The organism is Alkalihalobacterium elongatum, from assembly GCF_019024285.1.
Classification (GTDB): domain Bacteria; phylum Bacillota; class Bacilli; order Bacillales; family Bacillaceae_F; genus Alkalihalobacterium; species Alkalihalobacterium elongatum.
Genome location: NZ_WMKZ01000003.1, coordinates 1 through 57,319, shown reverse-complemented (window position 1 = coordinate 57,319; position 57,319 = coordinate 1). Strand labels below are relative to the sequence as shown.

At 36.1% G+C, this 57,319-nt stretch carries 65 protein-coding genes and 2 rRNA genes (1 of these 67 cut by a window edge); 10 read left to right on the top strand and 57 right to left on the bottom strand.

The window, feature by feature from the left end:
- Positions 1-34, bottom strand: partial view of a MarR family winged helix-turn-helix transcriptional regulator gene (locus tag GKP30_RS05970; RefSeq protein WP_216828507.1) — the 5' portion only. The gene continues 395 nt to the left of window position 1, outside the view; only the first 34 of its 429 coding nucleotides appear in the window; it begins with the start codon at positions 32-34; its stop codon lies beyond the left edge, outside the window.
- A 231-nt stretch (positions 35-265) separates the two neighbouring features.
- Positions 266-1,018, bottom strand: coding sequence for a Cof-type HAD-IIB family hydrolase (locus GKP30_RS05965; RefSeq protein WP_236034931.1), 753 nt, complete (start codon positions 1,016-1,018; stop codon positions 266-268).
- A gap of 264 nt (positions 1,019-1,282) precedes the next feature.
- Between GKP30_RS05965 and GKP30_RS05960 the strand changes: the two genes are divergently transcribed.
- Positions 1,283-1,963, top strand: a complete 681-nt coding sequence (locus GKP30_RS05960) for a hypothetical protein (protein ID WP_216828506.1) — start codon at positions 1,283-1,285, stop codon at positions 1,961-1,963.
- Between the two features lie 232 nt (positions 1,964-2,195).
- Positions 2,196-3,074, top strand: a complete 879-nt coding sequence (locus tag GKP30_RS05955; protein WP_216828505.1) for a radical SAM/SPASM domain-containing protein — start codon at positions 2,196-2,198, stop codon at positions 3,072-3,074.
- Between the two features lie 193 nt (positions 3,075-3,267).
- On the opposite strand, the gene GKP30_RS05950 is transcribed toward GKP30_RS05955, so the two are convergent.
- From GKP30_RS05950 to GKP30_RS05940, 3 genes are all read right to left on the bottom strand, one after another.
- Positions 3,268-3,873: a class D sortase gene (locus tag GKP30_RS05950; protein WP_236034930.1), complete on the bottom strand. Its 606-nt coding sequence runs from the start codon at positions 3,871-3,873 to the stop codon at positions 3,268-3,270.
- 25 nt (positions 3,874-3,898) lie between these two features.
- The gene (locus GKP30_RS05945; protein WP_216828504.1) at positions 3,899-4,861 is read right to left on the bottom strand and encodes a processed acidic surface protein; all 963 of its coding nucleotides are present in this window, start codon (positions 4,859-4,861) and stop codon (positions 3,899-3,901) included.
- A gap of 291 nt (positions 4,862-5,152) precedes the next feature.
- Complete coding sequence (locus GKP30_RS05940; protein WP_216828503.1) at positions 5,153-5,533, bottom strand: PilZ domain-containing protein; 381 nt, start codon at positions 5,531-5,533, stop codon at positions 5,153-5,155.
- A gap of 272 nt (positions 5,534-5,805) precedes the next feature.
- Between GKP30_RS05940 and GKP30_RS05935 the strand changes: the two genes are divergently transcribed.
- On the top strand, positions 5,806-7,311 hold the full coding sequence (locus GKP30_RS05935; protein ID WP_216828502.1) for an ATP-binding protein: 1,506 nt from the start codon (positions 5,806-5,808) through the stop codon (positions 7,309-7,311).
- Between the two features lie 67 nt (positions 7,312-7,378).
- On the opposite strand, the gene GKP30_RS05930 is transcribed toward GKP30_RS05935, so the two are convergent.
- The 14 genes from GKP30_RS05930 to GKP30_RS05865 all read right to left on the bottom strand — a co-directional run bounded on the left by GKP30_RS05930 (position 7,379) and on the right by GKP30_RS05865 (position 16,258).
- Positions 7,379-7,606 (bottom strand): sulfurtransferase TusA family protein, encoded by a 228-nt coding sequence (locus GKP30_RS05930; protein ID WP_216828749.1) that lies wholly within the window; start codon positions 7,604-7,606, stop codon positions 7,379-7,381.
- An 82-nt stretch (positions 7,607-7,688) separates the two neighbouring features.
- Positions 7,689-8,816 (bottom strand): MBL fold metallo-hydrolase, encoded by a 1,128-nt coding sequence (locus GKP30_RS05925; RefSeq protein ID WP_216828501.1) that lies wholly within the window; start codon positions 8,814-8,816, stop codon positions 7,689-7,691.
- Positions 8,817-8,860: 44 nt separating this feature from the next.
- Positions 8,861-9,256 (bottom strand): DsrE/DsrF/DrsH-like family protein, encoded by a 396-nt coding sequence (locus GKP30_RS05920; protein WP_216828500.1) that lies wholly within the window; start codon positions 9,254-9,256, stop codon positions 8,861-8,863.
- A 32-nt stretch (positions 9,257-9,288) separates the two neighbouring features.
- Positions 9,289-9,522, bottom strand: a complete 234-nt coding sequence (locus GKP30_RS05915; protein ID WP_216828499.1) for a glutaredoxin family protein — start codon at positions 9,520-9,522, stop codon at positions 9,289-9,291.
- A 72-nt stretch (positions 9,523-9,594) separates the two neighbouring features.
- A complete protein-coding gene (locus GKP30_RS05910) occupies positions 9,595-9,879 on the bottom strand; it encodes a rhodanese-like domain-containing protein (protein ID WP_216828748.1) in 285 nt (94 codons plus the stop codon).
- Positions 9,880-9,915: 36 nt separating this feature from the next.
- The gene (locus GKP30_RS05905) at positions 9,916-10,275 is read right to left on the bottom strand and encodes a rhodanese-like domain-containing protein (RefSeq protein WP_216828498.1); all 360 of its coding nucleotides are present in this window, start codon (positions 10,273-10,275) and stop codon (positions 9,916-9,918) included.
- A gap of 74 nt (positions 10,276-10,349) precedes the next feature.
- Positions 10,350-10,610 carry a metal-sensitive transcriptional regulator gene (locus GKP30_RS05900; protein ID WP_216828497.1) on the bottom strand — a complete coding sequence of 87 codons (261 nt, stop codon included), beginning with the start codon at positions 10,608-10,610 and terminating at the stop codon, positions 10,350-10,352.
- A 98-nt stretch (positions 10,611-10,708) separates the two neighbouring features.
- Positions 10,709-11,071 (bottom strand): YidH family protein, encoded by a 363-nt coding sequence (locus GKP30_RS05895; RefSeq protein ID WP_216828496.1) that lies wholly within the window; start codon positions 11,069-11,071, stop codon positions 10,709-10,711.
- Positions 11,072-11,125: 54 nt separating this feature from the next.
- Entirely contained in the window at positions 11,126-11,509 is a 384-nt protein-coding gene (locus GKP30_RS05890; protein ID WP_216828495.1) for a DUF302 domain-containing protein, read from the bottom strand.
- Positions 11,510-11,798: 289 nt separating this feature from the next.
- Positions 11,799-12,353 carry a carbonic anhydrase gene (locus GKP30_RS05885; RefSeq protein WP_216828494.1) on the bottom strand — a complete coding sequence of 185 codons (555 nt, stop codon included), beginning with the start codon at positions 12,351-12,353 and terminating at the stop codon, positions 11,799-11,801.
- A gap of 4 nt (positions 12,354-12,357) precedes the next feature.
- The gene (locus GKP30_RS05880) at positions 12,358-14,028 is read right to left on the bottom strand and encodes a SulP family inorganic anion transporter (RefSeq protein WP_216828493.1); all 1,671 of its coding nucleotides are present in this window, start codon (positions 14,026-14,028) and stop codon (positions 12,358-12,360) included.
- 91 nt (positions 14,029-14,119) lie between these two features.
- Positions 14,120-15,256, bottom strand: a complete 1,137-nt coding sequence (locus GKP30_RS05875) for an MBL fold metallo-hydrolase (RefSeq protein ID WP_216828492.1) — start codon at positions 15,254-15,256, stop codon at positions 14,120-14,122.
- A 23-nt stretch (positions 15,257-15,279) separates the two neighbouring features.
- Positions 15,280-15,669, bottom strand: a complete 390-nt coding sequence (locus tag GKP30_RS05870; protein WP_216828491.1) for a DsrE/DsrF/DrsH-like family protein — start codon at positions 15,667-15,669, stop codon at positions 15,280-15,282.
- 16 nt (positions 15,670-15,685) lie between these two features.
- Positions 15,686-16,258: a sulfurtransferase TusA family protein gene (locus tag GKP30_RS05865; protein ID WP_216828490.1), complete on the bottom strand. Its 573-nt coding sequence runs from the start codon at positions 16,256-16,258 to the stop codon at positions 15,686-15,688.
- 196 nt (positions 16,259-16,454) lie between these two features.
- Between GKP30_RS05865 and GKP30_RS05860 the strand changes: the two genes are divergently transcribed.
- Positions 16,455-16,871 (top strand): DUF2892 domain-containing protein, encoded by a 417-nt coding sequence (locus GKP30_RS05860; RefSeq protein ID WP_216828489.1) that lies wholly within the window; start codon positions 16,455-16,457, stop codon positions 16,869-16,871.
- Positions 16,872-17,002: 131 nt separating this feature from the next.
- Here GKP30_RS05860 and GKP30_RS05855 read toward each other — a convergent pair whose 3' ends face one another.
- The 8 genes from GKP30_RS05855 to cdr form a co-directional block, all read right to left on the bottom strand.
- On the bottom strand, positions 17,003-18,094 hold the full coding sequence (locus GKP30_RS05855) for a sensor histidine kinase (protein WP_216828488.1): 1,092 nt from the start codon (positions 18,092-18,094) through the stop codon (positions 17,003-17,005).
- On the bottom strand, positions 18,084-18,773 hold the full coding sequence (locus GKP30_RS05850) for a response regulator transcription factor (protein ID WP_216828487.1): 690 nt from the start codon (positions 18,771-18,773) through the stop codon (positions 18,084-18,086). Before GKP30_RS05850 ends, GKP30_RS05855 begins: the two co-directional genes overlap by 11 nt.
- Positions 18,774-18,887: 114 nt before the next feature.
- On the bottom strand, positions 18,888-19,535 hold the full coding sequence (locus GKP30_RS05845) for a peroxiredoxin family protein (protein ID WP_216828486.1): 648 nt from the start codon (positions 19,533-19,535) through the stop codon (positions 18,888-18,890).
- 17 nt (positions 19,536-19,552) lie between these two features.
- Positions 19,553-20,263, bottom strand: a complete 711-nt coding sequence (locus tag GKP30_RS05840) for a cytochrome c biogenesis CcdA family protein (RefSeq protein ID WP_328703127.1) — start codon at positions 20,261-20,263, stop codon at positions 19,553-19,555.
- The gene (locus tag GKP30_RS05835; protein WP_216828484.1) at positions 20,256-20,918 is read right to left on the bottom strand and encodes a prolipoprotein diacylglyceryl transferase; all 663 of its coding nucleotides are present in this window, start codon (positions 20,916-20,918) and stop codon (positions 20,256-20,258) included. The genes GKP30_RS05840 and GKP30_RS05835 overlap by 8 nt, the downstream gene beginning before the upstream one ends.
- Positions 20,919-21,173: 255 nt before the next feature.
- Positions 21,174-22,736 carry an ATP-binding protein gene (locus GKP30_RS05830; RefSeq protein ID WP_216828483.1) on the bottom strand — a complete coding sequence of 521 codons (1,563 nt, stop codon included), beginning with the start codon at positions 22,734-22,736 and terminating at the stop codon, positions 21,174-21,176.
- Entirely contained in the window at positions 22,711-23,148 is a 438-nt protein-coding gene (locus GKP30_RS05825; RefSeq protein ID WP_236034929.1) for an ATP-binding protein, read from the bottom strand. The genes GKP30_RS05830 and GKP30_RS05825 overlap by 26 nt, the downstream gene beginning before the upstream one ends.
- A 177-nt stretch (positions 23,149-23,325) precedes the next feature.
- Positions 23,326-25,269 carry a CoA-disulfide reductase gene (cdr, locus tag GKP30_RS05820; RefSeq protein WP_216828482.1) on the bottom strand — a complete coding sequence of 648 codons (1,944 nt, stop codon included), beginning with the start codon at positions 25,267-25,269 and terminating at the stop codon, positions 23,326-23,328.
- 348 nt (positions 25,270-25,617) lie between these two features.
- Here cdr and GKP30_RS05815 point away from each other — a divergent pair, with 348 nt between their 5' ends.
- Positions 25,618-26,331 carry a DUF421 domain-containing protein gene (locus GKP30_RS05815; RefSeq protein ID WP_216828481.1) on the top strand — a complete coding sequence of 238 codons (714 nt, stop codon included), beginning with the start codon at positions 25,618-25,620 and terminating at the stop codon, positions 26,329-26,331.
- A 70-nt stretch (positions 26,332-26,401) separates the two neighbouring features.
- Here GKP30_RS05815 and GKP30_RS05810 read toward each other — a convergent pair whose 3' ends face one another.
- From GKP30_RS05810 to GKP30_RS05755, 12 genes are all read right to left on the bottom strand, one after another.
- Entirely contained in the window at positions 26,402-26,863 is a 462-nt protein-coding gene (locus tag GKP30_RS05810) for a hydrogenase maturation protease (RefSeq protein ID WP_216828480.1), read from the bottom strand.
- Positions 26,863-28,269 (bottom strand): nickel-dependent hydrogenase large subunit, encoded by a 1,407-nt coding sequence (locus GKP30_RS05805; protein WP_216828479.1) that lies wholly within the window; start codon positions 28,267-28,269, stop codon positions 26,863-26,865. The genes GKP30_RS05810 and GKP30_RS05805 overlap by 1 nt, the downstream gene beginning before the upstream one ends.
- Entirely contained in the window at positions 28,262-29,167 is a 906-nt protein-coding gene (locus tag GKP30_RS05800) for a hydrogenase small subunit (protein ID WP_216828478.1), read from the bottom strand. Before GKP30_RS05800 ends, GKP30_RS05805 begins: the two co-directional genes overlap by 8 nt.
- A complete protein-coding gene (locus GKP30_RS05795; protein WP_216828477.1) occupies positions 29,167-29,688 on the bottom strand; it encodes a cytochrome b5 domain-containing protein in 522 nt (173 codons plus the stop codon). The genes GKP30_RS05800 and GKP30_RS05795 overlap by 1 nt, the downstream gene beginning before the upstream one ends.
- A gap of 54 nt (positions 29,689-29,742) precedes the next feature.
- Positions 29,743-30,753 carry a hydrogenase expression/formation protein HypE gene (gene hypE / locus GKP30_RS05790; RefSeq protein ID WP_216828476.1) on the bottom strand — a complete coding sequence of 337 codons (1,011 nt, stop codon included), beginning with the start codon at positions 30,751-30,753 and terminating at the stop codon, positions 29,743-29,745.
- A 3-nt stretch (positions 30,754-30,756) separates the two neighbouring features.
- Positions 30,757-31,863, bottom strand: a complete 1,107-nt coding sequence (gene hypD, locus GKP30_RS05785; RefSeq protein WP_216828475.1) for a hydrogenase formation protein HypD — start codon at positions 31,861-31,863, stop codon at positions 30,757-30,759.
- Positions 31,838-32,071, bottom strand: coding sequence for a HypC/HybG/HupF family hydrogenase formation chaperone (locus GKP30_RS05780; RefSeq protein WP_216828474.1), 234 nt, complete (start codon positions 32,069-32,071; stop codon positions 31,838-31,840). Before GKP30_RS05780 ends, hypD begins: the two co-directional genes overlap by 26 nt.
- 15 nt (positions 32,072-32,086) lie before the next feature.
- The gene (gene hypF / locus GKP30_RS05775; RefSeq protein ID WP_216828473.1) at positions 32,087-34,393 is read right to left on the bottom strand and encodes a carbamoyltransferase HypF; all 2,307 of its coding nucleotides are present in this window, start codon (positions 34,391-34,393) and stop codon (positions 32,087-32,089) included.
- Positions 34,375-35,037: a hydrogenase nickel incorporation protein HypB gene (gene hypB, locus GKP30_RS05770; RefSeq protein WP_216828472.1), complete on the bottom strand. Its 663-nt coding sequence runs from the start codon at positions 35,035-35,037 to the stop codon at positions 34,375-34,377. The genes hypF and hypB overlap by 19 nt, the downstream gene beginning before the upstream one ends.
- A complete protein-coding gene (locus tag GKP30_RS05765; RefSeq protein WP_216828471.1) occupies positions 35,027-35,395 on the bottom strand; it encodes a hydrogenase maturation nickel metallochaperone HypA/HybF in 369 nt (122 codons plus the stop codon). Before GKP30_RS05765 ends, hypB begins: the two co-directional genes overlap by 11 nt.
- A gap of 204 nt (positions 35,396-35,599) precedes the next feature.
- The gene (locus GKP30_RS05760; RefSeq protein ID WP_216828470.1) at positions 35,600-36,163 is read right to left on the bottom strand and encodes a flavin reductase family protein; all 564 of its coding nucleotides are present in this window, start codon (positions 36,161-36,163) and stop codon (positions 35,600-35,602) included.
- Positions 36,164-36,528: 365 nt separating this feature from the next.
- Entirely contained in the window at positions 36,529-37,425 is an 897-nt protein-coding gene (locus GKP30_RS05755) for a hypothetical protein (protein WP_216828469.1), read from the bottom strand.
- 143 nt (positions 37,426-37,568) lie between these two features.
- On the opposite strand from GKP30_RS05755, the gene GKP30_RS05750 reads away from it, so the two are divergent.
- Both GKP30_RS05750 and GKP30_RS05745 read left to right on the top strand, forming a co-directional pair.
- Positions 37,569-37,934, top strand: coding sequence for a DUF2512 family protein (locus GKP30_RS05750; RefSeq protein ID WP_216828468.1), 366 nt, complete (start codon positions 37,569-37,571; stop codon positions 37,932-37,934).
- Between the two features lie 169 nt (positions 37,935-38,103).
- Positions 38,104-38,736 carry a spore coat protein gene (locus GKP30_RS05745; protein ID WP_216828467.1) on the top strand — a complete coding sequence of 211 codons (633 nt, stop codon included), beginning with the start codon at positions 38,104-38,106 and terminating at the stop codon, positions 38,734-38,736.
- A 185-nt stretch (positions 38,737-38,921) separates the two neighbouring features.
- On the opposite strand, the gene GKP30_RS05740 is transcribed toward GKP30_RS05745, so the two are convergent.
- Positions 38,922-39,125: a cysteine-rich CWC family protein gene (locus tag GKP30_RS05740; RefSeq protein ID WP_216828466.1), complete on the bottom strand. Its 204-nt coding sequence runs from the start codon at positions 39,123-39,125 to the stop codon at positions 38,922-38,924.
- Positions 39,126-39,379: 254 nt separating this feature from the next.
- On the opposite strand from GKP30_RS05740, the gene GKP30_RS05735 reads away from it, so the two are divergent.
- From GKP30_RS05735 to GKP30_RS05725, 3 genes are all read left to right on the top strand, one after another.
- A complete protein-coding gene (locus tag GKP30_RS05735) occupies positions 39,380-39,547 on the top strand; it encodes a hypothetical protein (RefSeq protein ID WP_216828465.1) in 168 nt (55 codons plus the stop codon).
- A gap of 98 nt (positions 39,548-39,645) precedes the next feature.
- Positions 39,646-39,783 (top strand): hypothetical protein, encoded by a 138-nt coding sequence (locus GKP30_RS05730; protein WP_216828464.1) that lies wholly within the window; start codon positions 39,646-39,648, stop codon positions 39,781-39,783.
- Between the two features lie 41 nt (positions 39,784-39,824).
- The gene (locus GKP30_RS05725; protein WP_216828463.1) at positions 39,825-40,001 is read left to right on the top strand and encodes a YfhD family protein; all 177 of its coding nucleotides are present in this window, start codon (positions 39,825-39,827) and stop codon (positions 39,999-40,001) included.
- Between the two features lie 36 nt (positions 40,002-40,037).
- On the opposite strand, the gene GKP30_RS05720 is transcribed toward GKP30_RS05725, so the two are convergent.
- From GKP30_RS05720 to GKP30_RS05640, 17 genes are all read right to left on the bottom strand, one after another.
- A complete protein-coding gene (locus GKP30_RS05720) occupies positions 40,038-40,982 on the bottom strand; it encodes an MBL fold metallo-hydrolase (protein WP_216828462.1) in 945 nt (314 codons plus the stop codon).
- Positions 40,983-41,381: 399 nt separating this feature from the next.
- A complete protein-coding gene (locus GKP30_RS05715; RefSeq protein WP_216828461.1) occupies positions 41,382-42,503 on the bottom strand; it encodes an NAD(P)/FAD-dependent oxidoreductase in 1,122 nt (373 codons plus the stop codon).
- Positions 42,504-42,649: 146 nt separating this feature from the next.
- Positions 42,650-42,802 (bottom strand): hypothetical protein, encoded by a 153-nt coding sequence (locus GKP30_RS05710; RefSeq protein WP_216828460.1) that lies wholly within the window; start codon positions 42,800-42,802, stop codon positions 42,650-42,652.
- Positions 42,803-43,609: 807 nt separating this feature from the next.
- The gene (pfkA, locus tag GKP30_RS05705) at positions 43,610-44,569 is read right to left on the bottom strand and encodes a 6-phosphofructokinase (protein ID WP_216828746.1); all 960 of its coding nucleotides are present in this window, start codon (positions 44,567-44,569) and stop codon (positions 43,610-43,612) included.
- A 353-nt stretch (positions 44,570-44,922) separates the two neighbouring features.
- Positions 44,923-45,090 (bottom strand): hypothetical protein, encoded by a 168-nt coding sequence (locus GKP30_RS05700; protein WP_216828459.1) that lies wholly within the window; start codon positions 45,088-45,090, stop codon positions 44,923-44,925.
- 422 nt (positions 45,091-45,512) lie between these two features.
- Positions 45,513-45,932 (bottom strand): universal stress protein, encoded by a 420-nt coding sequence (locus tag GKP30_RS05695; RefSeq protein WP_216828458.1) that lies wholly within the window; start codon positions 45,930-45,932, stop codon positions 45,513-45,515.
- A gap of 514 nt (positions 45,933-46,446) precedes the next feature.
- On the bottom strand, positions 46,447-46,599 hold the full coding sequence (locus GKP30_RS05690; RefSeq protein ID WP_216828457.1) for a hypothetical protein: 153 nt from the start codon (positions 46,597-46,599) through the stop codon (positions 46,447-46,449).
- Between the two features lie 201 nt (positions 46,600-46,800).
- On the bottom strand, positions 46,801-48,243 hold the full coding sequence (locus GKP30_RS05685) for a carbon starvation CstA family protein (protein WP_216828456.1): 1,443 nt from the start codon (positions 48,241-48,243) through the stop codon (positions 46,801-46,803).
- A gap of 140 nt (positions 48,244-48,383) precedes the next feature.
- Positions 48,384-49,115: a LytR/AlgR family response regulator transcription factor gene (locus tag GKP30_RS05680; RefSeq protein ID WP_216828455.1), complete on the bottom strand. Its 732-nt coding sequence runs from the start codon at positions 49,113-49,115 to the stop codon at positions 48,384-48,386.
- 9 nt (positions 49,116-49,124) lie between these two features.
- On the bottom strand, positions 49,125-50,864 hold the full coding sequence (locus tag GKP30_RS05675; protein WP_216828454.1) for a sensor histidine kinase: 1,740 nt from the start codon (positions 50,862-50,864) through the stop codon (positions 49,125-49,127).
- A 254-nt stretch (positions 50,865-51,118) separates the two neighbouring features.
- Positions 51,119-52,336, bottom strand: a complete 1,218-nt coding sequence (locus tag GKP30_RS05670) for a NupC/NupG family nucleoside CNT transporter (protein WP_216828453.1) — start codon at positions 52,334-52,336, stop codon at positions 51,119-51,121.
- A gap of 383 nt (positions 52,337-52,719) precedes the next feature.
- On the bottom strand, positions 52,720-53,097 hold the full coding sequence (locus tag GKP30_RS05665) for a spore coat protein (protein ID WP_216828452.1): 378 nt from the start codon (positions 53,095-53,097) through the stop codon (positions 52,720-52,722).
- A gap of 270 nt (positions 53,098-53,367) precedes the next feature.
- A complete protein-coding gene (locus GKP30_RS05660) occupies positions 53,368-54,276 on the bottom strand; it encodes a TIGR01777 family oxidoreductase (protein WP_216828451.1) in 909 nt (302 codons plus the stop codon).
- Positions 54,277-54,295: 19 nt separating this feature from the next.
- Positions 54,296-54,688: a thiol-disulfide oxidoreductase DCC family protein gene (locus tag GKP30_RS05655; RefSeq protein ID WP_216828450.1), complete on the bottom strand. Its 393-nt coding sequence runs from the start codon at positions 54,686-54,688 to the stop codon at positions 54,296-54,298.
- Positions 54,689-55,133: 445 nt separating this feature from the next.
- The gene (locus tag GKP30_RS05650) at positions 55,134-55,982 is read right to left on the bottom strand and encodes an MBL fold metallo-hydrolase (protein ID WP_407928594.1); all 849 of its coding nucleotides are present in this window, start codon (positions 55,980-55,982) and stop codon (positions 55,134-55,136) included.
- A gap of 733 nt (positions 55,983-56,715) precedes the next feature.
- A 5S ribosomal RNA gene (rrf, locus tag GKP30_RS05645) occupies positions 56,716-56,831 on the bottom strand.
- Between the two features lie 350 nt (positions 56,832-57,181).
- Positions 57,182-57,319, bottom strand: a 23S ribosomal RNA gene (locus GKP30_RS05640); the annotation flags it as partial.

Sequence of the window (57,319 nt, the reverse complement as noted above, 5' to 3'; positions counted from 1 at the left end):
GGTATCCGACCCTCTCGTCAATATTACGATCCAAATTTATTAGCCTCCTAATAAATATTATTTTGTTATTTTATAAAAATTTAAGATTTTCCGCAATAAATTTGTATGATTTAATAAAATAAATATTAGTGTCCTAACTTTTTAAGAATAGAAAGATTAGCGATATTAGGAATAAAAATTAAATATATTGTTCTTTTCTCATAAAAAAGCCCTACCTGTTATAGGTAAGACTTAAGAAAAGTGAAACTCTCTTTAGAAAATATTCTTATAACGCCCATTTGCGAATAGCAACAGCAACACCATCCTCTAGGTTGGATTTTGTCACCCAATCAGCACACTCTTTTACGAATGGTTGAGCATTTCCCATGGCAACACCAATACCCGCTTCTTTTATCATTGCCAGGTCATTGAGGCTATCCCCCATCGCCATGACATTGTTCATCGTAATGCCTAGTCGATCACAAACTTTTTCAATTGCACGTGCTTTGTTAACCCCAGATGCATTAATTTCAAGATTTGTCGGACTTGAATTACTAATTTCAAGTGACGCGTTTTGCTTTAATTCGTTTAAAATCGTTTCTCTTACTTGATCATCTTTTATATCAAAGCCAAATTTCATCCACTCGTGCGCAGAAAAATCATCTGGAAATTGCTCACGCCAAACGTTTCCGACTGATGCTGCCCAACAAACCGTATTATACTTTTGCTTCAGGTTATACATATGCTCTATAAATGTATGATCAAGTAATTGTCTCTCGACCAATGTTCCCTCTTCATCCCAAATTTCACTACCGTTTACAGTAATTAAATAGGAGCGCAGTGAAAGAGATTTGACAAGGTCATCACACGTCAGCCTCGTACGACCTGTGCTAATAACTACGTGAATCCCTTTTTCTTCTGCTTCTTTAATCGCTTGTCGATTTTCTTCTGAAATTTCATGTCGATTATTTAATAGCGTTCCGTCCATATCAATCGCAATTAATTTAATTTCTTTGTTATTATTGTTCGAGTTTTCCATCAGTTCTCTCCCTAGAATTTTATTTATTTTCATTTTAACAGATATAGTAATGGAGAAACATGAAAGAGGTGTATCAATTCTTATCCATAATCTTTTAAGCTTTTCTTATCATGTTTTTCTTTGTCCCTTAGACTGTTTTCGCAAACTTTGTTGCGGGTTTAATAAATTTGGAATTATTTACTTAATAGGTTTCATATCAGCATTTGAAAATCTTTGGGTAAGATAATAAAAAGTTATGATTTGCTGTGATTTAGGAGGAAAACGATGAGAAGGATATTGCCAGGCTCGATTTTATCTTATAGCCAATATGGTCATATGAAAATCCCTAAAGAAGTGAAATGCAAATGTCCAGAGTGCAGTAAAACCGCTCGCTTCTCACTTAAAGCGGATTACCAAGCAAATCGAACGGGTTTGTTTTCAAAAGGAAGTTGTCCAGAATGTAAATCTAGCTCGTCTTTTGTGATTATGATCTCAGACTATTTAGATAAATCAAATGCTGAGGTTGAAGTATATATATATGATTCACGGACTACCTTTGCTGAAGTTGAAAATCATTCCGATCTTCCAGAAGATTTAATTCGTGCCTACCGTTCAGCATTAAATGTACATCAATCAAAAGACCCATCGGCGACAGCCGTTTTATCTAAGCGAGTACTTGAAAGTGTTGTAAAAAGCTTTATTGGCGAAAAAGCAAAAGGCCAAACCCTTTCAGAGCAATTAGAACACCTGCCTAAGCATGTTGATTTAAATAAGCCCATTACCTCACTTACTACTCTCGTTCATCCAGAAAGTCAATTTCATCAAATATTAGAATTAGAACGAGATTTGGATGATGATATGGCTCGATTATTAATTGAGCTGTTAGAAGGGCTTATTGAGTATCTATATATTCTTCCGCTAAAAATCGAGACCACACACAATCGTATTCACCAACAACTGCACTAAATGACTGTAACATAAAAAAGTTACATATAGAAGCTGAGCTTTCCATGTTTAGCTTCTTTTCTATGTTGGTGCTATGTAATAGCCTAATTGGGCATTAGATACTAATTCCCATTACTATTTAGTTCTCTCTTCTATTATTGATCTGATATAATAATTAATTATGTATTCTGCTTGCTTAATTAAACATACAACTTGGAACATCATTGATTAGTAAAGAGAAGAGGAAAAATGATTGAAAAAGTTTAAAAAATTTTATTTGGAAATTACGAGTGTTTGTAACCTTGCTTGTAGCTTTTGTCCTCCTACTGAAAGACAAAAACAATTTATTTCAGTAGATGATTTTTCAAAGCGGTTAGATCAAATTAAGCCTCATACCGACTATATCTACTTACACGTTAAAGGTGAACCATTACTTCACCCAAAGATTGATCAACTACTGGATATCAGTTATCAAAAGGGTTTTAAGGTAAATATAACAACGAACGGGACGTTACTACGTAAAACGAAGCATAAGATAATTAATAAACCTGCATTAAGACAAATGAATTTCTCCCTGCACAGCTTCGATGGCCATGAAGGGTCTACCAATAAAGAAGGATATGTTAGAACGATTATCGACTTCATTAAGGAAGCCACTGATCAAACGGACTTAATCGTTTCACTTAGGTTGTGGAACTTAACGGAGGATAACCTTACAAACGTGCAGAAAAAGCGAAACCGTGAAGTCCTCGAAATTATTGAAAGAGAATTTAATCTTGATTATAAAATTGAGGAAAGAGTGGTGCCTGGCACCGGAGTGAAAATTGCCGAGCGGATCTATTTAAATCAAGACATTGAATTTAAGTGGCCAAGTTTACATGAGGAAGAGGATGACGGAAAAGGATTTTGTCATGGACTACGAAATCAAGCTGGAATATTAGCGAACGGGACCGTCATCCCATGTTGCCTTGATGGAGAAGGTGTTATCAACCTTGGTAATATAAATGAACAGAACTTCTCGGAAATTATTGAAGGTGAACGCGCGAACAATTTATATAACGGTTTTTCACGTCGAGAAGCTGTTGAAGAAATGTGCAGAAAATGTGGGTATCGAAAGAGATTCGGTTCGTGACCACCTTACTATAGGAATACAAAAAAGGTTGGGTTTTCTTTACCCCAACCTTTTTGAGTTTATGTCAGCAGTTCTACCTTGTTTTGTCCTTCATCTGCTTTTTGAAGGACCCTACACTCCAGAAAACGGAATTACTTAGAATCTCCACCCTTTTTTGGGATTTAATCATACTCTTTTACCTATAAGCGATTACTTAAGATGCAACTAAATCAGCAATAATAACAAACCGTTTCGGCGCATTTCCAGCAAAACCAAATGGATAACAAGTGATTACCGTTAAAGTTTCTTTCGGCTTAGGTACAATTACCGTTTGATCATCTTTATCCACGATCCTTATTTTCCTGACTAGATACGTAAAGTCACCTGCATTTGTCTCTACTAAAAACCGATCCCCTTTTTCTATTTTGCCTAGGTGACGAAATACAGTGTCGCGATGACCAGATAATACTACATTATTATTTTCTCCAGGAAAGGCTGTCCTACCTACATGACCAATCCCCTTTTTTAGCTGTTCCTCTTCTGCCCCATAAAATATGGGGATCTTTGCCTGTAGTTTAGGAATAATTAGGTGCCCGTACTGTTCTCCTCGTGCTGGTTTTATTTTATTAATATAATGTTGTTTAGGGTTGGGAATTGCACCAGTAATTTGTTCAGAATGTACCGAGTAAATAGGTAATGGTTGTAATACTTCAATCGGTACCTTCTCTACCGCGAAAAATCCTTGGAAAAACCCAAAAGCATTAATTAAAAAAATAACTAGTCCCATTAAGAATAGAAGAATGATGAGACTTTGTCCCAACATTCTCCCCTTTCTTCTGATGATATTAAGCATCTTTAAGACCTTTATGCCGTATTCGAATATATACAATAGCCGCTAATAATGAGATAAATAAACCAATTAGCATATTTTCGACATAAGATGAAGCTGTTTCTGGCATCTTCTCTCCAAGTGGATGCTCATGCGCTAAGTGAGGCAGAACTGGTAACATATCTCCAATATCAGATAAGAACTGGAAGTCAAAGATATTTTCATCAATCGTAAGGTCTAACAGTAAGTTACCTCCATCATCATAAAATTCGACGACGAGCGTTTTTCCATTCAAGCTTTCCATATCTAATAAGGCTACTAATGAAACAGCTTCTCTTTGGCCATTATATTCTAAATAAAATTTTGCAGACATCTTAAAGGCAGCTAGCATATCATTAAATATCGAAGCAATTTCTTCCTTTTGTGCTTCTGTTAAATCAGTGATATCGGAAAAATCCCCCATCGCCAAAAGACGAGCTTCTATACCTGCCATTTGTGCTTCTACTGTTCCTTCGTCCAATTTACTCAAATGTAAAAATAGTTTATCGAGTTCCTCATCTGTGATCCCTAACTGCTCAAAAAAACCAGTTACAGCATCAAGTTCATTATTGTATGTAGTATAAAAATCAATTGCAGCTTCTAAATCTTCTAGAAAGTGATAGTCGCCAAGAGAATCTCCATATTCAGTCAGTAAAATATCAAGCTCATCTAATGACATATTATATTGATCTAAAAGCGCTTGACGGTTTTCTGCTGTTATAGGTGTTCCAACCCATTCTTTTAAATCTTCAAACGTGGCAAAATCATCAATTGACATATCGAAATAATTTTGCAAGTAGCTCTCTAGGTTGGATGCAGTCCAACCAATTGGCGAAAGGTACTGTTCAATGGCTTCTTCATTAATTTGTGCAAAGGTTACCAGTGGAAAGTACAAACTTACCACAAGCACTGTGAGCATGAGTAAAAGTGCTCTTTTCATTATTTTCCTCCCTTTTTATAATAACGTAGCGTATACTATAGGTTTTGATGTTAATTGAAAAATATACCATATTTAGGAGGAACCACTAATTTTTTTTGTTTTTCTGGAACAAAAAAAAGACAAGGCTATAAAATCCCTTGTTCTTTTATTCATTCAGTCTATTTTGGTGGACTAGGTCTCCTGGGATATATCATAGGACACTAGGTATAAACAATAATCCGAAGTTACCCTTTTATGTTCCATATAGTAACTCCCAAAAATTAGAAATAGCTTAATTATTTTTGTTAATTATCACTTTTTGAGTTGGTTTTTAGCGAATTTTTTTAAGTCGTCAACAATTGCTTTTTCCATTCCTAGTGTTAAAAACTTTACTCCATATAGGGTGCTATGAAATTCATTTTTCTCCCAAACGACTTCACCAATCATTACAAATGGCTCAGTAGCCAATGTAAAAGTAAATTCTACTTTTTCTCCATTTTTTAAGTTTCTATTACCCTTTTCGCTACTTAATTGCAAACCGTTTGGACTAATATTAAGAATTTCACCCGCGTTTGGTGCTGATTTTATTTCAATGTTGTCGTGAACTACTTTTATTTGCCTATACTCACAGTTTAGAGGCTTCCCAAAATCATACCTAAAAGCTTCATTACGTTTATATCTTCTATCTCCCATTAGTAAATCTCCCATCTTGTTATAAAACAAATTACAATTTCTTATATATGGGTGTATTAAATAACACCATTATTATTATCCTAGAGAAAATAGTTAGAATAGTACTATTATACCCTTCATCCCCTGCAACGAAAGTGAAAAATGTCACGAAATTACTAATTTTAACAACGGTAATATTTCCTGAATTTCTTAAATAACTTCTACAAAACTTATGGTAAGAGTGATAAGATATTATAAAAGTGTTAATATGAAATCTTAGAGGAGATAGTATTTTGTGGAACTGGTTTAAGTCAAAGAAGAATGTCCTAATCTATTTGATGATCACTATGATACCGACAATAACCATAAGTCATGGTTTGGCTATACAGAAAGTTCATGAAAATAATGATTACTATTTCACCGTGGCGGAGGAATATGCTATATTCCATGGCAATCATATTGATAGGTTTATTGGAGAAACAGTTAGTAGAATTGATATGCTAGCCACTTTGATTGATATAAATCCGAATGATTTAAGTAACGTTCAGGAGATACTTACCAGAACTATTGATAAAGATGTACGATTTTCAGGGTTTTATTGGGCTAATCCAGAAGGTGATTTATTAATCGGAACTAATGAATTAACTAGTCCAATTAATATTGCAGACCGTGAATATTTTCAGGAGGCCATTCGTACAGGAAAATATACAATCTCCCCAGCACACATCGGACGAGTTACTGGACGGTACATTATAACGATCGCTACACCAGTCATAAAAGATAGTCAAATCAGCGGGGTTTTACTAAGTAGTTTAAGGATTGATAAAATAGAAGAATCGGTTTTAAAGCATACCGAAGAAGAAAGGGTTTTCCTAATAGATAATTCGGGACAATCGATTTTTAATACAGATCATCTAGCTTCTGCCCAAAAGTTATATCATTATGCTGTTGATATTGACAGAGTGCCATGGACGATTGAAGCGCAAGTTGAGGCAACAGAAGGTAACATTTATGTACAGGCATTCTTTACAAACTTAGTTATTTTACTAATACTTACACATATTTTATTTTGGTTAATTCAGTATGCACTATTAAAGAAACAAGTAAAGTTCGAAAAGAAACAGACTGAGTTGCAAAAAATACAATTAGTCGAAAATCTTGCGGCAAGCACAGCACATGAGATTAGAAATCCATTAACAGGTATCAAGGGTCTTATTCAATTACTCAGTGAGAAGTATAAAGATGATAAAGACCAATTATATTTTAATGTTATTCAACAAGAAGTAAATCGAATCAATGCAATTGTTAGTGAATTATTACTATTAGGAAAGCCAACAGCTCATAAATTAAGTACGTATTGTGTCAATGACATCTTAAGAGAAATTGAACCCATTATACATTCAGAAGCTAATTTTAATAGCGTTGATTTATCAATAAAATATTCAAATGATCCCTTACAAATTAAGTGTGTGAAAGATCATCTGAAACAAGTTTTATTAAATTTAACAAAAAATGCTCTAGATGCTGTTAACAATGGTGGCCAGGTTAGCATTTCCATAGAAAAAAAGAAAAATGATTGTGTTATCCATGTCAAAGACAATGGTGATGGTATGCCTGAACAAATACTTAAACGAGTATTCGATCCTTTTTTTACTACAAAAGAAACAGGGACGGGGTTAGGTCTAGTTGTTTGCAAACGAATTATAGAATCGTACGGTGGAAATATAAAAATTGATAGTAAGCTAAATAAAGGTACGAAAGTTGAGATTACTGTTCCATTAGCAGAAAACAATGATTAACTTAAAAACCCTTCACCACCAGCTTTTTGCTGATGGCGAAGGGTTTTATTGAGCAACATAAGAATGATTACCCTTTTTTAATCCAGAATTTTAAAACGCCAGCATCCTCTACATCACTTAGAAGCTCATGCCCTCCTGTTTTAGCCCAAGCAGCTAGGTCGTTTTTCGCTCCTTTATCTGTTGCATGAACTTCTAAAATTTGTCCTGAAGTTAGTTCATCCATCGCTTTTTTTGTTCGTACAATTGGCATCGGACATGCTAATCCTTTTGCATCTAGTACTTTATCTGCTTTCATTGTCATTGTAACCACTCCTATTAATTAGTTTTAATAGGGGCAGACGAACGGTCACTGCCCCCGATTTAATAATCAATTAAATTTAGCGAACTGCACAACGGTTCGGCCCGATTTCCATTTCACGCTTTTCATCTTCGTTAGGGTTAATTTTCCCCATATTCGTTTCACGAATTTCTTGGTATGCATTTGGTTGTGGTGGTAAGTTTTCAGTCACGATTTTTCTAAATTCGTCCTCATCTTTAATATTTAAACCATGGTTTTGAGCGAATAGTGTTCCTAATTTTTCTGATACACTACCATCATCATTTAGCTCCTCGATAATCATGAAGTGAGCTGGTAATACAACTAAATCCTCTGATAATTCACGGTAACGTTTGTAAAGTGATTCTCTTAAGTCTGCTACCCAGTCTTCAGCTTTCCCTGCTAAGTCTGGTCTACCAATCGAATCGATGAACAGAATGTCTCCAGATAGTAAGAACTTTTCATCAATAACAAAAGATGTTGAACCGATTGTGTGGCCTGGTGAATAAAGCGCATGAATATTGATCGTAGTATTTCCGATCTTTACATCTGTACCTCCTTCTAATGCTTCGTATTCAAAAGTTACTTCTTCTGCATCTTTTGGGGGTAACCAATACGTTGCACCTGTTTGTTCAGCAATTGTACGTCCACCTGAAATATGGTCAGCATGGAGATGTGTGTCAAATACATGCTTGATCGTTACGCCCATTCCCTTTGCAAAATCAGTGTAAACATCTGTCATACGTGTTGAGTCGATAATAGCTGCTTCACCGTTAGAAACGACCATATAAGATAAACAACCTTTACCGATACGAACAAATTGATAAAGTTCACCACCGTCTGTTAAATCACCAACTTTAACCGGCTCTAAGTGCTCACTCCAAGCTTTCATACCGCCTTTTAGGTAAGAAACGTCTAACCCTTCTTCAGAAAGCATTTCTGCTACCATGATCGAAGAACCTTCTTTTGCACAAACCACTAAGATATCTTTATCAGTAGGAATTTTATCCATAATTCCTTCAACACCATCTAATAAATCAAAGTATGGGATGTTTAAATACTCAAAGTTATCCCCTTCAATTTTCCAATCAGCAAAGTCTGCTTCATTACGAACATCTAAAATGAACAACTCTTCCTTATTTAAAACCTTCTTAGTTACTTGTTTAGCATCCATAGCTTTTACAGTCATGCCATATACCCCCATTAGTATAATTTTAGTTAAAAAAATTAGAATTAAAACGTTAAAGTTACATCAGCATCTTTTGCAAACTCTAAAAACGTCACAGCACCGCCTACATCTATACCGTCAACAAATTGGTCCTTCTTTAACCCCATTACATCCATTGTCATTTGGCACCCAATTAGTTTTACACCCATTTCTTGAGCCATTGTTACGAGTTCTGGAATAGATGGTACTTGTGCTTTTTCAAATCCTGCTTGATAATGTTCTTTTCCTTCAGGCATTGGAAGCTGTTTGTGTACTTCCTTATGAATTAAGTTAAGCCCTTCAAAAGTAAAGAAGATAGCTACTTCTTGATCTGTTGCTGCAGCTGCGTTTGCTACGTTAAATACTTTATATGCATCAAATAATCCACCATTACTTGCGATAATTGCTAATTTTCCACTCATAATTAATTCCTCCTAAAATTATAATTAGTATTTTAATTATTTAATAGATTAATAATGGTATTCGGATCAAAGCCTAACACCCATTGACCATTAATTTCTGTTTGTGGAACGCCGTACTGACCTGTTTTTCGAACTAAGTCTTGCATTAAGGCTGGGTTCGTTTCCAGGTTTACTTCTTTAAACGGAATGTTTTGGTCCATTAAGAAGTTCTTTAGCATCACACAGTAACGACATGAATTTGTCGTATAGACAGTAATATTTTTCATTTGTAAAAGCCCCTTTCATTTTATTCTTTATAATTTATATACCACATTGGGTATTCTGTTAAACAAAAATTTTTAGATGACCTCACCATTCCAAGTATTCATTCCACCAGCTAAGTTAGTGACATTATAGCCATAGCTTTCTAAAAAGTTGACTGCAGTTGCACTTCTCGCACCAGACCGGCAAACCAGAATATATTCTTTTGATTTATCTAGTTCGTGCATTCTGAACTCTAGTAAGCCAAGAGGGATGTTGATCACACCTGGAATTTTTCCTGTAGCTACTTCAGCTACTTCACGAACGTCAATAAAATCAATTGAGCGGTCTTTTTTTAATAACTCCGCTGCTTCATTAGGCATAATTTGTTTCAAGTGTTATCCCTCCCTTTGTTTTGTTTAATGCCAAGCACTCATGCCGCCTTTAACATTTGTTACTTTCTCAAATCCTAACTTTTTTAACATTTTCGTTGCTTTATTACTTCTCATGCCACTTTGGCAAATAACGATGACCTCTTTTTCTTTCGATAATTGATTGGTTTTATTTGAAAGTTCATGAAGTGGAATATTTTTAAACTTTTTTATGTGATTTGATTTGTACTCTCCAGGTGTTCGGACATCAATCAGTTGAACGTCTTTTTTACTTAATTCTTGTTTTAATTCGGCTGTAGACATCTGCCTAACACCTTTTGGTGGCATTAGCTTACTAATAAAAAATAATACGAAAAGTATCGGAATGATATAATTAAGGTACTCCATTTAATTCCTCCTAGAATTTAAAGATAACAATTACCCCGAGGGGTATGATTCGTTCTAAAAAAAAGAGTAAATTATTATCTACTTTTAACTAACATGTTAACCGCTTCTTGAATTAAAGCATCAGTATTCTCGCCTTTCTGTAGTTGTTCTCTAACACAATGTTCAAGATTAGCACTCACAACTACAGCTAACGTTCGGTCTAATGCATTTCGTGCTGCAGATAGTTGGACAACTAGATCTTTGCAATCCTTGTTTTCTTCCATCATTCGTAAAATCGCTTTGATTTGTCCTTCAACGCGTTTGACTCTATTTTTCATTTGATCAGTATACATCATTGTTATCCCTCCATTTAACTGGGAATGTTTCTTTAAGAGTTGTTGCCTGCCTTACAATTACTATAATATACCCTAGTAGGTATATTGTCAAATCTTTTTTATAGAATTAAATAATAAACAGCGAATAACAATAAAATGAACCCGATCACGGTAGTCATGAAAATAATGAGTTTATAGGAGGAGTGGAAAGTTTGGGTATTGATATTGTTACGATTTCTAAAATAAATAAGTGTTGCCATGATAATTGTTAGAAGTCCTAAAAGTAACGAAAAAATGCTAATTAGTATCGCAAGTGTTTGATCATAAATATCCACCAGGGGGGTATTGTAATGCAATGTTGTCGCTAGAAATCCAACCCCAATGATGGCGATAGCTGTTCGGATCCAGGCAAGGTACGTTCTTTCATTGGCTAAATGTTGTTGAATGTATTTTGATTCATGTGTCTCTTCTTTTTTATCCATAAGCCTTTCCTCCAGAGCAATCAACTACTTATAGTTCTAATTTCTAATAGGAAATTAAACACTTTTATCAATAGAAGCAATCAGCCGTTTCTCGATATCCTCTGCTATTTGATTTAACTCGTTGTCGTTTACCGTCTGAATTAAAGCAGAAGGCTTAGGCATCCCAATTTTTGTTTTTTGATCTTCGGTATAGACTACGATTTTACATGGTAAGAAATAACCAACTAATTTGTTTTTATCTAGGACTCGCTTGGCTTCATGGGGATTACAAACTTCTAAAACGGTAAAGGAATCCTCAAAATCCAGCCCTGTTTGATTTAACTTCTGCTGTACATCAAATTCCCATAGTACACCAAACTTATCCTCTACTAAATTTGCCTCAAGCTTTTTAATTACGTTTTTCACCGACTTATTTGTTTCTACAGTATAATGAAACATATGCATCCTCCTTTTTTATTTCAGTTTTGTTCCTTTTTAATAAATTGCCCCAATTTGAACCGCAATAATATACCTTTAAGGGTATGATATTGAATTAATAAACTAATGTCAAATAAAGTGAAACTTTTTTCAGGGGTTTTCCTTCATCCCCACTGAAAATTAGTTGAACCAATTGGTAAGTTACTTGCGATTATCTCACACTTAGCCTTTTTTGCTTCCTCGAAAGATTTGATGTAGGAGTCTTAGCACCAGTTAAACGGGATAAACAATCCATGTCAATACCGTAAGATTAAGGAGTTACTCGTTCAAGTTCTCCAGATTCAACGTGAAACAAACAGCCAATAATTTCTACAGCTGTTCCGTACTTAATATATATGGGGTGCTCTTTTAAACGAGCTACTTGTTTTAAAATATTGATTTTTGTTAGCTCATCCATAGATACTTCTTTCTCGTTCTTATTTTGGGGTAAGCTGTCTTGAATGTTTAATAACCAGCCTTGTAGTTCCTCATCGTTCAATCCAGCCCAAGCTGCTTTTACCCCCCCACAGTCTGTATGACCTTTAATAAGGATCTTCTTTACATTAAGATGTTTAAGCGCATAATAAAGACTCGCTGAAAAGCTTTCGTCCTTTATATCTACTTGATTAGCAATATTTCGATGAACAAACATATGACCGAGTGGCATTTGTGTAATGACAGAAGGACTTACTCGAGAATCACTACAAGACAACACAAAAAATTCGGGTGTTTGGCCTTTTTTTAATTCTTCAAAAAAGGCGGGATCCGTTTCTTTTATTTTCCGAACGAATTCTTTATTCATTTTTTTTAATTCTAATTGGTCCATTAATTTACGCCCCCCTTTTGATGGCACTTAATGCTTCATCAATCGAAACATATTCTAACTGCCTTTTAAACTTTTGATCCCATTTAGCCTTTTTCAAAATATCCATTACAGGACCTTTGACTCCCGCAAATAAAAATTGAATATCACCTTTTTGGCACGTTTCCATTAGTTCTTCGAGAGAGTGAATGGCAACGGCGTCCATTGAATTTACACCTGTAAAATCGAGAACGATCCATTTAATTTCTGGCTTTTCCCCAATTCTTTCACACAATTTGTCTTCTAAGAATGTCATGTTTGCAAAGTAGAGTGAGGCGTCTATTCTTAGGATTAATATCTCTGGGTCAGTTACGGCCTCTGGATACCGTTTGATGTTTCGAAAAACACCCTTTTCTTTTAAATAACCTAACTCAGCAATATGAGGATAAGCACTTCTAGCAATAAAAACAATTAAAGAAAATGCAACCCCAATTAAGATGCCTTGCTCAATTCCAATGAGTAATGTTGCTATAAACGTAACTATCCAAGTCCACCCATCTAACTTACGAACACGAAATAAGTGCTTTGCTTCTTTTACATCTATTAAGCTATAGACAGCTACCATAATAATCGCTGCCAGTACCGCATTAGGAAGGTAATAAAATAAGCCTGTGAAAAACATCAAAGTTAGTATAATGAGAATTGCTGTAATCATCGAAGCTAAAGGTGTTTTAGCACCTGCTTGATAGTTAACAGCTGATCTAGAAAAGCCACCTGTCACTGGATAACCTGCAAAAAAAGAGCCCCCAACGTTCGCCAAGCCAAGACCGATTAATTCTTTGTTTGGAACGACCTTATATTTTTCCTTTGCTGCAATAGCTTTTGCCATCGCTATTGATTCCATAAACCCGATAAATGAAATAGCTAATGCAATCGGTAGTAAAGCTAAAATATCTGCTATTTGGATGTGAGGCATTGTGAACATTGGAAGCCCACTTGGAACCTCACCAATAATTTTTAAACCTACTCGTTCAAGCTGGAAAATGTAAACCGTTAAAATACTTAAAACAACTACAGCTAATGGACCAGGAACTTTTGGAACCCACCGTTTGATTAAAACTAAGATTAAAATGCTAGCAACACCTATTGAAAAGGTAATTGGGTTTACTTCTGAAATGCGCTGAAAGGATTCCCATAATATTTTAAATACATCTTTTTCAGCTTCTAATTTTACGCCGAGTAAATGTTTTAATTGACTTAGACCTATTATAATTGCAGCGGCAGATGTAAAACCGCTAATAACAGCGTGAGATAAAAAATTAACTAAAAAACCTAGCCTAAGCACCCCCATTAAAAACTGAATAATTCCAATCATGAGCATTAATAGTAAAACCAGCGAAATATACGTATCCGTTCCTGGTTCTGCCAGGGTTGAAACACCAGCAAGAACTAATAAAGATACCATCGCTACTGGACCAACTGCTAATTGCCGTGACGTTCCAAATAATGCATAAATAATCAACGGAACTGTAGAGGCATATAACCCAATTACCGGAGGGAGTCCTGCTAGCATCGCATATGCCATACCTTGGGGAATTAACATAATTGCTACGATTAAACCAGCTGAAAGATCCCCACTTAAATTGGATCGATCATAGCTTGGGAGCCATTCAAAAACAGGTATCCATTTTTTTAACACAAATGCTGCTCCTTTCTATATAAAAGTTTTATGTATAAAGGTTGCAAACTACGCAACCTTTTATGACTCTCAAAGAAAACTTTTAGAACAATTAACGAACCGCGCAACGGTTTGGTCCTATTTCCATTTCGCGTTGTTTTTCTTCGTCTGGGGTTATTTTTCCCATGTTTGTTTCTCGAATTTCTTGATAGCTGTTTGGTTGAGGAGGTAGATTTTCGGTAACCGTTCTCCTAAATTCGTCATCTTCTTGAATATTTAATCCGTGGTTTTCAGCATAAAGAGTTCCAAGACTTTCGGAGATACTTCCGTCTTCATTCATTTCATTAATTCCCATATAGTGTGCAGGAAGAACAACTAAGTTATCTGCTAGACCTTTATAACGTTGATAAAGTGTCTGTCTTAAGTCAGAAACCCAGTCCTCTGCTTTCCCTGCTAAATCGGGACGGCCAATGGAATCAATAAATAAAATATCGCCCGTTAGAAGGTATTTATCGTCAACAATTAATGAAGTACTACCAATTGTATGCCCTGGTGAATAGACCGCTTTAATAGTAACGTCACCGACTTTAATCTCGTTGCCATCTTCTAAAGGCGTATAACTAAAGTTTACTTCTTCAGCATCTTTTGGAGGTAAGTGATACGTTGCCCCGTACTTTTCAGCCATCGCTCTTGCGCCTGAAATATGGTCAGCATGAAGATGTGTATCAAGAACATGGGTAAGCTTTACGTTATGCTCGTTGATTAATTGTTCAAATGGTGCTGTAACCCGAACAGTATCCACAATCGCTGCTTCCCCATTGGACTCAATAAAGTACGAGAGACAGCCTTTACCAATTCGAACAAATTGATAAATTGCTCCTCCATTTGTAAGCTCACCAACCTTAATTGGTTCAAGGTGTTCACTCCAAGCGTTCATACCGCCTTCAATCGAAAAGACATTATCGTATCCTTTATTTGCGATTTGCTCTGCAACGAACTCGGATGAACCGCCTTTCGCACAAACAACATAAACTGGTTCTCCTTTAGGAAGCTTGTCCATAATCGGATCGACGCTCTCAATTAGATCAAAATAGGGTTTGTTAATGACCTCCACATTTTTTCCTTCCACTTTCCAATCATCAAAGTCACCCGTATTTCGAACATCTAGGATGAACACGCGGTCCCCGTTAATTATTTTTTTAGTTAATTCCTTTACTGAAATACCTTTTACCGCAGTTTCTTGGCTCATGAAAAGCTCTCCTTTTATGAAAATTAGAACGTTAAAGTAATATCTGCATCTTTCGCATAAGTTAAGAACGTTACAGCACCACCAACATCAACACCATCTACAAACTGCTCTTTTTCTAGACTCATGACATCCATTGTCATTTGGCAAGCAATCATTTTAACTCCCATTTCAGTTGCCATTCCAACAAGTTGATCGACTGGAGGAACATTGGCCCTCTGAAAACCTTCTTGGAAATGTTCGGCACCAGCTGGCATTGGCAAATTTTTATGAGCTTCTTTATGAATTAGATTTAACCCTTCAAATGTAAAGAAAATGCCAACTTCAGCGTCAGTAGCCGCCGCAGCTGTTGCAATATTAAAAACCTTATAGGCGTCAAACATTCCACCATTAGCTGCAATAACTGCAATTTTCATACGAAATCCCCCTTATTTAATGCGTTTTTTCAGTCGAACCAGTCCAATCTTTCATACCAGGCACAACGTTTTTGACGTTTGTAAATCCTTTTTCTGCAAGTTTTTGAGCAGCTAAATCACTTCGACTACCGCTACGACAAACAACATGAATTTCAGCATTTTTGTCTAATTCTTCAAAACGTTGTTCAAGTTCTCCTAGCGGAATGTGAACAGCCCCTGGAATATGACCGAAAGCAAACTCAGCTGATTCTCGAACATCTAATACGGTAATTTTTTCATTACCTTCTAGTTTCTTTGACAGTTCATCAAGGTTTGTGACATCAGGATGAGTGGTTTCTGCTTTTTCTTCCTCTGCACTAGCTTTACGAAGGTAATGCTTTAGTACATCTCCATCTTCAACAGTTCCTAAATACTGATGACCAGTACTGCTGGCCCAAGCTTTGATGTCAGCTGTAGACCCCTTATCTGTCGCTTGAATCTCCATTACTTGACCAGGTTCTAGGGTATCTATTTCTTTTTTTGTTTTTACAATTGGCATGGGACACGCTAAACCTTTAGCATCTAATACCTTGTTAACAGTAACTTGCATTAAAGCTCCTCCTTTCTAAACAACAATTTTATTATTATGTTTTTTTCATAATTAATACGGTCCTAGGTTTTTAGAAATAATGGACTGTTTACTATTTAATGTAAAGATGGTTATTTCAGAATGGGTATCAATACCATACATCGTGGTGCATATTGTTCGTTTATTGATTTCATAATACGTAGTGAGGTGAAAACATATGGCATTACTTCCTGCTACAACCGCAAGAGTTCCAATGAATACGATGAAAGAAATCAATCAAAAAATTGCAGAAACTACACGGTTATCGATTGAAAAATATAACCATAAAAATAAGGAAGACATTTTGAAGCGAATAATGGAATTGGACCAAGAATGGGATACAGAGAGAATATTAGAAACTTCCGCAGCTAGCTTTATGTTAATGGGGACAATTTTAGGCATCACTAAAAATAGAAGCTGGCACTTATTTTCTGGTGTAATTGGATACTATTTATTAAGGCACGCACTTCAAGGTTGGTGTCCGCCACTACCCGTTATTCGGAAACTAGGTGTTCGAACGGCTTCCGAAATTCAGAAAGAACGAAATGCATTACTTGGGATATTGGAAAAAAAGAATTTACGTTCATCATTGTAAATGGGAACGGTGTAACTCTTAAAAAGAGAAAAATAAATAAGAAAAAAACATTAGTTAGATGTCCTAATGTTTTTCGAATTCTTTTATAATTGTAGGTGTGTAGAGCTTACAATTCATCTATAGGCTGTCTGTTAAGTGTTAGACTTCGTTAAAGGAACTGTAAACCAAAACGTGTGAACATTATCTTCTGATACTAAACCAACGTTCCCGTTATGGCTCTCAATTATCTCTTTTACAATCGCAAGACCTAATCCTGAACCGCCCGAGTTACGACTTCGAGAAGCATCCGCACGGTAAAAACGTTCAAATGGTTCGTCTTGATAGTCTACAGGTATCGGTAACCCGTGGTTCGTTATCTGTATTTTGTATTCGCCATCACTGACAAAACCCCTGACCTTTATCCACTTCCCTTGGTCATAACGAACCACGTTCTGGACAAGGTTGTACACGACTTGCATCAGACCGTTTTTATTTCCATATAATTTTCTAGATTTTAGTTGCAGGTCTACTCTTATTGCCTGATTTTCAAGTTCGAAATGAAAGTGACGCAAAACATTTTCAAATAAAGACTCCATTGAAACCCATTCGTAGTCTGATCGGGCCTCCTGATCATGGTTCCATTTATTCATTTGCCGTAATTGCTCCACTAAGTTTGTTAAACGTAAGGATTCTTCATGAAGGGACTGATAAAGCTCCTTGTTTCCTTCAATGACCCCCGTACTTAATGCTTCTAAGTAACCGTTAATATTTGTTAATGGGGTTCTTAATTCATGGGCAACATCTCTCGTCATCTTTTTTCTATCCGTTTCAACTTTTTTTATATGATTGACCATCTCATTAAAATGTATCGTTAATTGGCCAATTTCATCTTGAGTCATTCTTTCGTCTAATTGTGGATATTTCCCCTCCATAACCTCTGTAGTTGCATTAGTTAGTGCGTGTAGCGGGTCGAGCAGTCGAGAAATGAAGTAAAAATGGATAAAAGCAGCAATGATAACCGACAGAATGACAGCAGTTAAAAGATAAGAGTCCATTCTATCGACAAATGCAAGACGCTGTTCTATGGTAAGGACATTTCCTTTTTCAACTAAATAGCAAGCATAGTCTTTCACTGAAATACCGACTAACCATATAACCAAACCAATTACAATACTGTTAATAAGGGTCAGTTTCCACATTAACTTTCGTTTAATTATCTGATGTAAAAATGTCTTAAAACGCATTGAATTGATAACCCATCCCTCTTATTGTTTGAATACAATCAGGGGCATCTACTTGCTTTAATTTTTCTCGAAGGTTTCTAACATGGACATCAATCGTTCGCCACGTAATATCTTTTTCATCGTTTGGATACAATTCCGCAATCATTTGATCTCTAGACAATACTTGGTTTGGATTTTTCATTAACATATGTAATAGCTTACACTCATTGTTTGTAAGCGAGAGTTCCTTCCCTAAAAAGTTTACTTCACCCTTGTATGGCTTTATAGTTATTCCTTGATAACTGATCTTGTGACAACGATTTGCTGTACGACGGAGAACAGCTTCGACTCTTGCCACAAGTTCATTAGGACTAAATGGCTTTGTTACGTAATCGTCTGCCCCCATTTTTAAACCATTAATACGATCCTTCTCATCCACCTTGGCAGTTACCATAATGATAGGACTGTCACTTTTTTTCACCGTGCGGATCCATTGACATACCTCCTCACCACTAACTTGGGGAAGCATTAAATCGATGATCGTAAAGCATGGTTCGTAAACATCATACATTTCAATTGCTTGTTTGCCATCTTCTGCTTCCCATACTTCATACCCTTCTCTTTCTAAATAAATCTTAATCAATCCCCTGATTTTCGGGTCGTCTTCAACAATTAAAATCGACTTACCTTTTGTATTCACTTTTTACCATCCGCCTTTAATGCTATTTACTCGGGTTACTAAAATTAATTAGAACTTGTATTGGAATCTATTATTTTAATCTCTTACTTTACACTTTTAAAGTATATTAGACAATTAATCAATATTGTTTTTAAAATTTTCCATCATTTCATATGACATCGGGCCAATGACTTTATGTTGAATTCTTCCACTGGTATCTATAATGTATGTGGTCGGTATTGAATAGGCTTGATAAATATGACCAATTTCTCCATCAACGTCTAGTAATATTGGAAAGGTCAGTTGAAATTCTTCTTCTACAAATGGAACGATGTCAGCAGTGTTTCGTTCAAGCGTCGTTAAGTTAACAGCTAAGATGGTAATTCCATCCTGTTTATGTTTTTCATAAAAATCTTGCATATGTGGCATTTCTGCACGACAAGGTGGACACCAGCTAGCCCATAGATTAAGTATGACTTTTTGTCCATAAAAATCTGAAAGTTTCACAAGCTCGCCATCTAATGTCTCAAGTTCAAAGTCAGGCGCATAATTTCCTTGCTGCAAACCGACAACTACTTCTTCTTTAGGTTTTTCTTCTGCAGTTTTTTCTGTTTCAACGTCAGCTTCTTCGGTTTCAGGTAAAGTTTGATCGCTTCTATCCGTATCCGTTTGAACAAGTTGTTCTTCATTGGCTGTTATTGTCGTGTCTTCTCCTCGTAAATCTAATAGGCCCCATGTAATTAAACCTGCTAACAAAACAATAACAATGATATTTCTTTTCATACTATCCCTTCCTTTTGTTATGATATAAAACTAAATTGTGCTAACCAGGCGCTAAGTCGTTGAAATTGACCAGTAAATAACAATAATCCTAACCCAATCAAAATCCAGCCATTTACTATACTCAGTTTGGGCAGCCACTTGTTAACGTTTTTAATGGTATTAAGTGAGTACGTTAAAATAAATGATACGATGAAGAACGGTATTCCTAAACCGAGTGAGTAAATCGAAAGCAAGAGCATCCCACTCCCCATTGTTTCAACCGACGCTGCTAGCAGAAGAATTGAGGATAAAACAATACCTACACAAGGAGTCCAACCGAATGCAAAGGCCATACCAATGACGAGAGAATGACCAACGCCCCTTCTAGTACTATTCAGTTGCATCCTTTTTTCTCGCATTAAAAATTTTAACTGTAATAGACCTGCCATCTGTAAGCCAAAAACAATGATTAGAAACCCACTTATTTTCTCAACCAGGTTTCGGTTTTCAAAAAATAATTGACCTAGAAAGCTTGCAGAAGCACCTAGTATAATGAACACGAAACTAAATCCAAGGATAAAGCTAATAGAGCGAATGATGACCGTTCTCTTCATCACATTCACTTTATTTTCGCTAATCGTAGATCCTGTTAACGTGGCAATATACGCTGGGATGAGTGGAAAAACACAAGGTGAAAAGAAAGATAACATTCCTGCAGTAAAAGCAACAAATAAAGATAAATTATCGATCTGTTTCTCCTCCTTTCCTCTTAAAAACTAACGTAAGAATAATGATGAAAAAAAAGATGACTTGCCCAAACGTAAACGTTAAAAATACAGTTAGATGATTTGTGAAATATTGTAGAAAGAACTGTCCTAAGCTATAAATTAAGATGATCGTCGATAAACGTTGCCAATCCCCGAGTTTTTTTATACTAATGTAAATAGTGACCAATAAGAATAGAGCTAATCCAATTTGTCCTGCATGGAACATGTTGCTATGCTGGTCTTGATATGTATAAAAAATAATTGAACCAGCTATAAATCCCGTTAATAACAGATCAATGTATAAGGTTAAACTCATTCTATGTTTCTTAGATTGATAGTATAAATAGATACCTCCAACAATAAGTGCTAATACAATCCCTCTTTGTCCTCCATTGAAATATAATATCCCTAATGGATTCGTAAAGGCATAAACTGGATGAAACAAGATGTAACTAAGCTTCCAAACGATCCACGCGATTAAAACAACATTGAAAGGCGAGTCAATTAACAGTTTTTCGTTTAAATTTCTGTTTTTCAAGCGAAATTTCATAGCGATATAGGCTGCCATGAAACTAAAGCCAATAAAAATCCACTTGGTTGGTAATTGTATCTGGCCTATAGAAAAGTATGGTTCCATAATTCCCCTCCCATTTCTCTCTGCCTTCAGTTATACAGGAGGAATATTAAGAAACGTTTAAGAAACACAAAAAACTAAAATAGAACAATTTAACGGCGCATTTAAAAGAGGATTCATTTTAAAAAGAGATGAACATAAAAAAACGGAATTCCTCTTTTGGAATTCCGAATATTTTTATCATAGTTTTTTTCCTCACTAGTTGGAAGCAATAGCCCGTATGTGGAAGCTTTGATTTAATATTACTTAACAGTATACTTATTTAACTTTGAGAGATTCATTATAATCTTGGATAGCTTGTTGTAAAGTTCCTTTTGTTTCTACTTTTTCGTTTAACTCAATACCTAATTCAACGATGGTATTAGTAATTTCAGGTCGAATTCCTGTAAGTACAGCTTTACATCCTTGAATTCGAATACCGTTAATAATCTTAAATAAGTGTCCGAGTACAGCTGTATCTAAGTAAGCAACCCCTGAGAGATCGATGATTATATGTTTTAAACTTTGGTTATGTATTTCTTCTAATAATTTGACTTGAATATTTTTGGCACGACGTGTGTCGACTGCCCCAATAATTGGTAAAATCGCCATTGTATCATACAGTGGGATAATTGGAACATTTAAATCGTCAATTAGATCATTTTGCGATTGAATCAGTTCTTGGCTGTACTCAGAAAAACTAGACGAGAAGTGTTTAATATACGAATCTAAATTATAATTAACTTTTCTTTCTAGGTCGAAAAATTCTTTAAGATCAAGCTGAATTTGATTTTCATAGTAGTTAGCAAGAAAATCCCAATAAATTTTCCGGACCATTTGAAACCATTCCAATATTAGGATTAACTCAATATCATGCATGGCCCACTTTTTCCCTTGTTCCTTTGCATGCATAATTAACCCGTATTCATTTGCTTCATGTAAAAACTCAATGACTTTATGAGTTGAATTTAAAATAAATTGATCATTAATCTCGTTATTTTCTTTAATACTTTCAAATAACTCTCGTGATTGTTGGCTAAGCAGCTCATTAAATACTTCTTTATTTTGTAAGTAAAATTCATTAAATGTTTGTTGTTCTTCATAAACTAAATTCAATTTCATCACTCCTATTCCTTTGTTTTCTTGGATTGGAAAATAAATTGTAAAAGTAGTCCCTAACCCAACTTCACTCGTCGCTTTGATCTTCCCATGATGTTCGTAGATCGTCGCATAAACTTGCGTTAATCCCATACCTGTCCCCGATTCTTTCGAGGTGAAAAAAGGTGTACCAAGTAAATTAATTTTTTCTTCAGGTATGCCAACACCCGTATCAGAAATAGAAACAACTAAATGCTCATTTTGAATATAGTGTTTGATTGTAATCGTTCCAGAGTCAGGGATGGCTTCAAAAGAGTTTTTTAACAGATTAAAAAAAGCTTTTTTTAATTGATTTTTTCTTCCGTAAATATTAACGTCATAATCGCCAAACTCTTTGATGATCTCAATATTGTAAATTCTATCTTGAAAAAGGTAGAGAATCGCTTCTAATTCGGAGCAAAGATTAATAAAAGAATAACCTTCATCATCTAAATCAGGCTTGGATACATTTAATAGGTTTTGCATTGTCGCAAGTGCGTTTTCTAATTCTTCCGAAGCTATATCAATATATGCATGTGGGTTTTCCTTTTTTAGTAATTGCAGAAAGCCTTTAACTGCAGTCAATGGATTTCTAACTTCATGTGCGATCCCTGCTGCAATTTGACCAACTGAAGCTAGCCGATCAATTGTAACATCATCTTTATCTTCATTTATATGGTTAGTCGATTTTCCATTTAGTAGCAATGACCTTCGTCCCCTTTTCTGAAGTCTCGATTTGGAAGTCATCCAACAATCTCTTTGCACCTACTAAGCCAAGCCCTAATCCCTTTTTTTGGAAATCATTTTCTCCTTCTAAGATTTGATCTAGTTCATTTATCCCTTTGCCTTGGTCTTGAACAACGATCCGAATTCCTTTTCCATCAGTACTTTCACAAATGAAAATCCCAGGTTCATTTGTATGATCTAAAATATTTTGTGTTAACTCTGAAACAGCGACAATTAGTTTCTGCAAATCTACCTTTGAAAAAGAAAGAGAGTTTGCTAGAATACGAACGGCATTTACTGCTATACGAATATCATGTTCTGATCTAATAGTAATTTTTTTTCTCATACAGAATATTTTATAGTAATCATTCATATTTTTCCAAAAAAACATAAAATTTCTCTAAATTGATACTAAAGTCCTAATACCCGTTTTCCTTACTCTCTTTTTACTTTAGAAAGAAACATTATATTTAACGAAAGATAAAGATAGATAGAACTGACTTTATCAGTGGCTATCTATCTTTAAGTATAAAAAATATATTATCCTGATATCATAAAACCTTTAGTTTTATTTTTGAATATAGGCTTTAGATCCTTTTTCATCAGACACTTGATCAATTAATATGTGTCTATTACGCTCACACCAAGCAGACAAATCTTTTAAAAAATTAGTATCGGTAGCTCTAACCTCAAGAATCTCTCCTTTGCTCATCGCTTTTAATGCATTGGTTACATTTAAAATAGGACCTGGACATTGGAGACCTGTTGCGTCAACAGTAACATCTGCGTTTATATCTTCTTTTGTACATTCAATTTTTGCTACCCCTGCATCATCAGTAACAATTTTACATTTTTGATCTCTGTTTTTTCGGTAAACTGTGGAATATGTCTTCCAACCACCATCTAAGTTCATTACGTTGAAACCATTTTCTTGTAAGATTCGTGATGCTAAATAACCGCGTAAACCAACTTGACAATTAACATAAATCGTTTGGTCTTTAGGAAGTTCATTAAGTCTGTCTCGTAATTCATGTACAGGAATATTGATTGCTCCATCAATATAACCCATTTCGAGTTCTAGCGGATTTCGGACATCAACTAAAAAACCACCATTTGCTATAATACTGTCAATCTCGTACCATTGAATGGTCTCAATAACACCATCAACAATATTTGTAGCTGCATAGCCCGCCATATTTACAGGGTCTTTAGCCGAAGAATAAGGTGGTGCATACGCTAATTCTAAATCTGGTAAATCTAGTACCGTTAAATTACCTTTAATTGCTGTTGCAAGCACATCAATTCGCTTATCAACGCCGTCCATTCCTACCGCTTGAGCGCCGTAAATTTTACCCGTATCTTTATCAAATACTAGTTTTAAGGCAATTGGTGCTGCACCTGGATAGTAACCTGCGTGAGAACCAGGATGTACATGAACAACTTCGTAAGGAATTCCCAATCGTTTGAGTGTTTTTTCATTATTTCCTGTAGTTGACACGGTATAGTCGAACACTTTAGCAATGGATGTTCCTAGTGTCCCGTTATATTTTACTTTTTTTCCGTATAGATTATCTGCAACGATACGTCCTTGACGGTTGGCTGGCCATGCAAGTGGGATCATCGTCGGCTGTCCGTTAATATAGTCTTTAACTTCAATTACATCACCAATTGCATAAATGTTTGGGTCATTCGTTTGTAAATATTCATTGACTTGAATGCCACCGCGTTCACTAATATTTAACCGAGCTTTAACAGCTAGTTCATTTTCAGGACGTACACCAATTGATAAGATAATTAAATCGGTTTCGATTTCTTTTCCGTTCTGCGTCAGGACTTTAGATCCATTATTTTCAAAAGACTTAACTCCATCACCTAAAATAAGCTTCACACCTTTATCTTCAAGGTGATTATGAATTATTGCAGCCATTTCATAGTCAAGAGGTGCCATAACCTGATCTGCCATTTCAACAATTGTTACTTCTATGCCTCGTTCATATAAGTTTTCTGCCATTTCCAAGCCTATAAAACCACCACCAACTACGACAGCTCGTTTTGGTTGTTTGTCATCTACGTATGATTTAATTCGATCTGTATCAGGAATATTACGTAATGTGAAAATCGCTTTTGCCTCATTAAGACCAGGAATTGGTGGAACAATCGGACGTGCACCTGGCGATAAAATTAACTCATCATATGACTCTTCGTACATATCACCTGTTTGCACATTTTTCACCGTAACATGTTTAGTTTCTCTGTTAATATCAATGACTTCACTTAAATTGCGAATATCTAGGTTGAATTTTTGGGACATACCTTCAACTGTTTGAACCAATAGCTTTTGACGTTCTTTAATTGTTTCACCGATATAATACGGTAAACCGCAGTTTGCAAATGAAATATACTCTCCTTTTTCAAACATAATGATCGTTGACGTTTCATCTATTCTTCTAAGACGAGCAGCTGCTGTCGCTCCTCCAGCAACTCCACCTACAATAACAATTTTTTTACTCATTCTAAATTCCTCCCATGTATAATCAATTACCTTATAGGGTATATACCTCATAATGTATATTACATGCTTTAGCAGCAAAAGTATGTGACAAAAATCACACAATTTTTTATTATGATGAATGTGAACAAATAGTGAAAGTGATCTTTTTTTTAAAAGGGTATTAAGATAAATCCGTGGGTTAAAGTAGTGAAAAAAAAGGGCTACTTTTGTCAAAAGCCACTCTGAAATCTCAATTTACGAAAAATAGAAAAAAGTAAAAGAAACCAAAATGTAGAATATTTCCAGTTGATATGTGAAATTATAAAGTAAATTAACATAAGTATATGATCAATCATCAGGAGTAAACCAATGGCGGAACATATTGAAGTTATTTTAAGATCAGTAATGGCATTTACTATCTTATTAATGGGAGCACGAATATTAGGAAAGCAATTAATTTCACAAATGAATACGATTGATTTTATTGCAGCCGTTTCCTTAGGTTCGATTACTGCAAACTTAGCGTTTAATACATCGATTGAAATTCATCATTTTCTTCTCGCATTTTTCATCTTTGTTTTTATCAGTTTAATCACTGCTTATATTTCCATGAAAAATCGAAAGGCGAGAAAGTTCTTTGCTGGGGACCCAATTGTACTCGTTCAAAATGGAAAAATTTTAGAAGGAAATATGAGAAAAATGCGCTATACGATCGACTATTTAAATCAACAAATGCGGGAACGAGATGTATTTAATATCGAGGAAGTTCTATTTGCGATCATTGAACCGAATGGTAATTTGACCGTTTTAAAAAAACCACAACATCGGTATGTCACAAAACAAGACTTGAACCTCCCCGCGCCTTCTGAAACGAAGTTACCGATTGAACTTATTATGGATGGAGAAATTATTGAAGAAAATCTAATTGAAAATAACTTAAGCAATCATTGGCTTATTGATGTTTTACAAAAGCGAAAATATCAACTCGATGAAGTCGCTTATGCTGTCCTTGCTGCAAACGGAAATGTATATATTGACACGTATCGAGATCACATCACTTCTCCGGTCGATCGAGAATGGTAAAAAAAGGGTGACTCGGAGTCACCCTTTTTTTCATTTTTGTTATTTACAATTTTTGGCTTAAGGAAAGAGCTCACTCTTGTAATTGCTTTATTAATGTTTCAATACTCGCCTTTACTTCTTCATAGATTAGATTCCAATTTTCCAGTAAGGTGGAACTGAGCCCAAAATTAAATGAGATTTCATAAGGTTCTATACCAATAAGAAACCCTTTAATTTCCTCTTTTTTATGGAAAAGAACATGAAATAGGTGCATGTTATGAGGGGAAATATTAATCGGTTGTTGTTCATGTAGTTCTTCTAAAGGAAAGATTGTCACATCCCCTGGATCCTTCCCTAAACAAACGGCATCCACAAGGATAACACTACTTACAGACTCGATACATTGAAGACAGTAATCAATGTCAGATTCCCCAATTATATATTGAAGGCTTGGTTGACTATTTTGTTTTGCTAATTCTTCTACAAGATATATTCCGATTCCATCATCCATCATTAATTGGTTACCAATTCCTAATACAATAATTGCTTCCATTAGAACACCTTTATCGTCTTCACTTGTTTTCCTGGCCGATAGACGTGAGTAGCACAAGACATGCACGGGTCAAAGGATCTGAGAATTCTCCCAATTTCTGCAGGGTTGTCAGGATCTTCAATTGGTGTACCGATTAAAGCCTCTTCTGCAACCCCTAAGTATCCAAGCTCATCCCTAGTAGAGAAATCCCAAGTAGACGGAGTTATAATTTGATAAAATGATAGCTTTTTATTTTCGATACTGAGCCAATGACCGAGAGCGCCTCTTGTTGTATCAATTAACCCTCTTCCTGTAGCTGTTTCAGGAAGATCGTATTTACTTTGTACATCTATTCCTGGAATGATTTCTTGGAGTAACGTTTTCATAATACTTGCAATTTTTTTTGCTTCAAGAGCTCGAGCGAGGGTGCGATCCATGGCTGATATTCCGTTATTATAGTTACCGCTTAAGATTAGACGTGCTAGTGGGCCTACTTCAAATGGCAGATTGTTGTATCTTGGTGCTTTTACAAATGAATAGGCGCTTTCCTTATCTCGATCTGATTCAGGAATTGTGTCGCTTGGAACATTTGTTGTTTTAGTTGATTTGAACCAAGAATAATCTATCTTTTCGTGAATCTTCGTTTCGTCGAAGGGCTCAAACGATTGAGTAGTAGAAACTAATGGATCGACATATAATGTTCCAAGTTCTTTATAGTCGTTAAAAGCCCCATATGTTAAGAGATTTCCATAGCCTCCTCCTAAGCGGTAATATTCTGGATAGTAGCGAGCAATGTCATAAACATCTGGGATCATATTATCATCAATGAATGTAATGATTTTTTGTAATATAGAATCTAGATGAACTACTTTTTCCGCTGTTGCCTGTGTTGTAATACCTCCTATGAAAACCCCATGATTATGAGGGGCTTTTCCTCCTAACACAGCTAACATTTGGTGAGCAGATCTACTAATCGAAAGAGAATCGAAATAATTTTTCGAGATTTTATCATTTATTGCTTTTGGTAATCTAAAATCACTATGATCGGCTTCGAACAAACTATTTTGTTCAATCTTTACAAAATCAGGTACAGTATATTGATAGAAATGACGTATGTGGTTTTGCAAGAACTCACAACAATGGATAATGTCCCGTAAATACCTACCTTGTTCCATAGGTTGGATGTTCAAGGCATCTTCTAGAGCTAACGAGGACGCCATCGAATGAGCGGCTGAACAAATTCCACAAATTCGTTGAGTAAAATAAACTGCGTCAAACGGACTCCGTCCAACCAGCATTTGTTCAAATCCTCGAAAAAGGTTCCCTTTCGTTTTTGCATCGACGACTTTATGTTGTTCAACCACCACATCAATTTCTAAGAAGCCGCTAATCCGAGTTAGAGGATTAATAACAATTCGTTTACTCATCCTTCACCACCCTTGTCGTATCGTAGCTTATAAATGGAGCCATCGCATCTGGAAATCCAAACTGTGCACAACCAATACACGGCGTATCATCTCCAATCGGCCAGTTCACATGTCCATTCCACTGTCTTGTTGGACAATCAATTCGAGTCACAGGTCCTCGACAACCTAGCTTAAATAAACACGTTTTATCTCCTAATTTTTCAGCAAAGATTCCTCTGTCAAAAAATGGCCGTCGTGGGCAGCGATCATGGATGAGGGTACTGTAAAACATTAGTGGTCGCCCTAAACTATCAGTTTCTGGTTCCCCATATAATAAAAGGTGAGCTAACGTACCTAAAAACCAATCGGGATGAACTGGACAACCAGGTAATTTTATCATTTTCTTATTCGGAAGAACTTGCTGTAAACTAACAGACTCAGAAGGGTTTGGTTTTGCAGCAGAGACTCCTCCGTGGGTTGCACAAGCTCCAACAGCTAATATATGAGATGCACTTTCTCCTAACATCTTTGCAGCTTGTAATCCTGTGAACGGCTTTCCTTGCCAACTGCCGATGATATTGTATAGTCCATTATTTCTTAAGGCAACTGCTCCTTCAACAGCTAAAATATAATCCTCATTCAATACATCCATCAGTTTTTGAATTGCTCGTTCACCCTCTGATGCCATTAAACTATTACTATATCGAAGGTTGACCATGGAGTTAACCGTGTACTCAAAGTCAGGATTTTGGCCATTTAGTAGAGAAATAATATTACCAGAGCATCCGTTTAATTCAAGATAAACGAGGTTTCTTTTTTGGATAAGTCCTTTATTAATTCTTTCAGTTGCAGCACTCGTTAATCGTTCAGTAATCGCTTCGTTCGTTAAAGGCTCTGGGGGAAGTATAGGTTCCGTCATTACACTAACCTCCCTACAACTGGCAGTGTCGCTAATAAAGATTGTTGACCCGCATGGCAAGATGCGAATTCTTGCGTATAATCTTTTCCTGCCACTAATCCAAAATGAGTCGCGGCTGCCCATGCTCTATTATTAGTTACATCATAAACGATTCCATTTACAGCGACATACGCTGGTCGACCGTTTTTTCCGTCGAAAGTTGCTAGTTCTTCAACTGTAAACGTACGTTGATTCACTTGTGGGGTTACTTGGTTAGGTAATGGTTTAATCGGAGGTATTCCTTGTTGGCCGGGGATCGATGTTGGTTGAATGAAAGGCTGCTGTTGAATCTGAGTAGATAGTGAAGCTTGACTAGCTAATAATTCACTTAAAAAGTGGATGTTTGATAGTGTATCCCACAATCGTTGAAGAATAGGGTATTTCTTTGTTTGGTCATGTGTTGTTGAAAGCGTATAAATGTCCTGTCTCGCTTGGGTGACGAGGTGATTTAGCTGTAATCGTACCAGCTCGATGTTTTGCATGACGTCCTCTCCTTACGTAATCTCTAGATATACTATGCAAACACCCATAATTATTTAACAAATTCTTGGCAAAAGTAATCCTGACAGGCGCTGAAGGCGCCTCGTTGCTCCAATTGGAGTTTTTAATAAAAGTTTACCAGTCCGTTCATGACAAGAATTTACACGGCCAATTGTTTGAGCATTTTTTCCAAAGGTGTGTTTATGCAAAATTTCAAGAGCTTTTTGTGCACATTGCGAGTTTACAATCATAATAAACTTTCCTTCATTGGCCATATATAGTGGATCAAATCCTAAAATATCACATGCGCCTTTTACATCATTTCGGACCGGAACAGCTTCTTCATCAATTTCTATATGGATATGGTGGTCTTCGCAAAGTTCAACGAGTGTTGTGGCTAAGCCACCACGCGTTGGATCTCTCATCACTCGAATTCCTTCAATTTGATCGGTTAACTCTTGAATTAACTGATTTAAGGAAGCACAATCACTTTCAATGTTTGAGATTAATCCTAAATCTTCACGGGCACTCAAGACAGCTATTCCATGATCACCAATCGTTCCACTAATAATAATAGAATCTCCTTCGGTAATACGATCGGGCTCAAGTGAATTGTCTTCTTTAACAAACCCAATGCCCGTCGTATTAATATATAATTGGTCGACACTTCCTTTTTCTACAACCTTTGTGTCACCTGCAACAATATGCACCTGAGCAGCCTTTGCTTCAGATGCCATACTTTCAACGATCTTTTTTAAATCTTCTAAAGGCAATCCTTCTTCAATAATAAAACTAGCTGTCATATATTGAGGTGTTGCCCCGCTAACCGCTAAATCATTGACAGTGCCTGTAATCGCTAACTTTCCAATGTTCCCACCTGGAAAAAAAATCGGTTTAACGACATAGCTATCGGTTGTAACTGCGAGTTTCTGCTGATCACAACGAAAGAAAGCTGAATCATGTTGGATATGGTCAGAATGGCCAAATGCTTTAACAAATACTTCTTGAATGAGGTTATGAGTTAATTCTCCCCCTTCTCCGTGAGCTAAACTAATACGTTGGACCACAATTTATTCCTCCCTCATAAATTGAAAATGTGCTGCACAGGTACCTTCTGTAGATACCATACAAGGACCTATTGGATTTGTTGGAGTGCAAGCTTTATTAAACAGGACACATTCCTCTGGTTCAAGGATTCCACGGATGATTTCCCCGCAACGACATTTTGTTTTTCTAGGTTGTCGTACTGCTACTTTAAATTTCTTTTTAGCATCAAATTGCTGATAAGCTTCCTTTAATACAAAGCCGCTGTTTGGTATGGTGCCAATACCGCGCCAATCTTCATCATAAAGTTGTAAATACTTTTTCATGTATTGTTGTGCAACTACATTTCCTTCATCTGTGACCATATACGTATAGTCGTTAATGATGTTATTTTTTTCGTTTAATAGTAAATCTAATAATTTATAAATACTACTTAATAATTGAACAGGCTCAAAACCTGCAATAACTCCAGGCATTTTATATTCTTCTTTTAAGAAATCATAGCTGTTTTTCCCTAATACAACTGATACATGACCGGGTAACAAAAATCCATCCAGGTTTATTTCTTGTGAATCGAGTAATATTTTTAATACGGGTTCAACTAATTTAGTTGTCAGCCAGATACTGTAATTATTTAAGTTTTTTTTGTATGCTTCATCGATTGCCAAAGTGAGGATTGGAATCGTCGTTTCAAAACCGATTCCTAAAAAGATAACTTCTTTTTCAGGATGTTCTTCAGCAATTTTCACACTATCTAATGGAGAATAAACAACTCGAATATCTTTACCCTCTGTTTTAGCTTTCGTTAGCGAGTGCTTTGACCCAGGAACGCGCATCATGTCGCCAAATGTACAAAGAATTCGATTCGGATGTTCTGTTAGTTCAATCATTGCATCGATTGATTTTTGGTCAGTAACACATACTGGACAGCCTGGTCCGGCAATTAATTGGATATGGTCCTTCAATGTCGCTTTAATTCCTGATTTAGCAAAGGCCATCGTATGTGAACCGCATACTTCCATTAAAACTGGGCTTCGCCCCCGTTTTTCTTTGAATCGTTCAGCTAATTGGATAACAGCATCTAAGGATTGACGAGTTAATTTGGGATCAGAGAAAAGGTCCGTGTTTAGCATTTATTAAATTCCTCCATTCCTCTATGCTCTCTTTTGCATAATCGGCATCAATAATTGTCATGGCCTGCCCTGCATGAAGTAATACATAATCGTTGACTTTAACTTCTGGTACGAAAATAGTACCTACAAACATTTTCGTACCCATTACATCGACTAGCGCTTTTTGCTCTTCTATTCCGATCACGAGAGCAGGAACTCCTAAGCACACTTAATTCTCCACCTTTCAATCAAGGGTTTTTGGCTTATTAATTGTTTGGGACGCAATCAATAATTGACCTAACGATAATCCGCCATCATTACAAGGCACTTTCTTATGGGTATAAACGGAGAACCCTTCCTTTTTTAGTCGGCTTTTAATTTGTCTAGCTAAGTACAAATTTTGAAACGAACCACCTGATAGGATAACATTTCGATTTAGTGTTGGTCTCCTTTTGATAAAAGTTAGAAGCATTTTTACGCACGCTGAAATAATCGTTTCATGGAAGGTTGCTATGATTTTTTCCGGTTCTAACTGGTGCAGATGATCTTGAATGATTTCATAAATCATCGGGGAAACATCCAATTGAAAAAGCCCATTTTCTATAAGTTGTATAGTATAGGGGTAAATCTTTTGTTCGTCTTTATTCGTCCTATTCATAAAATCAGATAGCTGAATCGCTGCTTCTCCTTCATAAGTTGACTCTAAACATATTCCTAGAATGGCACTAACGGCATCAAAAAGACGTCCACAAGTTCCCGCCAATGGTGTATTTACTTTTTTATCAATCATATTTTTGATTATATGAACTTCCTCTACCCTTTCAGGGAAAAGTTGTGTGGCTAGATCTACTCCTTCTTCAGGCCAATAGTGCAATATCATTCCAATAGCGTTTCTCCATGGTTCTCTAACTGCCTTATCAGCTCCAGGTAATGGTGAATAGCGTAAATGAGCAAGTCGTTCGAATGAAGATGCATTTCCATATAACCATTCAAAACCCCAAATATGTCCATCTTCTCCGTATCCCGTACCATCTAATATAATTCCTAAACATGGTTCCTCTAGCCCGTTGTCTGCCATACACGATACGTGATGAGCATGGTGGTGTTGTACAGAAATAATCCTACCTTTTAGCTCATTTCCAATAAGAGTCGTTTCATACTCTGGGTGTTTGTCGATTGCAGCATATTTTTCTTGAAAGCATAAATAGTTTTTAAAATGATTTTGTTGCTTCTTATAAAAACCAACCATTTCTTCACTATCCAAGTCGCCAATGTGTCCGCTCATCACAATATGATTTGGCTTCCCTATAGCAAACGTATTTTTTTGATTACCCCCTAAAGCTATGATTTGATCAACGTTTGCTTTTGTTAACAAAGGATCTGGTGTATAGCCCCTAGCTCGGCGGATAAAGGATACTCCCTCTCCGTCACATTGAACTACCGAATCATCAATTGGATGTTCAATTGGACGATTATGATATAAGGTGTAGTCGGAAAGGTTTTGTAGTAACGGTAGTTCTTCGTCCTTAAAATAGATAGGTAGACCTGATGGGTTAGCACTCGTCATTACAAGAAACTCTAAGTTAAGATGATCGAAAAGAAGATGGTGCAACGGAGTGTATGGTAGCATCACTCCTAGTGTAGAGAGATGTGGTGATAAATTGTTTGGTAACGGACAGTCTTTTCGTTTTTGTAGTATGACTATCGGCATTTCGGGGCTTTTTAAGATTGCTTCTTCTTTTTTAGAGATTAAACATATCTTTTTTGCGACATCTATGGATTTGACCATGACTGCTAAGGGGCGTTGTGGTCGTTTTTTCATTTCTCTTAACCTGCTAATAGCATCCTTTTGGTGGGCATCGCATGTCAGATGAAATCCACCTACCCCTTTTATTGTAATAAGTTTCCCTTGTTTAATTAGCGCTTGAGTTTTCGTAATAGCTACGTAGTCGCTTGCAATTTCATTTCCAGTGTCATCGGAGAGTGAAATAGTAGGTCCACAATCTGAACAACAAATCGGCTGTGCGTGATGTCTTCGATTCATCGGATCATCATACTCTTTTTGACACTGCTTACACATTTTAAAGGAATTCATTGTTGTCATCGTTCGGTCATATGGAAGTTTACTTATAATCGTATAGCGTGGACCGCATTGTGTACAATTGGTAAAAGCATATTGATAACGTCGGTTAGTAGGGTCCGACATTTCAAGTAAACAATTATCGCAAATGGCTGTATCGGTTGGCATCCACGGAATAGTACCACCTTTATCATCACTTTGTAGGATTGAGAATTGTGTATACCCTTTAAGTGACTGTTTCTCTACGGTAATGCTACGAATGATTGCTAACCGTGGGCGTTTCTCCTTTAATTCTGCTACCATTTGAGATAGTGGCAATTCTTCTCCTTCGGCAAGGATTAGGACACCATCTAAATTGTTTTGGACAATCCCAGTTAGTTGATATTTAATTGCAAGTGAATAGACAAACGGACGAAATCCGACCCCTTGGACCCGTCCTGTTATAGATATTTTTATCGATTTTCGGAACATGTTTTATAAACATCCTTTATCCAGGTGATCCAGTCTTCAAGTCCTTCACCTGTTTGTGCGGAAACGGCTTTTAATTGCGCTTCTGGATTAATTGTTTCCAAATCTTTTCTTGCTTCATCTAAATCAAATGTTACATAAGGAAGTAGATCAACCTTATTAATTACTGTTATATCCGTCCTGCGAAACATAACTGGATATTTAGGAATTTTATCATTTCCTTCAGGAGTACTTAAAATAACAACCTTATAATGTTGACCTAAATCGTATCCAGATGGACAAACTAAGTTCCCGATATTTTCTATAAATAAAATATCGATTTCGTCTAGTTCAAATAGGGGTAGCTTTTTCGCAATCATTCTAGCATCGAGATGACAACCGCCAACAGTATTTATTTGAACCGTTTTAACCCCCAGTGCTCGTAAACGTTCGGCATCACGCTCTGTAGCCAAATCTCCTTCAATTACTGCAATCTGTAACTCATCTTTTAATGCTTTAACCGTCTGTTCAAGCAAAGTTGTTTTACCTGCACCTGGTGAACTCATTAGGTTAATAACGAGAGTTTTATGTTGATGGAAGAGGTTCCGGTTATAGGTTGCGGCTACATTTTGATCTTTAAGAACATCTTTTTGAAGCTTAATATTCATGATCATCACTTCCCTCATAAGATTCAACTTTAAATGTTTCTCCAGAGAGTAGAACACTAGTTGGAAGCTCACATTTTGGACAATAGGCAATTCGAAAATCGGGTTCAAATTCTAGCTCACACACTTTGCATTTTGCTTTCGCTACTTCTCTAATTATCGTTAGTGTTGTTGTTTGATCAATGATTGGATCACTGCTATGTTGCGATAAATATAAAAATGCTAAATCTAGTGCATCTGGCAAGACATTTGAAAAATCACCAACAACTACTTCAACCGTTTTGACTTTTTTAATTCCTCTTTTCGCAGCATCTTCAGAAACAATCTGGATGATATCTGCCATCAGAGACATTTCATGCATAGTTAACACCTTCTACCACTTTTCTTCATACATTTTTATTCAAATATAAGTAGAATAAGAACAATACAGTCGGCAAGCTATTGTATTTGAAAATGTTTAATAAGATAAAATTAACAGGAAATTGACTAGGAAAAAATTTAAAAAATGCATTGGATTAAATCCTAATGCATTTTCTTCTGAGTTCTTAAATTGTAATAAATTAAATCAATATTTTTTAACAGGATGATCTACAAATTTACTGTTTTTATCTACGCTTGAATACGTGGAACGACCAATATAAAGAGGAATTGAGAGCTTTTCAAAGTTTGGTAAGCCATTTTCTAAAAAAAGATCATTGTCACGATAAAATTGGACAATGTCTCCTACAAACCAATCATGATCTCCATATGAATTTCGGTCAATTACCTCACACTCGTAAGCTATATATGCCTTATGCAGAATGGGTGAGTTCGTGGATAATCCTTTATCAAATTTCATATTTCCTTGTTTAAACTTATTTACATTTGCCCCAGAATAAACGCCAGCTTGTTGAATAAAATTTGCTTCTTTAAAGGGGACGAAGTTGATAGCGAATTTCCCTGCTTCTTTTATTAATTGGTACGTATGGCGTTCTCGACCAATCGCTACCCCATAAATTGGTGGCTCATAGGAAATGTATGAGTGCCAGCCTGCAGCCATGATATTGTCTTCTCCCTTATGAGAAACGGTTACAAGAGCAACCATCCCAGGGTAACTGTGCATGACCTGTTTATTTATTACTTCGATCATCTAGTGACCTCCTCTTTTTATCTTTTCGAATCTTGTCTTTTTTTGATTTACATTACTAATCTTAACTTAAATACCATAGTCGTTAAAAATATTTGAATTCTATCTTAAAAAAAGGCTCTTTTCTCAAAGATTGTTGCTCTAAGCTATTGGACCGTTAACCAAGCGTAAGCTTGGTTCTTCACGCTTTAGCGTGAAGCTTTTGCACATAAATTAGCCAGATGGACAAATGAATTTGTCCATTAGGGCTAATTTATGTGGAAAAAACGGTCTAATAGCAACAGAGTTTACGAAAACAGCCTAAAAAAAAGAGACAACAACCATCGTCATTGTCGTCTCGTCTTTATTTGATAAAAAGTAAGTATCTTCTAGAAATATATTACTTCAGGGTACTTGTCTACTTTAACATCTACAGCAAATCGACTCATTCCAATCGTCATTCTTCCATTGTCCATAGTCGTTAAGCTCGCCATGTGTACGAAGCTTGGCACCTGATCATCAGGATAAATCGCAACGTTATTTTTCACTAACTGAATACGATCCCAATCGGAGAGCATTTTGGTTTCTGCATTTTTGTCTCGGCTTGTTATGTCAGTTGCTAGTCGAACAAGTGGTGTATGAGTTGGTTTTTTCAGGTTTTGATAAGGGTTGGCAAAGATCGTTGTTTCAAAAATACCTGCCAGTCTAAACTTTTCAAGCGTTCGATAAACCGCTTGTTCGGCCCCGTTACCGAAGTTACCAGGTACAATACAAATATCAGCTTTTAACTCTTTAATACTTTCAACTCCTGCCATTAGCGTATACATATCAGAGCAAATTACAAAGAGAGCCTTCTTCGTTTCACCATTAATGTCGATATCAACTAAGTTTAAGTAATCATAGTCCCCGACATTAATTGCTGGGAACTTTTCATCATATTGTTTTCGTTCAAATGATTGAGGAGTAATTTTGGCTTGTGGCGTATGTACTCTTCCTTCTTTTGTAAAAATCGTTAACGTATTATAGTTCTTTCCTGCTTCTGCATGAGGTAAATCGTTTGGAATAATATTTAACGTTGTGATTACATTAATTTTGCGTTCAATGCAAACTTCTTTTAGTTTTGTGAAAGCGATTTCGGAATGATCGCTAGAATTAGCAACATATTCAGGCAATACTGCTATTCCACCTTCTGGAATGTCCTGTAATTGTTTTAAACAATCTTCTAATATAGCTGACTCTTTGCTCATCGCATAACTCAAAACATACCAAGGATGGCTTGAATTCATTTTATCTCCCCCTAAATCAATCTATTGTAATATTCTAACATTTATTTACGTGGATGGGTATATGAAAAATTTAAACGAGCATTAGCGTTTACTTATAAAAAATGCTTCTAAGCAGATACTGTAAATGAGGAGGTGAATGAATAGTGAGCCATATTCAAGCACTACTTATAAAAACGGCGATGTCAGGTATCGTCTTATTAATTGTTTTAACAGGAATTTATAATTATCCAGCTGGCGCGACGATTGGATTAGCTGTATTAATTGTCATTTTAAGTTATATCGTCGGGGATTTAGCCATACTTAAGGCCACAAATAATACGATCGCGACACTTTCCGACCTAGTGCTAGCAACCTTGGTAATATGGATTGTAGGTCCTTTTTTCCAGGGGGCGATGATTCCCTTTTCAGTTGCACTTATTTCAGCTATCATTATTTCTGCTGGTGAGTGGGTATTCCATAGGTTTTTTGTGAGGACTATTGAAGATGGTCGAGTCAAAACAGAAAGTTAATTAATAAATAAATTTCCCTTAATATACAGTGGTGTATTGAGGGTTTTTTCATCTCTCTCCTAATGGGATTTTTTTACATTTAAATAAAGCGTTATTTGTGAATTTATATTGCGCTTTAGATCAAAATATCTTTTGGGCAAGTCCCATTAAACATATTGGAGGCGTTTAAATGAATATTGCAGCACATGAACTATTGGAAACTTCTGAAGCATTAAGAACAAAAGCCGCTGAAATTGAGCAACATGGTGTATTTGCTGCTCAATGTAAGGACCAACAGCTTAAGCAAATTTTAATGAGACATCAACAAACAATGCATCAAGCATACCAGCAAGGTGTTAACATGATGCAAGGTAAAGGTGCTCAAGTAACTCACCAAAGTCCTTCGTTTAACGCACAAAATGTGAGTACTGGGATGCACCAACAAGTTACGATGTCTGCTCCTATGGCAAATTCACAGACCTTATCCGATCAAACGATTGCGACTTTAGCTCTAAACGCACACAAATCAGGAGCTGTTATGGGAATGCAGTGGGCCAATGAATGTGCTGATCCACAACTTCGTATGTACCATGTGAACGGTGCTAACATGTGTCAAGAGATGAGCTATGAAATTTGGAATTGGATGAACCAAAATGGTTACTACCAACCACCAACTTTCTCTTCTTCTCAAACTTCGCAAATGACAGCTATGTTCCAGCCTACAGATGCTACAATGAACACAACAAATGCTATGAATGCTATGAATATGAATTCTATGAATTCATCAATGAATCAAATTCAAGGTAACAACAACTATCAGTAATTATTAAGTGAAATTCTTTTCAGTGGGGGTACTTATCTTCCACAAAAAATTAATTGAACAAATCATGTTGTTCCTCTATCGCTTATTTTCGACTTAGCCTTTTTGCTTCATCAGTGGCTTGAAGTGGAGCTTTAGCGCCAGTTGAAACGGGAAAAAAATATTCATGGAAAAAGAGCAGATTTTTCCTAGTCTGCTCTTTCTCTACTTTTTTTAAAGTTATCTAAGCACTTTTTACAAATACAGGATTTATGGAGCTGCTCTTCTGTTAATTGTTTAAAAATTGCTTCAGGGAAAATTTCCTTGCTACACCAACAGGTGGATTGGCCAAGTTCGTTTCCACAGTTGTTCGATTGATTACAAATTGGACATTTTTTCACATCAATTTTCATTTTCTTCCTCACCCTTATGTACTTCTTTTTCTACTAATTTAGTTGTTAGAAAAAGTCTTCTTTCTATAAGAATATTGTACTTTAATTAGGTATAAAAAAGTATATGTTTCCCTAAACTTTATCTTTTTCATCTTCTCACTTATTAGGTTTATAAGTTTTCGCCTGAATGTATTTGGTATAAATGAACACAATAAAGAGGAAATTAAATAGCAATGTAAAAGAATGTTGTTGGTTTTCTCTTAGGAGGTGAAGCAATGCCACAGAGAAATGAATTAAATTTTTTTACAGGAGATAGAGTTATCGAAACGGCAGAATATGTTTGTGACGCTGGTGTCATGAAACAGTTTAAAAATAATGATTCTTTTCCTGTTTGTCCTGTTAAAGGTGGACAAACGACCTGGAGAAGAAAAAGTAACTCTTAGCAAAGTTTAAATGCACTTGTATGATATGGCAGGTGATCCCCAGTTTAATTGAAAATAGAGTGTAGATAAAAAAATCAAATTAAAGGGGTATTTTAAGAATGCAACAGAAAAATGGAAAGAAACAAGTACCTATTGATGATCGACAAGAGCAACTGCAAAACATAGATGAAATAAAAAATAGAGAAAACAAACAACCTGTTCCTCAACCGAAAGACTTTGAAGAAATTGAATATTAGGTCAGTCATGAACTTACTACTATTTTAAGGAGAGAATACTGATGGGACGAGCAAGAAATCAAAAAGTACGCGATAAAAATAAAGCTGGATTACCGCAAACACCAAAGAAAGACATCAAAACCGATGATCAAGATTTGGAACTAGCAAAAGAACTTGATGATCGGTATGAGTTAAAGGCAAGACCTGGTTACTCCCCAACAGAAGTTAACCGTAAATAAAAACAGTGGATAGTCCACTGTTTTTTATTTTGTTTCTTAGTTGATGCTGTAGTACCATGTACCATCAACTTTCTCCTTGTTACATTCATTTTTTTCATATAGATATTCCAAATGAGCGACTGTCTCACCTAAGGCAAATCTGACATCGTGGACAGTAAGCTCTTTACGAAACAGTTTTTCACATGCTTCAATGACTGTGACTCTCTCACCAATTATGTCGAATGTTTCCGCTAATCGCTCTTCGTGATGCTTAATAATTTCCTCTATTCGTTCATTTGCGTTATAAAACGGTTTACCATGGGAAGGTATAACAAAATCAGCTTCCAGCTTTTTAATTTTTTCTAGTGATTTTAAATACGAAGCTAACGGATTTTGCAAACCATAAATATGATACGAGATGTTGGGTGTAATTTTAGGAAGTACATGATCTGTAGAAAATAAAATTCCCTTTTCTTTATTATAGAAGCAAACTAAACCACCTGAATGTCCAGGGGTGAAAAGAACTTCGTAATCATATTTTCCGATTGGGACTTTCATATGCTCGGTAAAATGGTGATTTATGACTGGATGTGGTGTAACTCTTTTAATAAATCCACTCGAATTATCGGATAGTTTATTAATGAGCTCACTCGAAATACCACACTCTTTATAGAAACCTTGAAAGATTTTTGTTGTCTGCGGGTCCCATGCTACTTTTGCTGTTTCAGCATCTTCTTGTGACATCCATACATCAGCACCTGTCTTTTGCTGTAATTCACCACCATAACCATAATGATCAGGGTGATAATGAGTTAGAAAAATATTAGAAACATCTTTGTTCCCTAATGTTTGTTGCCACACCTTTTTAGAAGTTTCGTTATTTAATCCTGTATCAATCACAGTAACACCGTTTTCCCCTTCAGCTATAAAGCAATTGACATGATTCAGTTTAAACGGCAAATCAATCGTGACCATAGTAACACCTAGTTCATCTAAATTCATTTAGTACATCCGTCCTCTCGTTTAATTTAATTTTCAGTGACTTCTATCGAAAGTCAATTCTAGGGCAAGACAATCAAATAAAGATTTATTTTTTGAATATTCATTCTATTTTCATTATACAACTAAATCTCTGTTTAAGCACGAATTAGATTGCGGAATGGATCAAGTTAGTGCCAATGAGGCGACTATTTGAAAGAACATGTGCAATTTGATGTTATAGCTGTGATATATGTAACGTAGCAATTCGCTATCAGGTATATAGCAGAAAATTAACAATTGTGTAGAATGATGCATAATGGTGTCAACCGTCGTTGAAGTATGTATTTTATATATAAAGAAATGCATAAATGGAGCCAGGCACCCTAAAAGGGTGCCTGGCTCCATTGCTTAGTTCTGACTTTATTGTGTTTCTATCGCTCCAGCGATATCGTATTGGGCTAAATCAATTTCTGTAGGTTGTCCCAAAGCTAGCTTTGCTAGTTCCGCACCTAAATAAGGGCCCGCAGTTAATCCTGATGCTCCTAAACCATTTGCAATAAGAACTCCTTCAAAATTCGGTAATTGACCAATCACAGGGAGAAATCCTGGAGTAAATGGCCGGAAGCCGACCCTTGTTTCAACAACAGTACTATCTGCTAATCCAGGGGCTACAGTTAATGCTTTATCAAATATTTCATGAAGACCTCCTGGAGTTACACGAGTATCAAAGCCTTTTTCATCTTCATGTGTCGCTCCTATCACTACACGCCCGTCTTCAAATGCGAGTAAGTATTGATTATTTGGTGGCATAACAACGGGCCATTCACTCGTATCAGTATTTACTACTTCTAGATGCACGATTTGCGCTTTTTGTGGTTTTACGACGAACTGGATACCGAGTGGTTCAAGTAAATCTTTTGCCCAGGCTCCAGCTGTTACAATAACTTTATCAGCCTGATAGGACTCACCATTTACTATTACACCTGTAACCAGATTGTTTTCAACCTCTAATGTTACGTCCCCAGTTATTTTTTTTGCTCCGTATGTTGTCGCTGCATTGACCATTGCATCGCGAAGTGCTCTCCCATTAACACGAGCACCTCCGCTAATATGGATTGACCCATAGTCATCAGAGAGAGGTGGAAATAACGCTTTCGTTTCAGCTGGAGTTAATCTTGTAATTTCGCCAATCTCTGGTGCATCCTCTCTTCTCTTATATGCTCGTTCTTCCATTTGATCAAGCTTTTTTTCATCGGTATGTAAACTAATTGCACCAACTCTTGCATAACCTGTATTCTTTTCTCCAATTCCTTCTAATTCACGAATTAAAACAGGATAAAACCTAGCTCCACCTTTAACGAGTTGGTACCAAGCTTTATTTCTTCGCTGTGTTAACCACGGACAAACAATTCCTGCCGCTGCGTCAGTTGCTTGTCCATTGTCTTTCCTGTCTACTAACGTCACCTTAACACCGGCCTTCGCCAAGTGATAGGCTGTTGATGCCCCAAGAATTCCTGCTCCAACTACAATATATGTATTCATGCAAACACCTTTTCTGTTTCTTAATGTGTACAACTATTATTTTACAAAACATTCTTTACCGCAACAAACCATATCCTAACTAATTTTATGTATTAAAAATAGAGACTGACAAATTCTCAGTCCCTAATCCATCATTAGGCTTTCTCTTATTCAGGAAGACGGTTTTTAAAGGCTTCCTTTTCGGCTAAGTAACCATCATCGCCAGACGACTCAATTTTCGGCTCTTTTTGCTCGCTGTTTTTTGGGAATTCTCCAGGGTGGTTCTTCTTCTTATGATTGAAGCTTTTTCCTCGTGCCATAATTAAAAACTACCTCCTTTTTAGTTCATACATGTTCATTTTCTTCATAAAGGCAGCTACTTATGTATTTTGTACTAATTTAGGGTTTGAATAAAGTGGAGTAATATTATTCCTTTCCCGTATAAAAATTAAGCTCTGTTGTGTATTGGTTTTAAGCTCATCACAAAAAATTTCATGCTCATTTTTTCAACCTATCAGTACCTGAACGGCGTGTGAAAAAATTAACCTTTCACAAATCAAATCCTAAACTCACGCGGAAATCAACAATGGCAATAACTAAAAATATAAAAGGGCTATAACATCATTACTATGTTATAACCTCTTATATCACGTTTTAATTACATACTTAACTCCTGCAGCTTCCATTGCTTTCACAATAGCTGCAAGATGCTCTTATCGCTTATTTGCAATCTCAATGGATCCTCGATTGTGAAGTACATCAGCTTTCGATGTCACACCATCCACTACATAAATTATTTCTACAACAGAATCATCATTTCCTTCGACTAGCCCAATCGCATTTTCTGCTGCTCTTAAGGAATATTCTGATCAATCTGCTGCCACAAGGATACGTTGAAACATTTCATCACTACTACCAAAAGCACCATTTTATTGTCTGTATATTTAAATGGTATTACGAAAGCTATACCTTACAAGATACAGATTTTCGTCTATCTAGTGTCCAGAGGCCTAAGTAGCACCATAGTTTTTACTAAATCAATAATATGCTTTTAATGAAAATATGGATGATTTTTACGGGGCTATACACACAAGATGCCTGTTTATTTCCCCCTTAGTCTTGTTCTATTAGATTGATAAATGATGCGACAGCTCGTACATACTCTCATCGATTGTATGCTCTTGCTGTAAAACTTCTGCTATTGGATAATGGACTAGACGATTATACTCAAGTCCAACAGCTAATCCTTTTTTCCCTACTAGTAATAATTCAACCGCATATGCTCCAAGTCTACTCGCGAGAACTCGATCAAATCCAGATGGTTGTCCGCCTCTTTGAAGGTGTCCTAGCACAGTAACTCTAGGTTCAAGGTTGGTCTTTATTTTAAGTTCTTCACCTATTTCAATAGCACTCCCAACACCTTCTGCTACAACAATAATACTATGCTTTTTTTCTCTTTTCGTCCCACGTTCTAATCTCTTGACCACTTCATCGATGTCGTACGGTATTTCTGGAATTAAGATTGTTTCTGCACCTGCTGCTAAACTGCTCCATAGAGCCAAGTCGCCCGCATGCCTTCCCATTACTTCAATTAAAAATGTGCGTTCATGAGATGTAGCGGTATCTCTAATTTTATCGATAGCTTGAATGATTGTATTTAGTGCTGTATCAAAACCAATTGTATAATCGGTTCCAGCGATATCATTATCAATAGTTCCTGGAACACCAATCGTTGCAATACCGTGTTCTACAAGCTTGTCTGCACCACGATAGGACCCGTCCCCGCCGATAACGACTAGTCCATCAATTCCCCGATCTTGAAGTTGTTTCACCGCTCTTTTCTGCCCTTCACTCGTTTTAAATTCTTCGCTTCTGGCAGAATGTAATATCGTACCACCACGATGAATGATATCACCAACAGAACCTAAGTGGAATGGTTGAATGTCACCTTCCATTAGGCCTAAATATCCACGGTAAACTCCAAATACGTCTAGGTCATGAAATAGTGCTTTTCGAACGACTGCGCGTATCGCAGCATTCATTCCTGGTGAATCACCACCACTTGTCAAAACGGCAATCCGTTTCAGAATGACCACTCCTTTTTAGTCTAGCTGTTTTTGTATACTTAGTTGTTTTTAGATTTTTTTAGTGTAATTCTATTTCAAGTGCGGCACTAAAGTGGGGGTTTTTACCATCATATACAAATTAGTATTTTCTTTAATGTTATTTAAAATTCATTAAAAAAACTAAAGTATCTTTAAAAATCAATTTCTACTAGTCATTAAACGAAGTAATCTACAATACTTTGAATAAGTAGTCTGAAATACTTGTAACATTCCTCATTCAATTGTAAAATGAATACAGTTTCATATGGAGGTTCCTTGTAGGAAGGGAATCGAAAAAGGCTGCCATTTATGGTCAGCCTTTTCCTTTGTCCTTTTTACTTATCGGTCATCTGTAGCTGACGGAGTCTTGCTCGTTCTTTGATCATAGTAATCTCAGTAATACAGCGCTTGAGTTCATCTTCTGAAGCATTCTTCACCATACGTTCGGTTAGTTGTTCAATTTGCTTAAGTTCTTCAACATTTAAATAATCTTCATTATTCATCGTATCCACCTTTCTATAGTTTTTTATATATTCTTAGATGAATTCATATCCTGGAAATATTTTGAATGGGAACATAAAAAGAGGAATTAGAGGTATGTACTATTGTACTATAACACAGATTTGTCACATTTTAAAATCTTATACGTTAATTTATACTTATTTCTATTGTATTAGAAAATACATATTTTTTGTTGGAATACAGTTTGAATATGGAACCTTGAAATTACAGCAAGAACTTTGTTGCTATTGGACCAAACCCCAAAATCAGCGATTATCAACAACATGTACAAATTTATTTAACCACCTGGCTCCGTAAAGAGTGATGGTCCAAGCTTATGATTAATAATCGGTCCAATAGCAATCACGTCGTTCTTTAATAAAAACAATACAAGTAATTTTATACAAGTGAGCTGTTATATATTCTATTTTACTATCATCACAGGGCATTTTACTCTTTTGGCCACCTTATGACTGACACTTCCTAATACCATGCTTTGTAATGCATTTAGTCCTCTACTCCCGATGACAAGACAGTCGAAGTTTTTATCATTTGCGTATTGGACAACTGTTGGACCAGGCTCACCCCGTAATATTTTAACTTGATGTTTAATTCCTTCAATATTAAAAAGATGAATAATGTCCCTTAACTTTTCTTTCCGTGTTTGTTCGATTTGCTTTGGGTCATCACAATGAAGAACATCTGCCTTAGATGTAGAGCTATTAATGACGTAGATGACTTCAACTAAACTATTTGCTTGGGTCTTAACCAATTGAACGGCTTTTTCAGCTGCACGAATGGAGTGTTTGGAGCCATCTGCAGCTAAAAGTACTTGTTGAAACATCTAATCCCCTACTTCCTAATAAAAATAACTGAATATTCTAATAATAAAATATCAAAAAATTAGCCCATTTTCAAAACTTTATTATTTACATTAAACTACCACTTCGAATAATAAAAAAATATACTACTGGCTTTCAAATAATCACTACATTAGGTTTAAAAGGCTTACCAACGTAGATGTAGGTTATTGTAATGTTCTACAAACAAAAAAACCTACTGCTTTCAATAGGTTTTTTTGGAAACAGACATTATTTTTTTATTATAAGGTAAGGAAAAGGACATCTTCTCCACTTACAGTACTTTTCAAACATTAGGAGTTACAGCGAAAAGATATCACTTCTCCTTGTACTAGTATTAGCCCCACCTACGCTGAATACTATGATAGCCACAATTGCTATCCTGCCTACTTCAACTATAAATGAAAACGCTTACATAGTCAATAGGTTTCCACCCAACTCTTCATAAATTTACCTAATTCAGTATGAATATTCAGTCCAACATTTTAAACGAACTGTCTAAAGATCCGATGAATCATCATAGTCGTAACGAAACCCATCATTTTGAGCCGTTGCTTCTTCATTACCAATCATCTGATCATTTGACGCATTTTCCATACCCTCTTGGACATTATTAGTACTAGGTTTTTGGTCTTTTTTTGATTTGCTCAAAATATTCACCCCTATCTTTTTCCTATTTTGTCATGTATATCATTTGTTATTCTCTTTTTTATATACTTGTTTCCACTTAAGTAACAAACAACAGCATGTAATTTGTCTTCCTAGTAATTTTACCTATAAAAATACACCCCAACTGTTAGATTGTGTGTCTAACAATTAGGGTGCAATACACTTAAATGGTCTTTCTAAAAATTATGCTGCTTTTTTTTCGTCAGCATCAATTTTAAATTCTGCCTCTGCACGGTTTAGTTTTAACTTATAAGCAAACAATGCAAGAATAATTACCGTACCGATAGCAGCTGCTACATAAGATGTTGTCATTGGTAATCCAAATCCAATTGGTGCGTTAAAGATAAACGTAAGAGCAACCATTGTCATAAATGTCGCAGGGATCGTTGCCACCCAGTGGAATTTATACTGAATAGCTAAATACATTGCTCCAACAAATAATGCAATTGCACTAATTGCGGCATTCGTTACACCGAAATATCTCCATAGTAACGTGAAATCCATGTTTGTTAAGATAAATGAGATTACGAATAACGGTACCGCAATCCATAAACGACTCAGAATTTTAATTTGTGGTAAATTGATATATTCTGCGATAATCATTCGAGCCGAACGGAACGCTGTATCTCCAGATGTAATTGGTAATACGATAACACCAAGTACAGCTAAGGTACCACCGATAGCACCTAATAATGTAAAGGCAACTTCACTTACTACTAGACCCGCACCGCCTGTAGCGATTAATTCACTTAAATCCTGTCCGTAGAAAAGACTCATCGCTGCAGCTGCCCAAATCATCGCGATAATACCTTCTACTATCATCATTCCATAAAAGACTTTACGACCATTTCGTTCATTTTGCAATGTTCTTGAAATAATCGGTGACTGTGTTGCGTGGAACCCAGAAATAGCACCACATGCAATTGTAATCATTAATAATGGGAAGATCGCTGCTCCTGTAGGGTGCATATTTTGTAATGTTAGTTCAGGAATTGGTGCACCTGTTATAATCAGCATACCACCTACACCAATCGCACTAATTAATAGAAGTGCTCCTAAAATTGGATAAATTCTTCCGATAATTTTATCAACAGGTAACAATGTAGCTACAATATAGTAAATAAAAATAGCTCCCGTAATAATCCCTAATGCAATAACTCCATCCATTAAGCTAAATAATAGACCAGCAGGCGCTGTTACGAAAACGGTTCCAACTAGAAGTAAAAGAAGTACTGCAACAGCATTTACGATATGCTTCATACCTGTTCCTAAAAACTTCCCAGCAAGTTGTGGTAAATGCGCTCCTTTATTGCGGATGGAAATCATTCCTGTTAAATAATCATGAACAGCCCCCGCAAAAATAGCACCTGCGACGATCCAGATAAAAGCAACTGGACCATATAGTGCACCCATGATTGGACCAAAAATTGGGCCAACCCCAGCAATATTTAATAGCTGGATCAATGAGTTACGATTTGTCCCCATTGGGATATAATCAACACCATCCTTCATACTATAAGCTGGTGTTTGTCGTGCCTCTTTTACACCGAAAATTCTTTCGATTAGCTTTCCGTACGTATAATAACCAATTATTAAAAGTGCAATCGCAATTAAAAATGTAAACATTTATGAACACCTCTTTCTTTTGTGAATGCGTTTTCATTATGTTATTATTCTAGCATCTTTGAACAAATTGTGACGAAAACTTGTCCAACATGTTGAATGAGGATGTTAACATGTAAGTTTTTAAGGTTATATGGTAAGAATTAAAGCTCCAAACGTTCCCTTAATGATTTTACATAGTTACGACTAACAGGAATTTCATCTTTCTTTCCTTCGACTTTCAACTGATAGGCGCCATTAAACCAAGGAATTAGCTCTTCAATTTTATCAAGATTAACTAAGTAACTTTTATGAGTTCTGAAAAAAGGAAAACCTTTTAACTTCTCCTCTAATTCTTTAATTGGTGTCTTCAAGCTAAATTTGCGGTCTTCCGTACATATAATAGTCTCTCTTTCCTCACGATATAAATAAACAATTTCAGTTGGAGATAAATAAACGATACGGCCTTCGTCCTCCACTGCCAGCTTTGCAATTGGACTGACTTGTTCAGCTTTCTCCTCTCGGTTTAATCGTTTTTTTATCCTTTTCATCGTTTCATTCAACTGGTCCTCATCGAATGGCTTTAGAAGATAATCTAGCGCATCGACGCGGAAAGCTTTAGCTGCGTAATTTGGGTAAGCTGTTGCAAAAATAATAAGTGGAATCTTCTTCATCTTTTGAAGTGTACGTGCTAAATCTAATCCCGACATTTGCGGCATCTCAATGTCAATAAACGCAACATCAGGCTCTTTAATCATAATCATTTCAAGGCCCTTTTCTCCAGAATCAGCCTCTGCTACAATTTCTATATCACTGTAGTTTTGTAATAGATATTTCATTTCGTCTCGGCTTAAAGGCTCATCATCTATAATAATCGTTTTAATTTTCCTATTCATTCTACTACCTCACTTTTTACCTATCGTAAACGATATACTCGTACCTTCATTAAGATTACTATCAATTTTAAGTGATGCTCCGTTTCCATACATCATCTCTAATCGACGATTTAAGTTATATAGGCCAATCCCAGTACCCGTTTCAGATTTAACACTTTCCTTCCCTAGATGCAGAAATTTTTCTTCTGGAATGCCAATACCATTATCTTTCACTGTAATATTTACTTTTCCACCATACTTTTTTATTTGAATTATAATACAGCTACCATTAGTTAATTGTTTCACACCGTGCTTTATCGCGTTTTCTACAATCGGCTGTAACGTCATTGGAGGGACTTTGTAATGAAGGGCGTCCTCATCGATTTCATATAATATCGACAATCTATCGGCAAACCTTGCCTCTTCAATTGATAGGTAGGCCTTAACATGTCTTAATTCATCTTCGAGTGTCGTTTCAGTTGCTGTTGTCCCAGCTAAGTTTTGTCTAAAGAAATGAGAGAGTGAGATCAATAGCTTTCTTGCTTTCATTGGATCGGTTCGAATTAGCGCCACAATTGTATTTAAAGCGTTAAATAAAAAGTGAGGACTAACTTGAGCTTGCAATGCTTTAATTTCCGCCTGCTTGGCAAGTTCTAAATGACGCTCAACCTCCGACAACTCGAGTTGATGGCTTAATAAGGTAGAGAGACCTTTACTTAATTCAATGACCATTGGAGAAATTTGCTTTTCAGATTTAAAATAAAATTTCAAAGTACCGATTGTTTCATCTTTTAGTTTAAGTGGAGCGATTACTGCTGCATTAAGGGAACAATTCATATCCTTACATCGAATTTCACCCGAGTGAGCGATCACTAGTTGTCCATCTCTTAAAACGCGCTTAGTTGCTTCTGTTTTTATTTCCTCGCTGGCTAAATGATGGTCTTCACCTTCACCAACAAAGGCTAACACTTTTTCTTTATTGGTTACTGATACAGCATCTACATTAATTTCATTTAATAAAATCTCACAAGTCGGTTGTGCAGATTGCTTTGACAAACCGCTTCTTAAGTATTTTAAAGTAAGATCCGCAAGCTTAAGTGCTTTTTGAGCCTGAAGAGAGCCCATCTTTTCTTCTTCTTGAATGACATTGCGAATAATTAAAATAAAGATAGCTGTACCAATTCCATTCGCAATGATCATAGGAATCCCGATACTTTCTACGAGTCTTAGTGCTTGGTCATATGGCCTTGCAATAATTAAGATTAATACCATTTGAACCGTTTCTGCTCCCATCCCAACAAAAAGAGCTGTTTTTATCGAAACGATGTTGTTGCGATCTTTTGTTTTTTTATAAAAATAACCTGCAATTAAACCCGATATAATTGCTGATAAACCACAAGCTAGACCAGTAAAACCTCCTAATAGAAAACGATGAACCCCAGCTATAATTCCAGCTCCTAATCCAACTGCCCAACCACCGAGCAATCCAGCCACAACGACTCCAATGACTCGATAATTAGCAATCGCTTCGTTTTCCCCCACATCAACAACAATGCGACTATATGATGCATCAGAAACATTAATCGTTATACCAGAATAGGTCCCGATAATTCCAAATAACCCAAAAATAACGATTACAGCAATTTTGTGTGACTTTGAGATTTCTTGTTTTTCAATTAAATGACGAACGAATTTTAATCGCGTTAAAACAAATGCTACGGCAATTATAATGCCCAGTCTTTCGATCATAACAAATAAAAGTTCCCACATAGTCCTAACCCCTATAAAAATCTAATATTCATATGCTATTTGATAGTATACACACATTTGTTGTAAATTTCTAAATATTGAAATGCTATTGATTTTGTAATTTTCATCTAAAACCTTATGTCAAGCTACTAGTTATTCTTCCATCCTTTTCCTTAAATTTTGCCTGTTAAATAACGGTAAAGACAATATGATGTTACGAAAAAAAAACCTTCTAAGGATAAACATCATTAGAAGGTAAGTAGTTTCTCATTGAATTAAAGTAACATTCCAGCAATAGCGGCACTTAGTAATGAAGCAAGTGCCCCCGCTAATACTGCTCGTAATCCAAAACGTGCGATATCACTTCGTCGCTCTGGAGCTAGTCCACCAAGACCACCTAATAAAATAGCCATTGAACTTAGGTTAGCAAATCCACATAGTGCAAAACTAATAACAGCAACAGATTTATCAGTTAATTGTGGAATTTCTGGAGCGAATGATGCATAAGCAACAAACTCATTTAAGACAAGCTTTTGTCCGATAAAGCTGCCAGCAGCTAATGCTTCAGACCATGGGACACCAATTGCAAATGCGATTGGCGCGAATAGAACCCCTAAAATCGCTTCAAGTGATAACCCTTCAAATCCAAACCATCCGCCAACACCATTTAAGATCCCGTTTATCAAAGCTATTAACGCAATGAACGCAAGTAGCATCGCCCCAACGTTAAGCGCTAATTTAAGACCTACACCTGCTCCACGCGCTGCGGCATCAATAACATTGACCGATTCTGTATCTTTCTCAATTTTAATATCATCTGTAGTTTGAATCGTTTCTGTTTCTGGTATAATCATTTTCGCCATAATTAGACCTGCTGGTGCTGCCATAAAGCTTGCTGCTAATAGATACTCTAATGGTACCCCTAATAATGAGTAACCGATTAATACTGATCCAGCTACAGACGCAAGTCCACCCGTCATAACAGCAAATAACTCTGAATTGGTCATCTTACTTAAATACGGTCGAACTACAAGAGGTGCTTCTGTTTGACCGACAAAGATGTTAGCTGCAGCGGACATGGATTCTGCTTTACTTGTTCCTAAAATCTTGGCGAGTGCACCACCAATCAGTACAATCAGCCATTGCATGATTCCCATATAATAAAGCACAGAAATGAGTGCAGAGAAGAAAATAATAACTGTTAAAACTTGAAAAGCGAAGACAAAGCCGATACCTGACCCTTCTACAAATAAACCGCCGAAGAGAAAGTCTATTCCTTCATTAGCATACCCCGTAATATTTGATACTCTTAAGGTTAACCATTGAAGTGCTGCACGTCCCATGTCCCATTTTAATACGATAAAAGCAAACGTAAGCTGGATCGCTAAACCACCTAATATCGTTTGTAATTTAATGGCTTTCCGATTAGTTGAAAAAAGATAAGCGATAAAAAATACTGTTAAAATTCCAAAAATACCCCATAAAAAATTCATAAAACACTAACCTTTCTAAACTTTTGTGAATGATATAGTTTACTAGTTTTGAGATAACAGAACGATGTAATCCCAATTGGAAAACGGTTTCAACCATTAGAATAAAAGCAAACATATTAGTGATTACTAATACAAAATTGTAAATTGTTTACTACCTTTTGGGATAACAAAATAATACGTTGTAGGATGTCTGACGTCTGTCACCAAAACTATTATAAATGGTTATTTTTTATGAGTAAATAGCTATTAAGAAATAGTTTTTATGTTTTTATCGCTTTTTGGTAGTATCATAATCATTAAGTAAGTTGAAAGGTTTGAAATGTAAGCTAAAATCTACAATAAGAAGCTGACACCAAATGTGCCAGCCCTTTCTAAGAAAGCAATTACCCAATGTCCAATTCGCCTAATAACGCAATTAATAATTGAATTAGAACTTGAATGTTTGCAGCGATTTGTGTGTCTGTTGTAGTTACATCAACGTTTTGAGAGCCATCGATGACGATTTTCTGTACCGTTTGTTGTTTAATTTTAGAGGTTTGTAATAACTCTTGTGTAATGCTATCAGCTTTACTGCTATCTGCAATTGAAATGTTAATGATTAACGCAATTACAGCTTGTAAAGAAGCTTGTAATGAAATGGCTGCTTTCGTATCTGTTGTATTTACTGTTACATCACAAGAGTTCATGATGTGAATTAACTCTTCAGAACTTTGAATTTCTTTATTTACATTTGCAGCTTCTACTTCAATATTATTACTCATAAGGTTAATTCCTCCTTTATTCGTGATAGTTTACCATATGTGAAATGTCCAAGATTGTTATGGACAACAGCACAAGGCGTATGTTGATTTTTTGAAAAGGAGGATAAAAGCCTAAAATTTTTTATCTTCTGTATAGGGGCTTATCACTATGCGTGGAATTTTCGGCAACGACTAAGGAAGTTATTCAAAGTTGATTAAAAAAAACCCATTCATTGTGAATGAGTTTTGAAGTGGAGTGATTTCCTTTTAGATTTCTGTAAACATCTCACACTATATTAAGTCTTGCAACGTTTTTTCAAGATCTGTAAACTTAAAGTTAAATCCGTGTTTTTGTAATTTTTCTGGTATACAGTTTCTACCTGTCAAAGCCAAGCTGGGTTCAGTTCTCATGATGAAATAGGCACCTAGCCATACAAAAGGTGCTGGTGCTGGTGGACTCCACCCTTTCCCCATTACCTTCCTTAATATTCTCATGAACTCTTTGTTTGTAACTGGATTTGGTCCAGTCGCATTAAAAATACCAGAGTAACTAACATTTTCAATCGATTCAAGAAACATCTCATTTAAGTCATCTATATGTAACCAACTAATATATTGTTTACCTGCCCCTACTGTTCCGCCTAAATTAAACTTGGCTAACTTTTTTAATGGTTCAAGTGCCCCGCCATCTTTTCCTAATGCAAAACCAATTCGCAGTAAAACTTGTCGTGTATCTGGTAATGTCTCTTTATAAAATTCTTCTTCCCACTGCTTACATACTTCTACAGAAAACCCTTCTCCAAATGGTGAGTTTTCATCACATACTTTACGTGTATCACCAAAAATAGCTAATGAACCAGCTTGAATAAATGCTTGAGGTGGTTGTTTACTATTTATTACTGCGTCCCTTAAGACTTTAACAGACTGTATCCTTGAGGCAATTATTTCGTCCCTGTTAGCTTTCGTATATATACAATTAACACTCTTTCCAGTAAAGTTGACGATTGCGTAACTACCATCCAACTCTTTTTGCCAGTCACCTAAACGAACCCCATCCCAATGAACATAACGTATTCCATTAGTTGACATTGATTGTCCTCTTGTAAGAATAACAATCTCATAGTCTTTTTCTAATAAGAATTGAGCAAGTGACATACCTAAGAAACCAGAACCACCAGCCAACACAATTTTTTTACTCATTTAACCAAATCCTCCCCTATTAGTCTAGAAATCTACTTCGTTGTTCTAGTGATGGAAGCATACAACTTTCTCTTTTACCAAACCAGCGATAGCGATTTTTGGCGATGAAATTATAAACAATATTTCTAATAGGTGCTGGAGTTAAACGGAAAACAGTCAAGAGCTTCCATGGTCCATCTAGATACTGACAAACTTTGAGAGCAGCGCTAGATTTTATATATGGTTTATTATTGTCAATTAGCACAAAGCTGCTCATATCATGTGGTAAACGATATTCATCTAGTAACTTTTGCCCCACTTCACTCTGAAGTGAGGCAAATTTAAAATAACCATGCTGGTCTCTTTTTAAAATAAACTGAACACTATGATTACAAAAATTACAAACCCCATCGAATAAAATAATCCCGCTCATAACGTTCACCATCTTTTCCCTATTCTTTTTAGTTCACCCTGATTGTACTATAAGTTTAACATATAATCCCAAGTAACAAAAAAATCCAATTAAAATTATTAGAATGTAGAATTATCTATCATTAATTCGGTTCCTATAATTACTCTTTTCCCCTTTTCACAAAATAATAGAATAATTGTTAGAATTGGACAAAGGGAGACATGCGTATCAAATTACAGTTTAGAACATAATTTTTTCATTAACACTGAGAAATTCTAAGGGAATTGTCCTCTTTTCTAATAGCTTCCCAAAGATGATGTTCAGAAAAATGATCAGTAAAAAATTAGCATTGGATCACTTAAAGTAGTGATTCCAATGCCCGAATTGTATAAAAAACACGATAGTATGACTACTTTCTTCACTCTGGTATTAACTGTGAGGACTGCGATTCTCTAAAATCCAGCTATTAATGCTTAAGTTGTTGCCCTACATATTTCCCATAATCGGGAACAGCGATCCGTCCAAAATTATCGGCCAACATTTTTAAACTTGTCGACAACTCTTCCCCCATCATCGGTAATCCGTGGCCAGTAATAGCAACGGACGGTCTTAATCTTTGAAGTTTTTTAACTGATTCCCATGCAGCTTTCCAATCTGGCGTAAAGTAACGAGGAGGACCACTTATTTCCTTTTTTTGCGTTAAGACCGAATATAAAGATTCTTGTTTAACTGTAACAAAGGCATCACCTGCAATTAGTGTTCCATCATGATCCCTAAAGTAAGAAACGTGTCCAGGGGTATGACCAGGTGTATGAACCCAACAGAAACCCTCCATACCGGGGATCATTCCATTTGACGGTAAGGCTTGTACGTGACTTCCTAAATTTATAGGCTCATTCGGAAAAAGCGATGATAGTTTCGCTATGATTCCACCCTCTACTGTTGGATCAGGTTCAGGGTAACTCTTTTTACCTGTTAAATAAGGTAACTCTAAAGGGTGCGCATATACTGATACCTTCCAATGCTCCACTAATTCTAAAATGGACCCAACATGATCAAAATGACCATGAGTTAATACAATTGCCTTTGGGCGACTATTAGCACCAAAGCGTTCTTCAATAGTAGCTATAATTTCATTAGCAGAACCAGGCATACCAGCATCAACTAAAATAAAATTATTCCCATTAGGATTACCTACTAAACAAATATTTACGATTCGAACATTATAACAATAAAGATCCTGTAATACTTCTACACCTTCTCCACTTGTCGCTGAAATAGCTGGTATAGGTTTATAATCTGCCCCATATGTCATTGGTTGTTGTTCCATATTGAGTTCCTCATTTCTGATTACTTTTCATAACAACCATAATATACAACTTCTGATGATGATTTATGTAACCAATAAATGACTCAAGAATATGAGGATATTGAAATATTAGTTCAGTACATAAGAATGATGAGAAAGTATTCTTTTAGGAATACACTAAAGCCTACTACTGTCATATACTGGGCATATAACATGCATGCGAGGAGGCAGTTATGAAGATCGAAAAGGTTTTTACAAACTATGGATATGACTTGCTAATAAATAACGTTTTACATAAACGTTGCTTGTAATGTGTGGTATGAATTCGGTATGAATTCGATGGTGAAAAGGGTTGTTGCGCTCATTGTATTGAGCATATTCAAAAAAATAAGAGTCTGCCTTTAAGTAATAATAAGCAAATAAAACCCCATAAATCTAAAAAGGCACAATCTATTTAGATTGTGCCTGCCTAGCGACGTCCCTTTAAACCTTTCTTTCCTACGGGGACGTTTTCCATGTCGCCACTTCTTCGATGATCCTTCATAATTGTTCTACGAAAAGAAAGGTTTCCTCTCACAGGGGGTCTTGATGTTACTCCCCTCGCTGCTATTTCATGTTGCTCCCGTTATTTGCTTTCCTTTCGAAGCGTTGTCTCTTCCAGCCAAAAGCTCTTCATAGTCTGTAGCTTACTCAGTTTTTTTGCATTAAAAAAGCACAACCCATTTGGATTGTGCTTTATGCCTAGCGACGTCCTACTCTCACAGGGGGAAGCCCCCAACTACCATCGGCGCTGAAGAGCTTAACTTCCGTGTTCGGCATGGGAACGGGTGTGACCTCTTCGCTATCGCCACTAGACTTTCGGATTTTGATAAACGGCGAATTTCTTCGTCAGCTGCAATTTTTGCGGCGTTCACGTATTATTACATACGCTCCACTCCTCAAAATTTTGCTTCCTCGACCTACTCGCTTCTAACAATTTTATTATTGGATTTAAATCAACATCTGCTTCTGAAAATCGTTATAATGTTGAGAGTGGTTCTCTCAAAACTGGATAATGTGCTAGATGAATTCAACGCTTTATTAATTTTGTCTAGCTTCAATGCCTAGATTTTTGTGTCGTTTCACTTCTTCAGTTGAAGTTACCACTTCGCCTTTTGAAGCGTAAGCGCCTGCAAATCTGAACAAGGCATTTCCGCCTTTCATTTTTGGATAAGTCCTCGACCGATTAGTATCTCTCAGCTCCACGTGTCGCCACGCTTCCACCCGAGACCTATCAACCTCATCATCTCTAAGGGGTCTTACTTACTTGACGTAATGGGAAATCTCATCTTGAGGGGGGCTTC

Excerpts from the sequence above, each read along its gene's own strand:
- GKP30_RS05965 (WP_236034931.1), bottom strand. The coding sequence starts at position 1,018 with ATGGAAAACTCGAACAATAATAACAAAGAAATTAAATTAATTGCGATT.
- GKP30_RS05960 (WP_216828506.1), top strand. The coding sequence starts at position 1,283 with ATGAGAAGGATATTGCCAGGCTCGATTTTATCTTATAGCCAATATGGT.
- GKP30_RS05945 (WP_216828504.1), bottom strand. The coding sequence starts at position 4,861 with ATGAAAAGAGCACTTTTACTCATGCTCACAGTGCTTGTGGTAAGTTTG.
- GKP30_RS05940 (WP_216828503.1), bottom strand. The coding sequence starts at position 5,533 with ATGGGAGATAGAAGATATAAACGTAATGAAGCTTTTAGGTATGATTTT.
- GKP30_RS05930 (WP_216828749.1), bottom strand. The coding sequence starts at position 7,606 with ATGAAAGCAGATAAAGTACTAGATGCAAAAGGATTAGCATGTCCGATG.
- GKP30_RS05925 (WP_216828501.1), bottom strand. The coding sequence starts at position 8,816 with ATGACTGTAAAAGCTATGGATGCTAAACAAGTAACTAAGAAGGTTTTA.
- GKP30_RS05920 (WP_216828500.1), bottom strand. The coding sequence starts at position 9,256 with ATGAGTGGAAAATTAGCAATTATCGCAAGTAATGGTGGATTATTTGAT.
- GKP30_RS05915 (WP_216828499.1), bottom strand. The coding sequence starts at position 9,522 with ATGAAAAATATTACTGTCTATACGACAAATTCATGTCGTTACTGTGTG.
- GKP30_RS05910 (WP_216828748.1), bottom strand. The coding sequence starts at position 9,879 with ATGCCTAATGAAGCAGCGGAGTTATTAAAAAAAGACCGCTCAATTGAT.
- GKP30_RS05905 (WP_216828498.1), bottom strand. The coding sequence starts at position 10,275 with ATGGAGTACCTTAATTATATCATTCCGATACTTTTCGTATTATTTTTT.
- GKP30_RS05900 (WP_216828497.1), bottom strand. The coding sequence starts at position 10,610 with ATGATGTATACTGATCAAATGAAAAATAGAGTCAAACGCGTTGAAGGA.
- GKP30_RS05895 (WP_216828496.1), bottom strand. The coding sequence starts at position 11,071 with ATGGATAAAAAAGAAGAGACACATGAATCAAAATACATTCAACAACAT.
- GKP30_RS05890 (WP_216828495.1), bottom strand. The coding sequence starts at position 11,509 with ATGTTTCATTATACTGTAGAAACAAATAAGTCGGTGAAAAACGTAATT.
- GKP30_RS05885 (WP_216828494.1), bottom strand. The coding sequence starts at position 12,353 with ATGGACCAATTAGAATTAAAAAAAATGAATAAAGAATTCGTTCGGAAA.
- GKP30_RS05875 (WP_216828492.1), bottom strand. The coding sequence starts at position 15,256 with ATGAGCCAAGAAACTGCGGTAAAAGGTATTTCAGTAAAGGAATTAACT.
- GKP30_RS05870 (WP_216828491.1), bottom strand. The coding sequence starts at position 15,669 with ATGAAAATTGCAGTTATTGCAGCTAATGGTGGAATGTTTGACGCCTAT.
- GKP30_RS05865 (WP_216828490.1), bottom strand. The coding sequence starts at position 16,258 with ATGCAAGTTACTGTTAACAAGGTATTAGATGCTAAAGGTTTAGCGTGT.
- GKP30_RS05860 (WP_216828489.1), top strand. The coding sequence starts at position 16,455 with ATGGCATTACTTCCTGCTACAACCGCAAGAGTTCCAATGAATACGATG.
- GKP30_RS05855 (WP_216828488.1), bottom strand. The coding sequence starts at position 18,094 with ATGCGTTTTAAGACATTTTTACATCAGATAATTAAACGAAAGTTAATG.
- GKP30_RS05845 (WP_216828486.1), bottom strand. The coding sequence starts at position 19,535 with ATGAAAAGAAATATCATTGTTATTGTTTTGTTAGCAGGTTTAATTACA.
- GKP30_RS05835 (WP_216828484.1), bottom strand. The coding sequence starts at position 20,918 with ATGGAACCATACTTTTCTATAGGCCAGATACAATTACCAACCAAGTGG.
- GKP30_RS05825 (WP_236034929.1), bottom strand. The coding sequence starts at position 23,148 with ATGTTTTTTTGGAAAAATATGAATGATTACTATAAAATATTCTGTATG.
- cdr (WP_216828482.1), bottom strand. The coding sequence starts at position 25,269 with ATGAGTAAAAAAATTGTTATTGTAGGTGGAGTTGCTGGAGGAGCGACA.
- GKP30_RS05815 (WP_216828481.1), top strand. The coding sequence starts at position 25,618 with ATGGCGGAACATATTGAAGTTATTTTAAGATCAGTAATGGCATTTACT.
- GKP30_RS05810 (WP_216828480.1), bottom strand. The coding sequence starts at position 26,863 with ATGGAAGCAATTATTGTATTAGGAATTGGTAACCAATTAATGATGGAT.
- GKP30_RS05805 (WP_216828479.1), bottom strand. The coding sequence starts at position 28,269 with ATGAGTAAACGAATTGTTATTAATCCTCTAACTCGGATTAGCGGCTTC.
- GKP30_RS05800 (WP_216828478.1), bottom strand. The coding sequence starts at position 29,167 with ATGACGGAACCTATACTTCCCCCAGAGCCTTTAACGAACGAAGCGATT.
- GKP30_RS05795 (WP_216828477.1), bottom strand. The coding sequence starts at position 29,688 with ATGCAAAACATCGAGCTGGTACGATTACAGCTAAATCACCTCGTCACC.
- hypD (WP_216828475.1), bottom strand. The coding sequence starts at position 31,863 with ATGCTAAACACGGACCTTTTCTCTGATCCCAAATTAACTCGTCAATCC.
- hypF (WP_216828473.1), bottom strand. The coding sequence starts at position 34,393 with ATGTTCCGAAAATCGATAAAAATATCTATAACAGGACGGGTCCAAGGG.
- hypB (WP_216828472.1), bottom strand. The coding sequence starts at position 35,037 with ATGAATATTAAGCTTCAAAAAGATGTTCTTAAAGATCAAAATGTAGCC.
- GKP30_RS05765 (WP_216828471.1), bottom strand. The coding sequence starts at position 35,395 with ATGCATGAAATGTCTCTGATGGCAGATATCATCCAGATTGTTTCTGAA.
- GKP30_RS05760 (WP_216828470.1), bottom strand. The coding sequence starts at position 36,163 with ATGATCGAAGTAATAAATAAACAGGTCATGCACAGTTACCCTGGGATG.
- GKP30_RS05755 (WP_216828469.1), bottom strand. The coding sequence starts at position 37,425 with ATGAATTCAAGCCATCCTTGGTATGTTTTGAGTTATGCGATGAGCAAA.
- GKP30_RS05745 (WP_216828467.1), top strand. The coding sequence starts at position 38,104 with ATGAATATTGCAGCACATGAACTATTGGAAACTTCTGAAGCATTAAGA.
- GKP30_RS05740 (WP_216828466.1), bottom strand. The coding sequence starts at position 39,125 with ATGAAAATTGATGTGAAAAAATGTCCAATTTGTAATCAATCGAACAAC.
- GKP30_RS05735 (WP_216828465.1), top strand. The coding sequence starts at position 39,380 with ATGCCACAGAGAAATGAATTAAATTTTTTTACAGGAGATAGAGTTATC.
- GKP30_RS05730 (WP_216828464.1), top strand. The coding sequence starts at position 39,646 with ATGCAACAGAAAAATGGAAAGAAACAAGTACCTATTGATGATCGACAA.
- GKP30_RS05725 (WP_216828463.1), top strand. The coding sequence starts at position 39,825 with ATGGGACGAGCAAGAAATCAAAAAGTACGCGATAAAAATAAAGCTGGA.
- GKP30_RS05720 (WP_216828462.1), bottom strand. The coding sequence starts at position 40,982 with ATGAATTTAGATGAACTAGGTGTTACTATGGTCACGATTGATTTGCCG.
- GKP30_RS05715 (WP_216828461.1), bottom strand. The coding sequence starts at position 42,503 with ATGAATACATATATTGTAGTTGGAGCAGGAATTCTTGGGGCATCAACA.
- GKP30_RS05710 (WP_216828460.1), bottom strand. The coding sequence starts at position 42,802 with ATGGCACGAGGAAAAAGCTTCAATCATAAGAAGAAGAACCACCCTGGA.
- GKP30_RS05700 (WP_216828459.1), bottom strand. The coding sequence starts at position 45,090 with ATGAATAATGAAGATTATTTAAATGTTGAAGAACTTAAGCAAATTGAA.
- GKP30_RS05695 (WP_216828458.1), bottom strand. The coding sequence starts at position 45,932 with ATGTTTCAACAAGTACTTTTAGCTGCAGATGGCTCCAAACACTCCATT.
- GKP30_RS05685 (WP_216828456.1), bottom strand. The coding sequence starts at position 48,243 with ATGTTTACATTTTTAATTGCGATTGCACTTTTAATAATTGGTTATTAT.
- GKP30_RS05680 (WP_216828455.1), bottom strand. The coding sequence starts at position 49,115 with ATGAATAGGAAAATTAAAACGATTATTATAGATGATGAGCCTTTAAGC.
- GKP30_RS05675 (WP_216828454.1), bottom strand. The coding sequence starts at position 50,864 with ATGTGGGAACTTTTATTTGTTATGATCGAAAGACTGGGCATTATAATT.
- GKP30_RS05670 (WP_216828453.1), bottom strand. The coding sequence starts at position 52,336 with ATGAATTTTTTATGGGGTATTTTTGGAATTTTAACAGTATTTTTTATC.
- GKP30_RS05665 (WP_216828452.1), bottom strand. The coding sequence starts at position 53,097 with ATGAGTAATAATATTGAAGTAGAAGCTGCAAATGTAAATAAAGAAATT.
- GKP30_RS05660 (WP_216828451.1), bottom strand. The coding sequence starts at position 54,276 with ATGAGTAAAAAAATTGTGTTGGCTGGTGGTTCTGGTTTCTTAGGTATG.
- GKP30_RS05655 (WP_216828450.1), bottom strand. The coding sequence starts at position 54,688 with ATGAGCGGGATTATTTTATTCGATGGGGTTTGTAATTTTTGTAATCAT.
- GKP30_RS05650 (WP_407928594.1), bottom strand. The coding sequence starts at position 55,982 with ATGACATATGGGGCAGATTATAAACCTATACCAGCTATTTCAGCGACA.